This window comes from Haliscomenobacter sp. (assembly GCF_041740695.1).
GTDB lineage: Bacteria > Bacteroidota > Bacteroidia > Chitinophagales > Saprospiraceae > Haliscomenobacter.
In genome coordinates, this window is sequence record NZ_JBGSLK010000145.1 from 1 (window position 1) to 57671 (window position 57671).

Here is a 57671-nt window from a genome sequence, read left to right on the forward strand (position 1 = left end):
CCGCAGCGATTTTGACAAGTCCTTGTTCAAGTCACTGCGGTAGCCTCAACCTTCTCAACCTTCTCAACCTCCTCAACCTATTAAAAGTCCATTCTAAGTTTCCCCATATTCACCCGCACTCCCGCGCTGATGAATTGGGCTTTCTGGTCTCGCGCATTTTCGGCGCTGTCCTTTCGACGGTAAAAATACTGAAGATCAATGAAAACATTATGCGCTAATTGGTAACTCAGGTCTAAACCCAGCAAAGAAGTTTCGGCAGCGATGCCTTGACCGATGAAATTGCCGTATTCGCGCTGGAATTGATAGTTGTTGAGCAAGATGTTGCCTCCCCAATTGTCGGTGGGTCCGTCTTCCCCAAAATTGGCACGGATGTACCGAGCATCTAGCACCAGTCTTTTGAAGGGTTGATAGCGCAGCATGGCGATGAATTCTTTAAAATTCGCGCCGAGCGGATGTGCTAAAGGCTGGTTAATTTGAACGTAAGCCGAAGCAGTATCGAAGTGTGCGTAGGTGTAAGGCCGGGCCAGATTGTATTCCAACTGCAAATCCAGGTGATCTATGCCCAGTGCATTGACGTATTTCAGGCCAGCTTGCAGGGCGAATTTGTTGGCCCAATACCCTTGATTGTCGGAGATGAGGCGTTTGAATAAAAATTCATCAATGGTCAACTGGCCGTAGAGCTGGATTTTGCGAAACAAGTTCCACTTGCCGTCAAAACCCAAGATCACGTTGTCGGGGCTACCCAAACCCTGCTCCACCGCCCGGTAAAAGATGACTGGATTGAGGTAGTGGAATTCAAAATGGTCGGTACGGGAAAACATAACGGTTTCAAAAAGCCCCAGGTTGAGATTGGGCCCCAGGTTGATGCTCAAGTGGTGAGCAGCCATGTATTTTTTCTTTTCGATGACATTATTGCCATTAAAATTGGGTGAGGAGGACACCATCTCGGCAAAAATGTTCTGGAAATGAAACTTCCAGATTTGCCAATTGAGTTTGAGGTAGAAATAATTGGGGGCAAAATCGGACAACAGCAGGGAGCGGTACCCATTGCCGATAAAATTGCGGCCAAAACCAACTTGAGTCCCAATGTGCCGCGTTAAATTGAACCCAACATAGCCGTCACTCAGCAAAAAATCATAGCCATTGTTGAATTTTAGGAACTTGCTGTTGTAGTTTTTGACCAGCGCCGCGCCAGGTAAGGCATAGGTTTTGTTGTACAAATCGCGTACGTATTGGGGGTATTGGGCCTGGTTTTCCAACAAGTTCATGTATACAAATACCCGGTCGTCGATGCCTGCCCGCAATTCCACACCTCGGGAGTATTGGAAAAAATTTTGAGTATCATCGTTGGTTTTCCCCAGTTGTAGGTTGAGGACTGGGTTGACCCGTAGGTGAAAATCGGGCGTATTGACCTCCAGCAGGTTGGCTGGCGTAGGGTAAAGCCATTTGAACAGTTGCCGTTTGCTGCGCTGGTAATGCGGACTGCGCAGGCTCGCTTCGATCATGTTCACCACCGTATCGCCTCTTGGCTGGTACTTGGGGCCACCGATGGTATTGGGCAATGCCGCTTGGCCCAGCCATTCATTGTTGTCGAGAAAAAGGTAGTTCAAATCCTCATGATCCAGGGTCGACCAGTTGGCGGAGGACAAACTATCCAATTGCAAGGCGAATTGGGTGACTTTGCTGCGGGCGTAGTATTTGAGCGAGGAATGATAAGGCGCTTCGATGCCGCCGAGGATTTCCAGGCGATCCAGGATGGAGTAGGCATAGTTGCCACGGGGAATGGGGCTGCTTTGGGCGTGGAGGGCACCAAGGTTGAGGAGGAGGAACAGGGTGAAGAGGAGTGGTTTTCTCATGGCTGCATTTTCAATGGTGTGGATTGTCTCCAAGCATTTTCCAAAGCGACACTTTATTTTCACAAAGGGCACCAAGGCAGCACAAAGGGCACAAAGTTAGACGTTGACATTGCTTCCAGCAATAGGTAGAATTCGATGAGTTGCACCAATAGTTTCGCTTGAATTCAACCTTTGTCAACATCTCGTCTTAGTATCCTTTGTGCTTTTCCTTGTGTTCTTTGTGCTATTAAAAAGTAGCTTTTGAACCCACATTGTGTTCAAATTCGATATCAATCAGCTATTCTTGATCTTCTGTTCAATCGAAGTTGTAGAATACCCTTCTACAAAAGGCAGCGTCATCACTTTTCCGCCCCGCTTCAGGACAATATCCGCTCCAATGATACTTTCCGGCGCATAATCCCCACCCTTTACCAATATATCTGGTTGCAATACTTGGAGCAAGTCCCAGGGGGTATCTTCCTCAAACGTCACTACCGCATCAATAAATTGTAAAGAGGCCATTTGCCAAATGCGAGTGTGTTCGTCGTTGATGGGGCGATGGGGGCCTTTTAAGCGCGATACCGAGGCCGCTGAATTCAAGCCCAGCACCAGCCTTTGCCCCAAATCTCGTGCCTGCGCCAAGTAATGCAAATGCCCGTAATGCAACAGGTCGAAGCAGCCATTGGTAAACACCACCGTTTCGCCTTGGGCCTGCCATTGTTGCACTCTCTGACTTGCAGCATCCCAATCCAGGATTTTAGCCTCAATTTGCGCCAGCATGCTCATGGCTCAAGGTTTTGGGGTTGTAATTGCGGTTCATGACCGGGAGCAGCATCCAGGAAGCTAGACCGATCGCCACGTTGCCACCCAATTGGATGGTAAAAAAGGAGATGTTCGCCCAGGAAAAACCATCGTCACCGCTGATGCCGTACATCGCCAGGGCCGTTTGGGCCAAAAAGTGATAGGTGCCCATTCCGCCCGGTGAAGGAATCACGATGCCCCAGCCGCCAAACACAAAAGTGATCAGCGCGGCCACCACGGAGAGGTGTGCAGTTGGAGGGAAAGCGTGAAAGTTGAGGTAGGTCATGGAATAGTACATGAACCAGATCAAAAAACTGTGGAATACAAACAACCAGGGGCGCTCCAATTGGCGAACGGTTTGGATGCCCTGCCAAAAACCTTGCGCCAGATTCGTGATTTTTTGTCCGACGCTGGTCGCCAACAGTGGTTTGCGGAAGTACCACAGTGCCCCAAACCCGAGGAGCATTACGGGAATACCCCACAAGATCATTTTTTGCAAAAGCGCAATTTTATCCGCCACCGATACGTGCTGTTTGGCAAAAGCCAGGATGGTATCATATTCCAGAGCGATGGCTAAGGCGGTAACCAACAAAATGCTGATCACGTCAATTACCCGATCCACCACCACCGTACCCATCACTTTTTCCACCGGGATATTTTCGTACTGCGCCATAGTGCCTGCCCGCAACACCTCACCCAAACGGGGCAAACCCAGATTGGCAAAATAGCCAATCATGATGCAAAAAAAGGAGTTGATGAGGCGTGGCGTATACCCCAGCGGTTTGATCAACATGTTCCAGCGAATCGCTCGGGAAATGTTGCTCACTATGAAGGCACAGAGTACCAAAAACAACCAACTTATCTTTACCGTGCCAAAATCATGCACGACCTTATCAATCAGACTACATTCCTCGCCAGGAATGCCTTTCAGGGCACATTCTGCCTGAAAAGCGGCGTTTTGATGGCGGTACAAAAGGTACAAAATGACAACGCCAATACCCAGAAACAGCAAGAATTTCAAAAAATTGAGAAAATATCGTGGCATAAGTGGTGATTAGAGGTCAGTCAACCGGGTGATGAATTTAAGCATGTGCCTACGCTTGAACGTACACAGCATATTTTTCCTCATAATAAGGATCCTTAAAAAAGGTACTGAGTGGAATTTTGTTCACAAAAGTTCCCTTCGGCAAGGCCGCAATTTCTTCGCGGAGGTCGCCGCCCTTGAGCGTGATGAGGCCATTGGGCAAAGCGTGCTGGTGCTTGCGCTTGATGAGTGGCCAGCTCCAGGCGCACAATTTGTCCAGCGTTGTCACGGCTCGGCATACGGTGAAGTCAAACTGCCGCTTGAGCTCTTCGGCGCGAGCATGTTGGGCATCTACGTTTTTTAAACCCAGGGTCTGGGCAATTTCTTTGACGACCAGGATTTTTTTACCGGTTCCATCCACTAGCGTAAATTGGGTTTCGGGAAAAACAATCGCCAAGGGAATCCCCGGCAAACCGCCGCCCGTGCCAATATCAAGTATCTCTGCACCGGGTTTGAACTGCACCACTTTGGCGATGCCCAAGGAATGGAGGATGTGGTGCGCGTAAATGGAATCAATGTCCTTGCGCGATACAACGTTGATCTTGGCATTCCACTCTCGGTACAAGTCGTCCAACTGCGCAAACTGCGCCTGTTGTTGGGCGTTGAGGTTGGGAAAATAGTCGAGGATAACCTGCATCGATTGGCTTGGCTTTTTTTGTACGGCGCAAAGATAACAAAAGTTGAGAAGCTTGGGTGCCTGGCGCTTCGACTCATCAGGTCGCTGAGCGGAGTCGAAGCGCCGGATGAGTCGAAGCGCCAGAGCACCCAAGCCTTCTTAACTTTTCCTCAAACGGTACCATTGCCAACCTAAAGCCGTCATACACACCAACAGGCCCAAAAACTCCCGAGTCAGCTCAATGTGTGGAGCTTCGGCTTTCATGTGGGCTACAATGGTGGGCATACCCATTTGTACCCAGTGGATAAAATCGGATAGGAGAGTCAACATCCAGATGGCGCTCACGCCAAGACCAATGAGAAGCATAATTTTGTTGCTTTTGCCAAAGGCGGCCATGCCGCAGGCGGCGGCTACGTAGAGGTACAAAGCTGCCCAGGCTAAGGGATCAGGGTCGTTGTATTGGACGACTGCGAAAAGGATGAAAAGGACGGCGAGGATGAGGTTGAGGACTTTCATGTGGTGGTAGATTTTGAGGGGAAAGTTAAGGGGAAAAGTAAAAAGAGTGAGGATGATTTTTGTTGTGGGTGCCAGAAAATTTAAACAGCTTCTCTGCAAGTACTCGTGAGCATCGTAGATGTATAACTAAGGTGTTGCTTAGGTTTCTTAAGTTTCTTAGGTGGTAAAAAACAAAAGGGGCGCAGCGCCAATCGCCACACCCCTTTCTATCTTTCGTTTTGTTTCTCTCGAAATTCTTAATCCGACGACAGCGCCGCAGCACCACCCACGATTTCCAAAATCTCGTTGGTAATCGTTTCCTGGCGGGCCTTGTTGTAGTGGATGCGTAGGTCGCGGAGCAGGTCGTTGGCGTTTTCAGTCGCCTTGTCCATCGAAGTCATCCGGGCCCCGTGCTCAGAAGCGTGGGTATCCAGCAGGAATTTCTGGAACTGCGTCTTCAAGATGCTGGGCACCAGGTATTCCAACAAACCTTCTTTGGTTGGTTCAAAGATGTAGTCGGCTTTTTTGGTGCTGGCACCAGCTTGAACCTCCAGTTTGGCGACTGGCAACCAGCGTTCAACTTCGGCGAATTGCATGGCAGCGTTGCGGAAGCGGCCATAAGCTACTTCGACCGCATCGTATTGCTTGCTCACAAAGGCCTCCATCAGCTTGCTTGATACTTTTCCTACGTTGCTTGAGCTCAGGTCTTCAAAAAGCATCATGTGATCGTCGATGATCCGGCAATCCGAGTAGCGTTTTTTGAAGAATTCTGCGCCCCGTTTGCCAATGCAGAGGATGTCCAGATTGCCCTTGGCGCGTACTCCAGCGTATTTGGTTTCGATGGCATGAACCGCCGCTTTATTCACGTTGGCATTGAAAGCACCACAGAGGCCACGATTGGAGGTCACGACCACAATACAGGCTCGTTCCACTGGGCGCTCCTGGCCGTAGGTTGTGCTGGCATCGCCCTCCAGGTTGGAGAGGATGTTGCGTAGCATCGCGTTCAATTTATCAGAATAAGGCCGCAATTGTTGGATCGCAGTCTGGGCTCTACGCAACTTGGACGCCGAAACCATTTTCATGGCTTTGGTGATCTGTTGCGTGTTCATCACCGACTTGATCCGATCACGAACCTCTTTTAAGTTTGCACCCATGGCAGATTACTTGAATTGATTGGTCAGCTCAGCGGCAACTTCTTTCACTTTTGCCAAGTCGTCATTTTCCAGTTTACCTGCTCTGAACGCGTCCAGTACTGCTGGATAGCGCCCTTCGAGGGTAGTCAGGAACAAATCTTCGAATTCACGAACTTTATTTACAGGAACGTCCTTCAACAAACCGTTGGTACCCAGGTAAATGATGGCTACCTGCTTCTCTACCGGTACTGGAGAGTATTGTGGTTGTTTGAGAATTTCCACGTTGCGCTTCCCTTTTTCCAATACCGCCAGGGTAGCTGGATCGAGGTCGGAACCGAATTTCGCAAAGGCTTCCAATTCGCGGTATTGCGCCTGGTCGAGTTTCAAAGTACCGGATACTTTCTTCATCGACTTGATCTGCGCGTTACCCCCTACCCGGCTCACGGAGATACCTACGTTGATGGCTGGGCGGATACCCGCGTTGAACAAGTTGGATTCGAGGAAGATCTGACCATCGGTAATCGAAATTACGTTGGTCGGGATGTATGCAGAAACGTCACCAGCCTGGGTTTCGATGATCGGCAGGGCCGTCAAAGAACCACCACCTCTTACGATGGGTTGGCCTGTAGCATCTTTTCCGTTTTTCAGGGAATCTGGCAAGTCGTTCATGTTGCGTGCAATCTCATCGTTGGCGATGATCTTGGCGGCACGCTCCAACAAACGGCTGTGCAGGTAAAATACGTCGCCAGGGTAGGCTTCACGACCTGGAGGGCGACGCAGCAGCAGCGACACCTCGCGATAGGCTACCGCTTGCTTGGAAAGATCATCGTAAATGATCAGCGCAGGACGACCTGTATCACGGAAAAACTCCCCGATGCAAGCTCCTGCAAAGGGCGCATAGAACTGCAATGGCGCAGGATCAGCAGCGGAAGCGGATACAATCACGGTATACACCATGGCACCAGCGTCTTCCAGCGTTTTAGCCACGTTGGCTACCGTAGATGCCTTTTGGCCAGAAGCTACATAGATACAAAATACAGGCTCGCCACGATCGTAAAATTCCCGTTGGTTGATGATGGTGTCGATCGCGATGGCGGTTTTACCCGTTTGGCGGTCACCAATGATCAATTCGCGTTGGCCACGACCGATTGGAATCATGGCGTCGATGGCCTTGATACCTGTTTGTAGTGGTTCAGTTACGGGCTGGCGGAAAATTACCCCGGGAGCTTTGCGTTCCAGTGGCATTTCGTACTTAGTGCCCGTGATTGGTCCGCGGCCATCGATGGGCTGACCCAGTGGGTTTACAACCCGTCCCAGGTAACCATCCCCTACTTCAATCGAAGCAATGCGGCTGGTCCGTTTAACACGAGAACCTTCCTTGATTCCATCACCTTCACCCATCAATACAACCCCTACGTTGTCTTCTTCGAGGTTCAAAACGATGGCTTGCACGCCTGAGTCGAACTCTACCAATTCACCGGCCTGAGCACTATTCAGACCATAAACACGAGCAATACCGTCGCCTACCTGTAGTACGGTACCAAACTCCTCCAATTCGGAAGCAGATCCAAATCCAGAGATCTGCTGCTTGAGTATCTGAGAAATTTCTTCTGGTCTTACATCAACCATTGTTTATCGAATTTGCACCTCACCGGTGAGTTATTTAAAAATGAGAGATGAAAGAGGAAAGATGAAAGATGAGAGATAAAAGATGAATGATGAAAGTTTCCACAAATTGGTTTTCATCTTTCATCTCTTATCTTTCATCTCTTATCTCTCATCTTTCATCTCTAAAAATTTATCTTCCAATTGCAGATTCAAACAAGTTGCCTCTGAATTCCTTGCGCATTTGATCAAGCTCGTAACGCACACTTACATCGTAAACGTGGCCTTCGAACTCGATGATAAAACCGCCAATCAGGCTTGGATCAACTTTGGTTACCACCTCTACGTTGGCATAACCGATAGTAGCATCCTGTAATTTTGCCTGAATTTTGGCTTCCAACTCGGGCGTGATTTCACCAGCAGTAATGATCTTGGCTTGTGAAATCTTATTCAAAGTCCGGTATTGGATGATGAATTCCTCCGCAATTTCCGGCAAATAAGCTTCCCGTTTTTTGGACGCCAACAAGTCGACAAATCTGAAGGTCAAGTCTTCAAATCTATCTTTGAGCAGTGCCTCCAAAGCCTTTTTTTTGCGCGAATACTGGATAACCGGGCTGCGCAGGAAGTTGTTGAAATCCTTGCTACTTTTGATCATCCGACGCAAATGCTCTACATCCCCGTGAATTTTCTCCAGGTTATTTTGCTCTACAGCCAAATCGATCAGTGATTTGGCATAGCGAGATGCAATGCGATTTACAGACATATGAGGTGTGGATGTGTGATAGTGTGAGTGTGGGTGTGTACCCCTACCTACCTACCTCGACTAATTAAATTTGATTTCCTCCACCAGTTTCTGCGCGAGCTCCATATTTTCAGTGTTGCTCTTGAGTTCTTTGCGCACCAGCTTCTCGGCAATGTCCAGGGCCATGTTGCCCAATTCATTTTTGATGCTGGTTTTTAATTCGAGGCGCATGTGCTCTACGTCGGTTTTAGCTTCAGCAATCATGGCTTGCACTTTTACTTTAGCTTCTTCCTCGGCGCGTTTGATGGTTGCTTCACGAATTTCTTTTGCTTCTTTGATGATCGCAGCACGCTGTTCCTGCGCTTCTTTCAACAAAAGTTCATTCTGTGATTGCATTTTGCCAATTTCCTCCCGGGCACGTTTGGCTTCATCCAATGCGTGTTGGATGTCAGCGTCGCGCTTTTTCAAGGATTCCTGGATCGGACGGAACGCGGTACGACCCAAAACAACCCACACCAAAAGGAAAATGACCGTAGTCCAGAAAATTAAACCTGGATCCGGTTGCATGACTGAAAAGCCGCCTAAAAAAACAAACTGCGTCATGTTTTATACATTGTAGGTCGCTTTCAAAGCGACGAGTATATTAAAAATGATGACTTTCCAAAACAAGTTTGCACAGGTTCCACGGGGAACATGCGCATCCACAACAGGAATATGAAGACCGGCCAAAAGCCAACCGCTGCTGTCCGGTCTTCCCTTTTTGTTGTAGCTTTTTTACTACGGGTAGGAATTAACCTGCCAACAGACCAACTACGATTGCAAACAGAGCAGCACCTTCCACCAAAGCAGCGGTCAAGATCATGTTTGCACGGATGTCGTTCACTGCTTCTGGCTGACGTGCGATAGCGTCCATTGCTTTGCTACCGATCAAACCTACTCCGATACCAGCGCCAAGCGCTGCAATTCCAGCTCCAATTGCTCCCATTGTAAGGATATTTAAATGTTATGAATGTTCCTATCTAAAAAATTCCAGGGTTCGTTCAACCCATGAATTTATTCGTGGGTGTCCCACGAATGAATTCGTGGGTTAGGCGTGATGCGCCTCATCGTGGTGATCGTGATGGCCATCTTCTACCGCAGCACCAATATAGGACGCCGTCAGCATCGCAAACACGAAGGCTTGCAGGAATGCCACCAACAACTCGATCAGGTTCATAAACGCGGTAAACGCGCCACCTACAATTGCACCTACAACACCACCACCGAAGCTGGTGCCGTTTTCGCCAAATACAAAGATCAAACCGATCAAACTCAGGATAATAATGTGACCAGCGGATATGTTGGCGAAAAGACGAATCATCAAGGAGAAAGGTTTGATAACCAAACCGAGTACTTCTACTGGCGTCAAGATCGTTTTGACCCAAGCTGGAATGCCGGGCATCCAGAAGATGTGCTGCCAGTAATGGCGATTGCCATTGATGTTGGTAACGATGAAGGCAAAAACGGCCAGTACAAATGTTACTGCAAGGTTACCCGTTACGTTGGCGCCACCGGGGAAGAAAGGCATCAAACCCAAGAGGTTGCAGAACAAGATGAAGAAGAACAAGGTCAGAATGAAAGGCATAAAACGCTCGTAGTGTTTTTGGCCGATCATTGGTTTGGCAACTTCTTCGCGGATGAATACAAAGAATGGTTCGAAGAATGATTGAATACCACTTGGTGCTTTACCTTCATTTTTGCGGTAGCCATTGCGTACCGAGGAAAAAACGAGGATCAGCAGCAGGGCTGCCAACATCATTGTGAACACATTTTTGGTGATGGAAAAATCATAAAAGGAAGTGATGCCACCGCCCATCATGCCACCATCCAGCGTGCTGGGTTTTTCCAGCTTATATTCCTTACCTTCGTAATGGGCGTAAAAAACTTCTACTTCTTTTTCTTTGCCCTTTACGAGTTGCATTTCTTCTTTGCCGTGTACTCCTTCGATGTGCACTTCACCCATGGGGAAGGAAGCATCTGCGATGCGGTTCACCCGACCGTGGTTGATCACGTAGCGATCGATGGCTTTGTGGCCGTGTTCAAATTTGCCAGAGGAGAGAAAAGTCCATTTTTTGCTGGGCTCACCCGGAGCGTAGAGGAAACAAGGGAGGGGAATGTGTACTCCTTTCCAGATGTGGAATTCATTGGCATCAGAAATGTGGTTCATCACGGTACCAACAGGGTCGTACTTACCTAGGGTCTTCTCTTCGTTCGCCCAGGCAAGATTCATGCCCAAAATACTGATAAACAACGTCAAAGCTATTCTGATGATCGGCTTATTGCTCACTTTCACCTTCGTTTGTCTTTAAGAATGAATTATGCTTTCGCTTAAATCGGTGCAAAGGTAGTATCTCTATTTCGCTTAAAGAAGCGAAAATTATCTTTTTTTACAATTAAGAAACATAAGGGAAGACTGAGAGACAAACACTTAGGCCATTTCCCCCCTTTTTCACATACAGAAAGCGGCAGGGCTCAGATGACGTGCAATGGCATTTGGTCGGTTTTTCCCCTAACAAAATTAAATTTTTACAAGGGTCAATGCTCCATCCTGCGTCTACTTTGTAAATTGCCGCTCTAAAATAGTACCTGCATCAATGGCAAATCTCAACCTGGATAGCATCAAAAAACGCAGTTTCGATGCGATCGTGATTGGCACCGGAATCAGCGGCGGCTGGGCCGCTAAGGAATTGACCGAAAAAGGGCTTAAAACGTTGGTCCTCGAACGGGGCCGCGACGTCCAACACATCGTGGATTACCCGACCGCAAATAAAATGCCCTGGGAGCTAGAGCACCTCGGCACCGTGCCCAGTACCATTGCTGCGGAGTACCAAAAATCCAGAACCAACATCCACTACATTTTTTCGGAAGCCACCACGCATTTTTTGGCCAAGGACAGCGAGCAGGAATACATCCAGGACAAACCCTTTGGTTGGATTCGGGGCTATCAGGTCGGAGGGCGCTCCTTGCTGTGGGCACGCCAAACCCAGCGTTGGAGTGAATTCGACTTTGAAGGCCCGGCGCGGGATGGTTACGCCGTGGATTGGCCCATTCGTTACAAAGACATTGCGCCCTGGTACAGCCACGTCGAAAAATTTGCGGGCATCAGCGGCAACCGCGATGGTTTGCCAAGTTTGCCCGATGGTGAGTTTTTGCCGCCTCACGAAATGAGCTGTGTGGAAAAACACTTTAGCCAACAGGTTGCCCAAAAGTTTCAGAACCGCCACGTCATCATCGGCCGTTGCGCCAATCTGACTCAGGTCAACGAGATTCACCGCCAGCAAGGCCGGGGCAAATGTGCCAACCGCACCCTCTGCGAACGCGGCTGCCCCCTGGGTGGTTATTTCAGCACCAATTCCTCTACCCTGCCCTGGGCGGCCAACACGGGCAAGATGACCCTGAGGCCGCATTCACTGGTGCACTCCATTATTTATGATGAGAAAAAACAAAAGGCGGTTGGTGTCCGCGTGATCGATACCCAAACCCGCGAAACGCTGGAGTACTACGCCAAAATCATTTTCCTGAACGCAGGTGCCATGAATAGCAACCTGGTGCTCCTGAATTCCACTTCTAGCCGCTTTCCGAATGGCCTGGGCAATGACAGCGGGGTACTGGGCAAATTCATTGGTTTTCACAACTATCGGGGCCGCATCTCCGCCCAATACGATGGCTTTTTGGACAGCACCACCGAAGGCAATCGCCCCAATGGTGCCTATGTCCCGCGTTTTCGCAACGTGTACAAACAAGAAACTGACTTCCTGCGCGGGTATGCTGCGCAAGTGGGCTCCTCTCGCGATATCCTACGGGATGGCTTGGGGGTGGAACTGAAGGACAATCTGCTTAAAAAACTGGGTCCCTGGAACATCAATGCTGGTATGGTGGGCGAGGTGATTCCCCGCGAAACCAACTTCGTCCGGCTCGATTCGGAGCTGAAAGACAAATACGGCCTCCCACAAATGCGCTTTTCAGTCGATTTTAGCGACAATGAGTTAAAAATGCTTAAGGACTTCCACGACACCTTTGCCGAAATGCTCGATGCTGCGGGTTTTAAAAACATTCAAAAAATCGATACCCAGCGGGTACCCGGCCACGCCAACCACGAAATGGGCGGGGTACGGATGGGCAAAGACCCGAAGACTTCGATGTTGAATGCGTATAATCAACTGCATGCTTGCAAAAACGTGTTTGTGACGGATGGGGCTTGTATGACTTCTACTTCGACGCAGAATCCGTCGTTGACGTACATGGCGCTGACGGCGCGGGCGGTGGATTGGGCGGTGCGGGAGTTGAAGTAAAAGTTTCAATTCCCACGGATGATCTCCGCCAACTTATCCCAACTCCCCGCTGGATTCCCTCGCCAACGTACCTTCAGGTTGGAGTCGAGCAAAATGGCATGAGGAATACTTTTTCCTGGATTCAAAAAAGCTTTCAGCAACTTACCTGCATAGCCCTGCGTCCAGATCATGTTGTGTTGGGTAATAACCTGCCTCACCTGATCTGCTCGGTGATCCCCTTGATTGAGGCTAATCACCTCCAGTATTGCTGCATTTTCAGCTTGAAAAGCCGCTAATTGAGGCATTTCTCGAAGGCAGGGAGTACACCAGGTAGCCCAAAAGTCAATCAAAATAAATTTACCGTTATTCTGACGGCTGTATAAACTTTCCAGTTGATTGCTATCTACCGAGTAAAAGGAAAAATTGGGCAATATTGGAGCTTGTTCAATGTCTTTGCCTACTAGGTGCTGATTCAATTTTTGGTCGGCGTACTGTACACTGTCTAAGGTTCCAAAATTGATGCTGCGTAGCCGTGGAAGAATGGGATCGATTGGGCCTGGAGTTATTTTGCGAATAGTTTTTTGATTCTGAATGCTCGGAGCCTTCATATCACATTTTAAGACTACCCCTTTTGGGGTGAATATTGGGTTAAAAAAATACGGAATCTGCTGAGATTCGTTGCTAGGCAGGTCTTCAGTAATCCAGTAATAATAAGGTTTGCTATTGGGCGTGCTCAAGGGAAGTTCATACTCTTGGCAGAGGTAACCGCCGATCATTTCTTTGCGCCTTCCAAGTTTTCTTAACTTGGAATAATCCAAATTAAACCATTCACTTACTTTAATTTTATCTCGCCAATTAGGATCCTCTGTGTTGTTCTCCAAAAAATCTTCGACTTCTTTGAGATTGCTAAGCATGGTACGGCTTCCACTATGATGATCAATGATTTCAGCATGGAAACCTGCTTGAAAATTGATCTTGTAAATGTCTTTATCATCATCCAAATATGATTCTTCCCAAATGCTGTCTTGTTTGATATAGGTTCGTATTCGTAAAGAATCGGCTTGAAAGAATCGGATTTGTCGATCCGTTGATCCCAATTTTTTTAAGCCAATTACTGTCTTCTCCCGAAAACCAGGTTCGTACTTAAAGACTATAGCATACTCCAATACTCCTTCAAATCCAGTGGATTGACTTAAAGAATAAAAAGGAACTATAAAACAGCATGCACATGCCAGTAAAATTTTATTCATTTTTTAGAATTTAAAAACCAGATTGTAGTTTGATGAAATGTATTTTCCTTAACTACAATCTGGAAAACTTAATGATACAAAGCTTTACTGTGGATCAGGATCACATTGAAGCGTGTAAGTACCTCCATGCCCAAATACAGCAAAAGTTTCAAGAACTGCGTTAAGTTGCGTAGTGTTTGTAGCGGCTAATGTCTGCAAAACCTCCGTAACTTTACTACACAGAATACCACCTTGTAGCGCCTCCAAATTTTCATTTGATAAAACTTTCATTGGTTATGAATTTAGTTGTGAAAAAATCAAATACTTACAGATTCCCCCACTTCACTCACAATCATTTGCCCTTCAATTCTGTACACTTTATCCGCCCCATCCAGGAGGTCGCTCCGATGCGTAAGCAATAAAATGCCCATCTGGGATTTCAACTGCATTAAGGTCTGGTGTACAAATGCTTCCGCGCTTTGATCCAAGGCCGAACTGGGCTCATCCAACAACAACAATTGTGGTTGTTTCCACAAGGCTCTGGCCAGTCCAATCAGTTGTTTTTGGCCGCCTGAAGGGCTGATTCCATTTTGACCGATCAGGGTGTTGACCGCCTGAGGAAATTTATCGAAATAAGGCGAAAAGCCGTACTGCTCTAAAAAGTCAAAAAAGAGCTGGGGGCTTTCAGGCATACTCCCAAACAAAATATTTTCCGCCAAGGAACCATTGAAAATTTTTACTTCTTGCTCCACTACCCCCAAGCAGTTTCTCCAAGCGCTGGTAGCAATCAAGTCCAAATCGATGCCGTTCACTTTAATTTTACCTTGTTCCTGCTTGTAAAATTTTTGGAGGGTCTGTAAAAGGGTACTTTTGCCGCTGCCTGTTTCACCCATGAGTACTACCAATTCCCCTTTTTTTACAGTAAGATTTACTGATTCGAGCAGCGGGTTGCGTCCAGGAAAGCGAAAACTGAGGTTTTGCACCTGCAATTCCTGAAAATCTTTGACCTGGGCCAAATCTTGCTCGGTATGTGGATCAAATTCGGCTTGCAGCCCGGTGAACTCCTTCATCCGATCAAAAGCCACTCGCGCTTCTTGCAACTGGATATTGGTCATGGCCAGCCTGGATGCGGCCGCAATGAGCATCCCGGACATTTGGAGTACGGCCATCAGTGACCCCACGGTCATCCCTCCACGCAATACGTGCCATGAAATGTAGAGCAACAATAAACCCGTAAAGACAGAGCTAAGCAACTCTGTCCAAAATCCGAAATTCATCCCCACTTTGCCTAGTTCCAGCGAACGTTGCTGAAAAATGGCATACACATTTTTGAGTGAATGGATGAAGTGGGCTTCCCGATTAAAAAGCTTGATGGTACCCGCGCCTTGAACTGCCTCCACAAAAGTGCTTTCTGCATTGCTATAGCTTATCATGGCCTCTTTTTGGCTTTTCAATATGGGTTGATGATAACGCCAGGCTACCCAAAAGAACAAAGGCAGCCAGCCCAGCATCACCACACCCGTCACCCAATTGTAGCTTAAGCCTCCGATAAGTACCACCAAAATCATTAAAAGGTCAATGGTGCTGGAGGCCGACAATTGGCTTACTGTTCTTTGGATACGTGAGGTATCGTGCATACGGGCAACCAGATCTCCCGTGCGCCGATTGTCAAAAAAAGCTTTGGGTAAGTGCAGCAGGGACTCAAAAAAATACTGCACAATGCGCAAGTTAAAATCCCGGGCTTGTCGCAACAAAAACAATTGCCGGACATAACCCAAGGCACTTCGGGCAAATAAGAGTACCAAGAGCAGGCCTATTCCACCGTACAAACGCACGTAGTCCTTATTGGGCAGAATATGATCAATCAATTGTTGTGAAAATACAGCAGTGCTGATACCCAGAATGGCCAAAACCACCCCAATGACCACCGCCATACCCAACAAATTCAGGTCTTCCTGCAAAAATGACCACATCCAACGCCATTGACTTTGGGGGCTATTTTCTTCGGACTGTGGTGCGTCAGCAGGGAATTTAAAAAGAAGTAGTGTTTTGGATTGCCATACGTCGTCCAATTCTCCTGCGGTATATTCTTCTACCGTCCCCTTTCCCGGGTCACTGATGACATATCGCTGCAGCGCTTCATCGTAACCCCAGTACACCAGGTAATGGTAGAAGTTGTTGCTTACAATGTGCAGGATACAAATGTCAGCACAGGCTTTAAGGCTGTCCAGATCAGCTTCGTAGCCATCTACTTCCAACCCGGTTTGGATGGCTGCTTGTTTTAGCCCCAACATGGTTGTACCCGAGGCATTGGTGCCACTCCAATCGCGGAGTTGCTCCATGGATATGGTTTTGCCCCAGTACTTGAGAATGGTTTGAAGACAGGCTACTCCACAATCGGCCTGGTCGTGTTGGCGAACGGTGGCACGTTGGAGTTGTTTGTAGGGGATGGTCATGGTGGAAAGGTTAAGGATTACGAATGATTGATTCTATCTCACCCCAATGTTCAGCAGGATTTCCAATCCATCGAATTTTCATTTGATCATCCAGCAAAACAACAAAAGGAATTGTTTTGTTAGGATTAAGAAAGGCACCTAACAGTCGCCCTGCGTAAGCTTGCTGCCATGTCATGTTGTTTTTCTGAATAAAATTTTGTACAAAATCTTCGCGATGATCTCCTGAATTAAGCCCAATTATCTCTAAAGTAGCTGCGTTTTTTTCACCCAACTGTCGAATAATGGGGAAGTCCTTAATGCAGGGCCCACACCAGGTAGCCCATAAATCCAACAGCATGAATTTCCCAGTGCCTTTCCAGGCGTACAAGCTCACTGGTTCTGGCTTTCCAACTGGATAAAATGAAAAGTCAGGAATAATCGAAGCATTTTCAATGTTTTTCCCTTTCAAGTGCTGATTAATGTCTTCATCTGCGTATTGAATGCTATCTAATGTTCCCAATTGGACGGATTGCAGCCGAGGAAGGATTGGAGCTACAGAGCCTAATTTCAAGTTGCGCACTTCTGAAAAGTGAGATATCTCTTTAGATACCCATTCTGCACCTAATACAACTCCAAAGGGGGTTAATCTCCTTTCAAAGAAGTAGGGTAATATCTGATCTTTACCCACAGAAATTTCTTCTGCTATCCAGTAATAACTAGGCACACTATTGGGGCGATCATCATCAAAGCGATAAAGATGACAGAGGAAGCCCTGAATGAGTTTGGTTTTTTTATTTAGTTTTTTCCATTTGTTATAGTCTACTATTTTAAACCAATCGTTTACATTTACTTTTTCACGCCAATTTTCATTGGTGTTCAAATCTAAAAAACTTTCAATTTCCTGGACTTTCCCAAGGGGTATCCAAGTTCCTGTGTTTGGTACTATTATAAAGGCTCTTGTACCAACTTGATAATAGATTTGCCTAATCTCTTTTCTGTTATTGGAAAAGGTTTCGGCCCACAAACTATCTCCTTTAATATATATTTTTATTCGAGCAGAATCATCCAGCACTTCTTCTGCAAATTCCTCTTTACCAAGAGCCTTGAAGCTTTCTTTTATGATCTTTTTATCCTCAGGTGCATATTGAGTTCTGGCTACATTTTCTATAACCCCTTCAAATCCTTTGCTTTGAGCAAGGGCACTTTGAATAATTGATAAAATCACTAGAAAGCCGCAGAAATGTTTCATGCTTATTTTTTATATTACCAAAGAAGAGCCAAACAAACCTATTTAGCTCTTCTTTAACACGTTCCGAAAATACTTACATATCGCACAATTTATATCCTCGCCCAAGTAGAGCATGAATTGCTTGGGCCTGGCGCATTTTGACAGGATCCCCTGATTCGTGCAAATACACAAGAATTTCGTGATACAACCAAAAACAGTCCATCGCTCCTCCATGATACTGATGGAGGCTTGAATCTAGAATTTTCTTCATTTTAATGATTTTAAGTTTAAAATGTATTAAGATCCCATTCACGCGCTAAAGCACGTGGCAACTGAATCGTTTTTAGTCAAAAACCAGAAGGCCTATCGTCTTCAGGTGTACATAAAGTGTAGCCTTTGCCTAATAATCTATGTATTGCAAATGCTTGCCTTTGCAAAAGTTCATTCTCAGAATAATAAATCATCCATGTGAGCTGATGCATAAGATCATGGCAAGAAATTCCTCCTGAGAATCCAGCCAATTTTGCCTCATTTGCTTTTTTCATATTGTTGTTTGATTAATGGGTTAAAAAAGTATATGCATTCCCCAGATTTATTTTCTTGGGGTAATGTGTTCGTCTAAAAATGTGCGGATTTCGTTGAGCGACAAATCGGGTTTGCCCATCATAACGACCTTTCCATTTCGATCAATAAGCACCATTGAAGGATACATACGCATCGGATTTAACAAATCATGCAACTGATGTGATACAAAACCTTGAGGCCACTCTGGCATGTATTTTTTTAGCACTTCTTTCACTTTTTCAATGTCAGTATCAGCATAGTTTAACGACAAAACCTGCAACGAACCTCCATAACCTTGCTTAAGCTTACTTAATTCAGGGAAAGATTTTAGGCATGGGCCGCACCAAGAAGCCCAGATATCAACTAGCAAATAGTCCCATTGGCCCGGTAAACCTTTCAATGGGACTATACGACTGCTTTCTATTTCAAGAAAAGACCAATTGCCGATATCATCATTTATAGACAATGGAGTTGTAACCATATGATTATTCTGCTCGATGTTTTGATAGCACCCCACCACATATTGGTTTAATAAATCATTTACTTTTTCTTGTATTGAGAACTGTGTAAGGGAATCTATTTTAGTCAGTTCTTGTGTTTCTATTTTTTCAAAAAGTGGAATTGAATGTATTTCTGACTTTACGATCAACTCCTGACGGTACAGAAAGCTGCTACCCGCTGGAAAAGGAAAGAGTGCAGCTTTACCAGGTAGTATCCAGTATTGAGCAGTGCTTTGAAATTGTGGCAATGACTCTTGCCATTTTTCGCAAATCAAACCTCCCACCATTTCTTTGTTTTTGATTTTCCTAGCACTGCCGTTTGTGTTTTGTAAATCATTGGCTACAAAACTCCCCTCTCCGAGTGCACGATCTACAGATTTTTGCAATAACTTCGGTGTAAAGACCATCCTTTGTCCAGTACGGAGATCAATCCCTTGCATAATTCCCCCATATTGGTATCCAATCTGCTTGGATTGAATCCCATCATGCGTAGTGACAATCAGAACAGTGTCCAGGCGATAATAAATCGTAGTATGGCCCACTTCTGAAAACATAGACCTAAGCTGATCGGCACCATTAGGTTTATCTCCTATGATTGTACTAAAGTTTTTCTTCTGTGTTTCTTTTTCAATTTCTGAAACAGCCTTTGTATTTCGTGTATATTCTAAAACATAAACTGGATTGGCTATTTGTGCATACATCGCCCAGTTAAGAAAAAACAGCAATAGTATAATTTGTATTTTCACTGTTTGATGATTTATTCTGAAAAACCTGAATGCGAACATGAGGGTAATAGATAAATTACCCTCATGTCCAATAGTGCTCAAAGCATACGCTTAATCGCAAAGTTTGTAGCCCCGCTTTTGCAAATCCCGAATGGCAAAAGCTTGCATACGCGACCCAATGTACCCGTCCATCATTTGATTAACCATCCAATCGAGGTAACCGCAAGTCATCCCTCCGTGCAACAGGATCATGTCCTTTTCATTGATCTTTTTCATGAAATATTATTTTAAGTTTGATGAAAACGTCTGCTCAGAATTGAAAATCAGAAAGTATTCTCAATCCATTATAGGTATTGTTTCCTTGTTTTCTCTCAAAACAAGGTTGATAATAGGCTCGATATCTAGATCATTGTTCAACCTTGATCTGAGTTTCTCTAGGTTGTCTTGGAATATTGACTCCCAAAGCAACCGGGTTAATTTGACAGTCAGTTCAACATATGATGTCTGATTTAAGCTCCCCCTCAATCCCACTCCATAATACTCCACCCTGGCCGCATTCCCATTTTGATCCCAACGTTCATTGAGCGGATATACCAACAGTGGCACCTTATGGTCAATGGCTTCCAACACCGAGTTGAGCCCGCCATGTGTGATGATAACCTGGCAACGTTTGAGTACTTCCAATTGGGGTACCTTTTTGTAAACCAACACATTGTCGGGAACCTTGCTCAGTTGCCGCGTTTCGATCATCCCGGTAGCCAAAACCAGGTTCCATTCCGGTTTTTGGCGAAAAACTTCCAATACCTGCTCCAAAAAGTGGAGGCACTTGGGGTTATGGAGTAAATTCAGGGTACCCAATGAGCAATACACCCATTTTTCACCCTTTCGTACATCCATTTTTTGCAGAAGTTCCAATTCGTTTTTCGATAGCTCTACTTCAATACGGTCATGGTTCAATTGAGTGCCTGCATAATATTGACCCTGTACTTGCCCAAACTCTGGCAAATCAAAAGCCTGTGGTGCCATGATGATCTCATGGAGGTCCTTAATCCCTGGGCGAAAGCTACGCTTGGTATCAAGTGCGGCCAAAATTTCCGATTTTTGATCACTGGCTACCCCCAATACAGTTTTCAGCACCCCTCTTTCCAGCGTGATCAAGCGTTGCCATTTATTTTTTAGCCTCTCCCATTGCCAGTTCAGGCTTTTTAGCCAATCGCTTGTATCTATACCCAAGCGGCTGTACAATGGTGGCACACCTTTTCTCTTCACGGTAGAAAGCATGGTTTGAATCAAAAAAACGCGCCTGGACTTGAGGTTCAACAAGAAATAGTTGTAACTCAGGAAACTGTCTAGCAAAACCACATCCGGATTGAGCCTTGTGATCAACTGATCCAGTTGTTGAGCGATAGCTTGAGCAAATTTTTCCTTTTCGTTCGTCAAAATGTCGGCGAAATTTTCACCCAGTTTTTCAAGCCAGGAACCTTGTTCCAAGCCCAAACCGCCTCTCTTGAAAAAGAACTCATTGTTGCTGACGACGGCATCAAAACCTTGTGCCTGTATGCTGGCCGACATATGCGGACTGACGCCATACACGATCCTCGCACCATGAGCTTGTAGCTTTCGGCAAAAGTTGTAAGTCCCGTTTATGTGCCCAACGGCATCCGCCATCAATACCAGGATCGTCATTCGTATTCCTTTTGAGTAGAGAACAAGAGACTGTTTCAATCAAGATATTTAAGCATTCCTTCCCAGGTCGTTTCGCCATGAAACTGTTTCACCAAATCCCCCTTGTGGTTGTAGATCAGGATTTCGGGAACACCCCGCACACCAAATTTCTTCGCAAATTGTCCGCTAGAATCAATCAGCACAAAATGCTTGGCAAGGGTATCCAGACGGTATTTTTTTGCAAATTTCTCGACTTTGCTTCTGCGCCCTGCCCCTACCCAAACTACGCTGGTGGTTTTTGCATATTTTTCCACATAACGATGCGCATTTTCAGCCTCGTAGGCACAAATAGAACAATCAGGATCAAAAAAAATAAAGATGCTTTGATCTTTGCCTACAATTAAATTGGTATTCAGATTTTCCCCTCCCAAGGTTGAGAGGGTAAAATCCGGCAATTGGGCCCTCTCTTTGGCTCGCTGTGCCTTTTGGCCGGCCTTTTCACTAATTTGCCAGGAAAGCAGGCCAATAATGGACAACAATAACAGTAGGGTGATTATTTGTCTCGCCTTCATGCACTCAAGCTTAATTGTAAAAACGTGACGAACAACATCCAAAGTAAAAAGCCCACACCGTAAGAAAGGGCGACAAAGGCTAAAGCACTTCGAAAAGGGCGATTCATGGCCCGGCTTACTCCTGCTGCAAGCCCTAAGCAAAAGAATAATTCAAAGATATTGATGGCTCGGAGGGGCATCACCCACCATTCTTCACTACGGCTCAGGTGCAACAAACCTGCGATGGAAAAAAAATCCGCATCTGAATAATCTTCCATGTGCTCTACATTTAAAAAAAGTAGGCACACCAGCAACATGGCTACACTATAAAGTGGGTATACGATAGAGGATTTGATGCTAATGCTAAAAAAGCGTCGAAAACCAATTTTTTGGCTGCGATGCTCTCCCAATAAATAGCCAATATTCAAACATGCTGCAGTGAAAAACACCTGGAAGAAGATGAAAATTGGAATAATGGCGTAACCTACCCATTCCCATTCTTTTCGGGTCTCTAAAAGCTGCTCAATCCGATCGTAAGCCAATTGTTCGCCGAAAGTATTGTAGATGACATCCTCCGTAAAAACCAACCTTTGCTGAATGAACGACACCGCAATGTACAGTAGCCAAATGCTAAAAAAAATCAGCCATCCACTGGACTCCTGGAGCATGTACCATATTCTTTTATGGCCGTTTAGGTGAGTTGATTCAAGTACTACTGATGTGTCTTTCATATGATTCTACAATAGATTGCTAGGCAAGCAGCGTAACTCCTTGCACCAGATTATTCCAGTCAATTGATCAGGGGACAATGCTATTAGATAATCCCTAAAGACAGGTTCTATAACATCTCCTTTACTATTACAAAAATAATTCCCAATGCAATACCAAATTCGGAAAAAACCGGAAAAAGTCGGAACTAAAATTGTTTCTTCGGGGAGAAAATCAAATCTAATCCTCGTAGAATTGAAAATTTACCCAATTATCTCTTCGCTTTTTCCTTCTTCTCCCAAATCCCCGTAGGCTTCCCATATTTTTCAAAAAGAAGCTCACACTCAGGAATAGTCAAGCGACCTCCTTTGCGGGTAATTCCAACATCCTTGATCCAATTGTAAAGTGTACGAGTAGTAATTCCATAGGCAATAGCTACCTCAGAGCGAGACAGTGGTGTTTTTAACATAGCAAACAAGCGTTTAGCTCACCGTTCATAGGGGGTGAGGGGTTAGTGAATTATGCTTCACGATGATTGCCTCCGTATGTTATTGATTTTGTTCCAACAAATCTATAACGTCCATTTAACAAAGTCAAGCCCCCCTCCCATATTTTATGTTTTATTTTTTCACAGCATCAACAAAGGGATGGCCAACTTAAACCCAAAATAAAAAACTGCCAGAATGACCACCATTGCCGTGATGGTGCTGACCGCCAAATCTTCAAAATGCTGGTAAAGGCAGACAAAAACGGCAATAAAAAAAGCAAAATCCATCAGGTGTACCGAGCCAAGTATGGTTTCGAACACTGTACCACTCTCGCCAAATGGGTCAGGTTGTTCCCCCAAGTAGAAAGCTTCTCTGAAGACTTTTAACTCACCCCTTTGAAAATCAGGATTGAAAAAAGTAAAGTAGATGCATTTAACGATGTCAGGGATAAAAAAGACGCAGTAACTGATGGCCAAAATTTTTATGATTTTTTTGCTGTCAATTTCTTGCCACAAATAGGTAATCCCTTTGAACAAGAAGAAAAAAACCAACAGGAATAAAAACATGACGAAAACGGCCAGCAGGTAGTTGTAGATAAAAAACGTTTGAAAATCGCCCTGAAATTCTATTCCATCTCGTTCATACACTCTTGCTCTAAGTTGAAAAAAACCATAATAGCGCGTCAAAAAAAGCAAGAGAGGCAGAATCAGGAATAACCAATACCGGTTTTTTATTGCAAATAGACCTTTCATCTCACTGATTTTTTTTGAATTGTTGCTCCAATGATTCTTCAAAAGTCAGGTCACGGATTACTTTGTTTTCTAGAGGTGTAGCCAAGAGCACATTATAGTTTCTCCAAAAGCGCTCGTTATATTGTTTGCGCACATCATCGGTATCTTCTTTTCTATTGAGCGTTTGACGGGGTTTTACTTTTGCCATTTCCTTTTTGTCCGGTTGAACTTCATTGACCATCAAGCTGCAAAAATTATAACTCCCCGTCGTTTTTCCTTCATGAATTTTACTTTTTCGGAAATCGCCCATGGTCAGCCATTCGATGTACGACAAGTAGTATTTTCCAGCTATTTTTTGATAATCGACTCTAATTTTGCCAATGTATTTACCTCCATAGAGTGCATTTTGAGTAGAGTGTTTTATAAATTCGGCATGGCTTTTACCTTTTTCGGAGCTTGTGTCTATTCCAGCCTCTAAAATAATTTCTTCATAACTTGCAGCATTATTGTATTCTATATGATGTATCCCATAATCCCGGCTATTGATGTATATGTTACCATAGTTTTCCGGAAAGCGGAATTTTAGGCAATAGACCTGTTCACCATCATAAGAGGTAACATCTACTAAACGAACAGAGGCCTTAGGGCTTTTCAAAATTTCTCCCAACCAATAGCGGCGGGAATTGTGGGCAAAGCTCTTCCCTGGCCCTGGATACTTATGGATAGTTCGTTCATTGTGTGCGTGTATCCTCACCGGATCCTGCGCTAAAATGTCGTATAACGGATTGTCTTTGCCAAACATCATGCCCCAGGCGCGTTGCCCCAAGGTTTGCTTAGCCAGGTTGTTGCTTTTGCGGTATTCATTGACCCGAATGCGCATCCGTTGAGGGTCGGAGTCAATACCCCAGTCTTGGATGTCCACTATACCTTCCATCAGGCGGGTGAAGCTGTAATCGTCCCGGCTTTGTACTTTTTCCCGGTAAAAGGCATTGAGCTGGTGCATTTTGGTGGGATAGTTTTTCTTCAAACGTTTGAGGGCTTCGCGTAAAATGGCACGACCAGAGTCGGAATGAGGTTTGATGATCATCTCGGCCAGTTCCAGCACTTCAGGTTTTAGGTAAATGCGGAGGGTATCCTCCTGCTGCACTTTTGACAGCGCTACGGTGTAGGTTTTAAAACCCAGGCAACTTACCTTGAGGCTGTCCTTGGCATAGGCAGCGGGATAATTCAGGGTAAAAGCACCTACTTCGTTGCTGACTACGCCCATGCCCCGGGCGGGAATCCCCACATGGGCATAGGGAACAGGTATAGAACCTTTGGCAGTAAGCACTATTCCATTGAGTTGAAAATGCTGCTGTGCCACAGCCAGCGAAAAAATGCCTTGTAAAATGAAGACGCCTAAAAACAGCTGGTGTTTCATGTGCTAACTATTAATGGCTCAAGCTTTTCTCTATCATCTCTTTATGTTAACAAAGGTATTTCAAATATTTATTTTATGCAACACTATTTTTTCAAATTTTTATAATCCAGTTGTTGTCTTTTCAAATTTTATTGTTGTTTACGCTCAACATCACCCTTTCCCACTTTTGATTTTCACAAAAAGTTGCGCTTTTTAGCCTTTGTACACGTCCATCCCAACTTTTAGCTCCCGACTTGCATCCGTTTATCAAGTTTTTTCTCCAAATTTGCACTCCAAATTAATTCATCCGGCTGATGCACCACGTGGACATAGAAGCGCTAAACCAACAAATCTACATCGACAGCGCCTTTGTAGAAAAATTACATGCCGAAACGGCCAAAGTGATCGTTGGGCAAGAAAAAATGATTGAACGCCTCATGTTGGGTCTGCTCACCAGGGGTCATGTATTATTGGAAGGCCTTCCCGGCCTGGCCAAAACCCTGGCCATCAAAACCCTTTCTCAGGCCATTGATGCCAATTTCAGTCGCATCCAGTTTACGCCCGACCTCTTGCCTGCCGACATCATCGGTACCATGATTTACAACCCGGCGCAAAACGAATTCACCGTACGCAAAGGGCCCATTTTTGCCAACTTCATCCTGGCCGACGAGATCAACCGCGCGCCCGCCAAGGTGCAAAGTGCCTTGCTCGAAGCCATGCAAGAGCGCCAGGTCACCATCGGCACGGATACCTTCAAGTTGCAGGAACCCTTCCTCGTTTTGGCCACCCAAAACCCCATTGAGCAGGAAGGAACTTACCCCTTGCCCGAAGCACAGGTCGACCGCTTCATGCTCAAAGTCAAAATCGGTTACCCCAGCAAGGAAGAAGAGCGCGAGATCATGCGCCGCAACCTCAACGACGAAAGTTTTGGCCAGGAAATCAAACCCGTAGTCCATCCCGACGACATCCTGCGCGCCCGCCAATCGGTACGCAAGGTGTACATGGACGAAAAAATTGAGCGCTACATCCTCGATATTGTGTTTGCGACCCGCAACCCTGCTGATTATGGGTTGCGCGACCTGCAAGCCCTCATCAGCTACGGCGCATCACCCCGGGCGAGCATCAACCTGGCGCTAGCTGCCAAAGCCTACGCTTTCCTCCAGCGCCGGGGCTACGTCATTCCCGAAGATGTGCGCAACATCTGTATGGATGTACTGCGCCACCGCATGGGCCTGACCTACGAAGCAGAAGCAGAGAATACCACGCAAGAAGACATTGTCAATCGGATTTTGAATACCGTAGAAGTACCATAGACGGTTGAGAAAGTTTAGGGAGGTTGAGAAGGTTTAGGCTACCGCAGCGACTTACTCAACCTTCTCAACCTTCTCAACCTTCCTCAACCTTTTTCATGGAGACCAGCGAATTGCTCAAAAAAGTCCGCAAGATCGAGATCAAGATGAAGGGCCTGAGTAAACACCTCTTTTCGGGTGAATACCACAGCGCCTTCAAGGGGCGGGGCATGTCGTTCAGCGAAGTTAGGAACTATCAATACGGCGACGATGTGCGCAACATCGACTGGAACGTAACGGCCCGTACGGGTGAACCCCACATCAAAATTTTTGAGGAAGAGCGAGAGTTGACGGTAATCCTGCTGGTCGACATCAGTCGTTCAGCGCTTTTTGGCACCGTGGAGCAATTCAAATCCGAAATCATCACCGAAATCAGCGCCCTGGTGGCTTTTTCAGCCATCACGAACAATGACAAAGTTGGGTTGATCCTTTTTACTGATCAAATCGAATTGTTCATCCCTGCCCAAAAGGGCAAACAGCACATCCTGCGCATCATCCGCGAGTTGCTCGATTTTCAGCCCAAAGGCCAGGGTACCCGTATCGATAAAGCCCTGGAGTTTTTCCAACGCATCATCAAAAAACGCAGCATCTGCTTTTTGGTGAGTGACTTCCTGGGGCAAGGTTACGAAGAACCGCTGCGCGTGGCCTCACGTAAGCATGACCTCGTGGGTGTACGCATTGCCGATCCTGCCGAAGCACACTTGCCCAATATCGGCCTGGTACACGCCCTCGACTCCGAATCGGGTGCGCTCAATTGGGTGGATACCTCTTCCGCAAAAGTACGAGCTACCTACGCCGACTGGTACGAGCGCAACTACCAATACTACCGCAATGCCTTTTTAAAGTGCGGCGCGGATAATCTGGACATCCTCACCACCGAGTCCTATACCAATGCTTTGCATCAATTTTTCAAAAAACGTTCAGGCGTATGAGGACATCGAGGATTCGTTTGGTTTTGGCGAGCTGCACGCTTTGCTTTTTTGCCCTGACTGGCCTTTTGGCCCAAGTCAGCGTGACCGCGCAGCTCAAAACCCAGGAAATTCTCATTGGCGATCAGGTTCGCCTGACGGTGCGCATCAGCTTACCCAGTGGTACGACCTTTAAAGCGGTTAAAATCAAAGAGGCACTAAAACAGGTGCCCAAAGTAGAATTGGTCGAACAAGGCTCCTTGCTCACCGTCGCCCAAGAACCCCAGCAAATCCTGGAGCAGCAGTTTGTACTCACCAGTTTTGAAGCCGGGAGCTACGAAATCCCCCCGATCACCATCGATTTTGAAGAAGCTGGACTGACCAAAAGTGCCAGCGCCAGCACCGCATTGCCCTTGAAGGTAGGTTCGATCCCAGTGAACGCCGAACGGGACACTCTACGCGCCATCAAAGACATCAACCGCGAGGAGATTCAGGTCTCGGATTTTATTGTCCCGGCCTTGATTGTCCTGTCTTTGCTGACCTTGCTGGGTGTTAGCATTTATTACTTGTTGCAGCGCAAACAAAAACAGCAACCCGCAGTCGTATCGCCACCGCCACCACCACCACCTGCCCACGAAACGGCTTTGCAAAAGTTGTTGGCACTGGAGCAATCTGATCTATTGGATAGTGGTGAGATAAACGCGTTCCAAACCCAACTGACCTATATCCTGCGCGAATACCTGGAAGGCCGTTATGACATCCATGCGCTGGAATCAACCACCGATGACATTCTCGAATCGCTGCGCAGCATTGGGGTGCCCGACGACTGGCGGGTACAATTGCGCCAGATGTTACAAACGGCGGATTTGGTCAAATTTGCCAAAGCAGAACCACCCCTGAGTTTTCATGTGGAGGCTTTGTACAGCGTCAAAACTTTTGTGGAACAAACGAAGGAAGAGATCATTCAGTAGTGGGGCAAAAATAAATATTCATTTTTCTTGAGCCAAAGGGTTAGATAAAACACTTGAAATGAAACGTTTACTTATCTAATCCTTTGGCAAAACGAACAATTTATTTTTTTATCGCCCCTCAGCCAATTTAATTGACATGAAATTTTTACACCCGTATTTCTTTCTCCTGCTGCTGTTGCTGCCCCTGCTGGCCAGGTGGTATTGGCAACAACACAAGCAACGGCATGCCGCAGTGACCCTGCCCAGCCTGCAAGGAGTGGCGGGTGTAGAAACGCTCAAGTCCAGACTGCGGCGCTGGTTGCCACTTTTTCGCGCCCTGGGTTTTATTGCCTTAGTCGTTGCCTTGGCTCGACCGCAATCGGTATTGAAAGAAGAAAAAATCAAAGCCGAAGGCATCGACATCATGCTTTCGATGGACTTGTCGAGTAGCATGCTGGCCCAGGATTTTGAGCCCAACCGTCTGGAGGTCAGTAAAAAGATGGCAATAGAGTTTGTCAAAGGCCGCCCGCACGACCGCATCGGTCTGGTCGTTTTTGCAGGGGAAGCTTTTACTCAATGCCCACTCACCACCGACCACAAAATTGTCGAAGGTTTTTTACAACAATTGGAATGTGGCAACCTGGAGGATGGCACCGCCATTGGGATGGGCTTGGCCGGAGCAGTGAACCGACTTAAAAGCAGCAAAGCCAAAAGTAAAGTCATCATCCTGCTCACCGATGGGGTGAACAATGTCGGGTACTTCAAACCCCTCACCGCTGGCGAACTGGCCAAGGAATTGGGCATCAAAGTTTATTCTATCGGTATAGGTACCATAGGCGAAGCGCTCACTCCGGTGAGCAGGCTTAGCGATGGCAGTTTTTTTCTGGATTATGCTCAGGTAGAAATTGACGAGGAGCTGCTGCGCGAAATCGCCAAAATGACGGGTGGAAAGTATTTTCGCGCCAAAAACAACCAGGATTTGCGCGAAATTTACAAAACCATCGACCAATTGGAAAAAACCGAGATTCAGGTTACCCGTATTAAAAAATACAGCGAAGAATTTCACCGTTGGGTATTGATCGGATTACTTTTTCTGCTCGCCGAGTTTGTGTTGCGCCAGACTTGGTTGAGGAGTTTGCCATAAGGAGGTTGAGAAGGTTGAGAGGGTTGAGGGAGGTTGAGGCTCCGCGAGCGACTTAGAAGCATTCTTGTCTAAGTCGCTCGCGGCAGCCTCAACCTTCCTCAACCTTCCTCAACCTCCCTCAACCTTCTCAACTTTCAAATTATGTTTCGCTTTGAGCATCCGTTTTATTTGTACGCCTTAGCCATCCTGCTGGTCTTGGTCCTGCTGATGTTGGGGGCGGCTTATGCACGCAAAAGAGCCCTGATCCGTTTTGGCAACCCGGAACTGCTCCAACGACTGATGCCCGAACGGTCGCCCGAACGCCTGCGCAACAAAAACATTCTTTTTCTCATTGGCCTATTTTTCATAATCATCGCCTTGGCCAACCCGCAATGGGGCACCAAAACCCAAGCCGTACGCCGCCAAAGCATCGACATCATTTTTGCCCTCGACATCTCCCAAAGCATGATGTGCCAGGACATTGCACCCAGCCGCTTGATCCAGGCTCAACGTTTGTGCCTGCAATTGATTGAAAAACTCAGTGGCAATCGCCTGGGGGTCATCCTCTTCGCGGGAGAAGCGTATATGCAGGTGCCGCTCACGACTGATTATGAAGCCGTAAGTTTGCTCCTACAAAGCTCGAATCCCGACATGATCAGCAGCCAGGGTACTTCTATCGGCGAAGCACTGGCAATTGCGCAACAAAGCACCAGCAAAAGCAACGGTAACCGCGTTGTACTGGTCATTACGGATGGGGAAGACCATGAAGCCCGCGCAGAAAGCCAGGCGCGGCAAGCGGCCAGGATGGGCATGAAAATTTTCACCATCGGTATTGGCAGCGAAGCGGGAGGTTTTGTACCGTTTGTGGACGAAAATGGCATGGCCGATTACAAGCGCGACATCAGTGGCAAACCCGTATTGTCCAAGCTAAATGCCGGGGTGCTGCGCAAATTAGCCAGTCTGGGTGGCGGCAGTTTTTTTCGCCTGAATACCCAAAGTGATGCCTTGATCGACGCCTTAATGGATAAACTGCAAAAAGTAGAAAAACGCGAGTACGAACAACGGGTCGTTTCGGAATACCGCAGCCATTTTCAGCTCTTTTTATTGCTGGGCATTGGCTTCTTGTTGGGCGAGTTTTTGGTGCATTACCGGCGACGGGCAAAAACTACTTTGACTAAGCGCTTGTTTAAAGGGGAGTTAAAAGGAAAGTTAAAAGCAGATTCATGAAAACCACTGGTTTGTTGTTGTGCGGCTTATTTTTGGGATTGGTGAATGGGTTGCTGGCTCAAACGGCGCACCAATGGTTGCGCAAAGGAGATCAGGAATACCTGGAGCAGCGCTATGCCGATTCGGAAAGCAATTACCGCAAAGCCCTGGAGCGCAAAAACAGCCCCCAAGGCCAGTACAACCTCGGGAACTCCATCTACCAGCAAAAACGCTACCAAGAGGCCCTCACACGGTATGACAACGCGGCCAAAAAAGCGGCAAATCCTGCCGATAAAGCCGCAGCCTACCACAACCTTGGCAACACCTTTTTTCAGCTCAATGAACTGGACAAAAGCATCAATGCCTTCAAACAAGCCCTGCGCCTGAACCCCAATGACAAAGAAACCAAGTTCAATCTAGCCTTGGCTCAGCAACGCAAAAAGCAAGAAGAACAACAAAAACAACGTTCTTCTTCTAACGAGGATAAAAACAAGGACCAAAACCAACAGCAACCCCAGTCCAACCAAGGCCAAAAACCCAATCAAGACCCCAAACAGAATCAAAACCCCCAGCAAAGTCAAGGCCAACCCCAGGATCGCCAGGAACAGGCTCCACCGCCCAACCTCAGCCAAAAAGAGGCCCAAAACCTGCTGAAAATCATGGATGAGGAAGAACGAAAGGTGCAGGGGAAAATGAAAAAGGCTCAGGGGAGGCCGAGGTCGGGGAAGGATTGGTAAAACAGTTGTCAGCCAAGAGCGTTCAGCAATCAGCTTGCTGAACGCTCTTGGCTGACAGCTGATTGCTGACAGCTCACAGCTAAAAAATACTCATATGCGCAATCTGATCTTCTACACGCTCGCACTGCTCTTTAGCACTGCAATGATGGCCCAGAAGGGTGCTACCTTCACCACAACGGTAAGCAGCGACTCGATCCTATTGGGCAATGAAATCAAAGTGAGTTTTAAACTCGAAAATGGGGAAGGGCGCAAGTTTACCGCGCCGAATTTTGAGCCCCATTTTGTGGTGGTCAGTGGCCCCAATACTTTTTCCAGCATGTCGATGGCCAATGGGAAAGTTAGCCATACCACCGAGTACAGTTTTTACATCCAACCCAAAGAAACGGGTTCATTTTATATTCCTCCAGCCAGTATTGAAGTCAATGGCAAGGCGCTGGAGACCAAAGCGCTGGAAGTTCAGGTTTGGCCAAATCCAGAAGGCATCAAAGTTAACCCTCGCAAAAAGGAAGCAAAAGACGACTTTTTTGGCCTTGATCGCAATTTCCCCTCTCTCCGCGACTTCCCCGCGCTTCGAGATTATTGGGGCAATCTCGTTCCTCAGCCGACTGAAGACCCCAAGAAAAAGCGCAAAACCTACAAGTTGTAAGATCCATGAGCCTACTGAGAACAATTAGCCTTTTATCCTGTCTCTTACTTTGTAGTACTTTAAGCTGGGCTCAACGCGACAAACCAGAATTTCGAGCCTTTGCCGACGCCAAGCAAGTACTTGAAGGCAGTTTTTTTGAAGTCACTTTTGCGCTGAGCAATGCTGAAGGCACCAATTTTAAAGCCCCTTCTTTTGGCACTGCTTTTACCCTCGTTTCAGGCCCTTCCCGCAGCGCCAGTACCACCATCATCAATGGGCGCATGTCCAGTGAAATGTCCTTTGCTTATGCTTTGCAGGCTAAAAAAATAGGCACCTTTACTTTTGGCCCCGCCAGTATGGAGGTCAATGGCAAAATCATGCGCAGCAACAGCGTGACGGTGGAGGTGGTCAAAAACGAAAACGTAGGCAAAACCAGTAAGGCCCAAAAGGGTGAAGAATTGTTCGTCAAAGCCATTCTGAACGCCCGTGAAGCCTACCTGGGCCAGCAAGTGCGACTCGATTACAAGGTCTTTACCCGGGTCGATCTCGAAAATTTCAATTTTGTTGAAGAATCCGACTACGTTGGTTTTTATGTAGAAGACATTCAGCACCCCAATTCCCATATGGAAGAAGAAATTGTGGGCGGAGTGCGCTACAATACCCGCATTTTGCGCAGCATTGCCTTGTATCCACAAAAGGAAGGCCAATTAAACATCGAACCCGCTACCTTGCAGGTGGCAGTTGTAGCAGGCGGCAGACCTGACCCACTGACCGGCTTAACTTTTGGTGCCGAAATCCGGCGGGTGCCCTTGCGCACCGAGGCCGTTTCGCTGCTGGTCAAACCGCTTCCCTCTGGTGCCCCGGCCAGCTTTAGCGGTGGCGTGGGCATTTTCAACATGAGCAGCGTCATCAACCGTACCGAAGTAACTACCGACGATGCCCTGACCCTGCGCCTGACCCTCACCGGCGATGGTGACATGAAACGGGTACGTGCACCCCTGCTCAATCTCGGCGAGACTTTTGAAGTATACGACCCCAAAACGATCAGCGAAGAAGCCAGTGAAACCGCAGGCCTGCGGGTATCCCGCAAAACCATCGAATACCTGATCATGTCCAAAAAGGCGGGGAAATTTTCGATTCAACCCGAGTTTTCTTTCTTCAACGCCGAATCCAAACAGTACGAAACCCTCAAGGATTATTCCTACAATGTTACAGTACGACAAGGGAGTGGCAATGGAGCCAAAAACAACAGCTCCGGGCTAGAGGAAGGTAGCGACTTGCAGCCACTCAAGGCCATAACGAGTCTGAGCAAAGGCCACGAACCATTGTTCAACAACCCATTATTTTGGATCATCGCACTGGCACCTTTTCTCGTTTGGGGTGGGGGGGCCTTGTATCAATACCTGCGATTGCTGGGCAAAGAGCGCCGCGACGAAGTTCGTCTGCAGAAAAACGCCCGCAAAATTGCCCTGGGGCATCTCAATCAAGCCGAACGACACCTCGTGGCCAATCAAAGCCGGGATTTTTACGATGCGGTATCAAAGGCCATTTTGGGGTATTTGGGCGACAAGTTGAAAATTCCCAAAGCAGACTGGTCCAAAGAAAAAATCACCGCCGCATTGGCGCAACTGAACGTACAACCTGAACTGGTGGAACGCCTGCAAAAGCTCCTGCAAAACTGCGAAATGGCGCTCTTCGCCGGACAGGCCAATGCCACTGCCATGCAGGAAACCTATACCAACGCGCTCGAAATTTTGACCACCGTAGAAGACAACAATTAGATTTTCCCTGTATATTGCAGCGAAAATTCGCCAATTCTCAATAAAAAAACCATCATGACGCTCGACGAAATCACTGATCAATTCAAGGCGCTGGCCGGCAAGGCGCCCTCCATCGGCAAAACCCTCAAGTTTTCATTTGATGAAGGCACCGTTTATGTAGACCTCAGCGGCCCAACCGCCAACATCAGCAACGAGGACAAAGAGGCTGATTGTACCATCATCACCAGCTTGGAAACGCTGAATAAGTTGCGCAGCGGCGACCTGAACCCCATGATGGCGGTTATGGGTGGCAAGGTAAAAATCAAAGGCGACATGGGTGTGGCAATGAAGCTGCAGTCTTTGTTTAGCTGATATATAAAAATTAAAATTCGGTATTCCAAGCTGCACGGCTAGGAATACCGAACCCTAACCAATGCCCGGCGAAAAGGACCTCGTTCAATTGCTAAAAACCATGCACCCCAGCTTGAACGAGGGTGAATATGTATTTTGTACCGTTGCCACTTTAAATGCCATTCCAGCCGATCAAATCCTGTCCTTTTTTAAAGAAGCCGAAGGTTTTACCATTATCCTTACCAGAGCACTGGCTGATCAATGGCAACTCGAATACTCTTTCGTAGCCGCCTGGATCACCCTCACGGTACACTCTACACTCGATGCAGTGGGGCTCACCGCAGCCTTTTCCAATGCCTTGGCTAACGCAGGCATCAGTTGTAATGTAGTGGCAGGGTATTACCATGACCATATTTTTGTGGATTGGAAGGATGCGGAGCGGGCGATGGCGGTGTTGTGGGCGTTGGCGCTTACCTAATTCTTCATCAAAGCGCGCAGCAGTTCCTCTTTGCGTGTCCTTGCTACCTGCACTTTACTTCCATCTACAAGCTCCAGATAGCCACCATCGGAACGGATGAAAGATTTCACCTGATTGATATTGACCAAATTGGATTGATGGACCCGAACAAAGCCTTGTGGCTTGAGCAAATCTTCATATTCACGCAGGGTCTGACACACTAAAATCTGGCGGCCATCCAGCAAAAAAAACCGGGTATAGTTGTTTTCACCTTGGCAACGAATGATTTGATCCGAAGATACAAATTCCAATTTTTCACCCGTTGCCAAGGCAAGACGTTTGGGTTGCAGCGGCTTGTTGAGGTTTTGGATGAGTTCTTTTAGCCGCAGGTTCTCATTTTTCTGTTCCAGCATGCGCCGTGCTTTTTGAAGCGCCTCTTGTAATTCGCTGATTTTAAGTGGCTTTAGTAAATAATCCAAAGCACAGAAGCGAATAGCATGTAAGGCGTAGTGATCGTACGCCGTAGTAAAAATGACCTCAAAGTCTAGATTGGGAGTCGCTTTTAACAAATCAAAGCCTTTCCCATCGGGTAATTCGATATCCAGAAAAATCAAATCCGGTTGATTTTTTTGGAGCAATTTTTGAGCTGCTTGGATGCTATCGGCCTCGGCCAATAATTTCACATCCGGGGCGTACTGCTGCAATAGATTGCGCAATAATTCCCGGTTGTGGTACTCATCTTCAATAATTATGGCACTGTACATAACTTATTTAACTTTCGATGGGCAATTGAATCAAGGCCTCAACGCCTTGGCCTGATGGCCGAGCTTTGAGGCTGAACCGTGCTTTACCTTTGTACATCAATTGCAGACGTTGGCGATTGAGTTCCAGGCTTTTTTGCAAACCCTTTGATCCACGGTCTTGGGCCAACTCTAACCCAATGCCGTTGTCCCTCACCCAAATTTCGATAAATTGATCATTTTTTTGTACTTCAATTTCCAATTGGCCCTTTTCCGTTAAGGGTAAAAAGCCGTGCACAATGCTATTTTCTACCAAAGGTTGCAACACCATGGGCGGAATCAGGGTATTGTATGGGTCAATTTGTGGGTCAATTTTTATGCTCAGCTCAAAATCCTTCCGCAAAGCCTCCAACTTACAATACTGCTGGATGATGTTCAATTCTTCATGGATACTGACCAATTCATCTTTGGTCAAATTCAGTACACTGCGCATCAAACCGCCCAACTCGGCCAGGTATTCCTGGGCTTTTTCCGTTTTATGGGACAACATCAAGTGTTGAATGGCATTCATGGTATTGAATACAAAGTGCGGGTTGAGCTGGGCTCGAATGGCCTGCAGCTGGATTTCCAGTCGCTGACGTCGGGTGCGTTCCCTGCGCCGGATATAATGGCCGGTAATCCACCAACTCAGGAAAACGGTTACCAGCACCCGAAGGCTATTCCAGGCCCATTTTTTGATGTGTTTGTAGCGATCAGGAGGCGCTTGTTTGAGAAACAGTGGTACTTTTTTCACAAATTCCTCATTGAATACAGATTGCATGTTTTCATCAATTCGCAATAAATAGTCATAAATTTTCCAATCTTCATCAATGAGGTAGATGCGATTGCATTTTCCGGTTCGTATGTTCCAGTTGAGTTGTGCCCTGATTTGGTCTATCAGTTGAGTATTGTTGACAAAAACAAATTTACCATTGTTGTGGTGTTTTAAGGCCTTGTACAATTCCTGCTGTTTTTTAAAATCAGGAACAAGGCCAAGGTGAATGATCTGAAGCTGCGGGTAGGCCTTTTTGAGTTTCCACAGATCAATGTCATTCGGACTGATCCAGGAATTAAAGGTTTCATCAAAAAGGTTCAGCAATACCTTTTTTCCCTTGAAAACAGAGCTCGTTACGATTTGGCCCTTTTCGTCCGTCCCACTAAAGGTCAAAAAAGGTTTTCCAGGCTCAGTATTCAAGCTATTCTGGTATAGTTTTTTTACACTTTCCGCTGCTTTTGTTTGTCCATATTGCACGGTGAAAGCTTCATAAACGGGTTTGATTCCCGCCAAATCAAAGCCACGCTCAAAAGCCTCCTGAAGCAGCGCGGATTGGGCCAAAAATCTGGGCATTCCTTTGTACATCAAGCCAGCCAGTGTAAACCGCTCGTTGAGACTTTTTTCACTTTTTGCAACTTTTTCAGTATTGGCCCCTCCAGCAAGGCTGCCGATGCGGTATTCAAGCAGGCTCAATAGGTACTCCACAAAGATGGGTTGCTGCATCGCAACATCATTGACCGTAGATAAAGTGTCAATCATAGCCATAAAGGGCGGGGTACCTACTGAAGGCACATCACCCACATTATTGTAGGTGCGCCAGGTGCGGAGCAAAACATGGGCATATCGATAGTGTAGGCCCCAATAAAATTGCTGGTATAGCTCAGTGCCCAACGCGAACTGATCCTTTTTTAGATTTTGCAAAGCGATTAAAAACTCATCCGCTTGAATTTTTGCAAAGTCTTTAAAACGAGGTGTTTTAGCATTGTAACCCCAACTAGCGTTATTGATGTAGTTGCGCCATCCTTCTTCCTGTTGGGATTTGGCTTCTTGGTCTGGGTTTGTATAATCCAGCATATTGCCAAACAAGTGGCTTTTTCCATTCAATGGCCATCCCGTTTTGCGATCGAAAATGAACTTGATTGTATTGGCAGCCGTAAAGCTCCCCGTGTCCGCTTGAAACTCAATTTTTGTTTTTAACGAAGGATAATCGCGATAAGAAAAATCCAAAGGTTCATGCCGAATAACGTAAGCTTTGGTTTCTTCCCAACCCTTGGGTAGGTGTTTTCCGTATTCATAATAAAAAGCCTCACGCCCAAAGTGGAGATAAGCAATGGGCACCACGTGAGCATTGTCATTGATGGGTTGTTCCCAATTGACGACGTAAGAGTGTTTAGTCTTTTGGACAGGTTCGAAATAAGGAAATATCCACACTGAGTCTTTGCGCTGCTTGAGCGTTTCATTTGTTTTTTCGACCAATGGGTTTTTAAGGTAACTGTGGGTGATTCGCCCCGCAGTGTTCACTCGCCAATACATCTTGCTATTCGAAATCTGGGCTCCGTAGCTATACCAATTACTTTGTCGATCTTGTTGGGTCAAATATTCCGAATCTATGGCGTCATTGAGACTGGGAATGTGGATGTATCTCCTTACACAACGTACTTCCAATAAATGGCTTTGACTGGTTTTTTGAATGACTTTTATTTCCCAAAAGGTCTTTTCAACGTGTTTGATGTTGCCATTGTAGTTGGAAGCTCGATAATCACGGTTATAAACATTGCGGCAATTGATGCGATAGGTTTGATTCAGTGCGAGATTTAGGATAGGCTTATTTTGTGCCCATGTATTAAAGCAATAGCAGGATAAACAAAGGAGTAAAACAGCTTTGAAGCTATAGGTAGTTAACAATTTCTGGGTAAGCATTTTCTTATAATTTTTCGTCAAGTTTATCTTTTTCCAATCTCTCTCAAACCTCAACCTAGTAATCCAGCATTTTGACTGAGGCGTTTGCTTTTTTTACAAAGATAAATCACAAAACAAAAAAAACGGCGACGAGTATTCCCCGCCGCCGCCCGTATTGGCAATAAAGATTCTTCAGCGCATGTTTAATTTTTTTGTTTTAAGCGAAAATGAGGCCAATTTCGGCTGAATGAGACGCGAAAAGCGGAGTTTAGCAGCGCTAAATGAGCATTTTCGAGGCGAAATGCAGCCTAAATTGGTCCATTTGCAGCAAAACAAAAAATTTAAACATGCGCTCAATCAATCATCCAGCTACCGCCGTCAAAGCCCGTTTGGCGTACACCTCCGCCAGGTGTTTGCGGTAATCCCCCTCAGCGTAGTGATCACTCAGGATGGATACCCCTTGCGCCGCCTGGGCTGCCGCTGCTGCGATGTTTTCAGCCGTAGCCGCCTTTCCTATCAGCGCATTTTCCACATTCACATCGCGAAAACAAGCATCGGCTACGCCATTGAACGCTACCCGAACATTGCTGCAAGTACCATCGCTCACCTGTACCACTGCGGCACAACCCACAATGGCGAAGCGAGAAGCCGGTTGCATGAACTTCTGGTAGGTCGATTTGGTGCCTGCGGCGGGAATCGGCACCCGGATTTCGGTCACGATTTCACCCTCTTGCAGCGCAGTGGTGTAAAAGCCCAGGAAAAAATCCTGAGCGGCCAAAGTGCGGCTTCCAGCTTGGCTGCGCAACACAATCTCGGCATCAGCAGCGAGCAATACGCCGGGCCAATCCGCAGCGGGATCGGCATGGGCAATGCTTCCTCCGATGGTGCCCACATTGCGCACCTGTGGATCGCCAATCAGGCCCGCAGCTTCGGGCAACATTGCAATGTGCTGAGCCAGGAGCGCCGAGTTGGCAATGTCCTTATGCGTGCTGGTTGAGCCAATGGCGATGGAATTGCCTTCCTGGCGGATGTAGCGCAGTTCAGGGATGCGCCCAATGTCGATGAGTGCTCCAGGCTGGTTCAGGCGCAATTTGAGCGCGGGAATCAGACTGTGGCCCCCCGACAAAATTTTGGCATAAACGTCCGGCTGGGCCAACAAGCTCAATGCTTCATCAACTGATCCAGCGCGGTAATATTCGAAATTTGCAGGAATCATCTTTTTAAATTTATTTTTGATGCATTGCTCGCCAAACCCGTTGAGAGGTCATGGGCATTTCCAGGTTCTTGATGATGCCGAAGGGCGTCAAAGCGTCCATCACTGCATTCACTACCGCTGGGGTAGAACCAATACAACCTGCTTCCCCGGCGCCTTTCACACCCAGTGGGTTGTGGGGGCAAGGGGTCACTTTGCGATCAATTTCAAAAGAGGGTAAATCGTCCGCACGTGGCATGGCGTAGTCCATAAAGGAGCCCGTCATCAATTGGCCTTCCGAGTCGTAAGCTACCCCTTCCAGCATGGCCTGACCGATACCTTGCGCCAAACCGCCATGGATTTGACCATCCACAATCATCGGGTTGATCACATTACCTACATCGTCTACGGCGATAAAACGTTTGAGCGTCACCTTGCCCGTATCGGCGTCCACTTCGACGATGGCAATGTGGCAACCGAAGGGATAGGTAAAGTTGGTCGGATCGTAAAAGCTGGAGAAATCCAACCCCGGTTCCAGCCCTGCCGGGTAATCGTGGGGCACGTAGGCGGTGAGCGCAACATCCCCAAAGCCAATGCTTTTATCGGTGCCCTTCACCGTCCACCTGCCACCTGCGTATTCGAGGTCCTCCTCGGCTGCTTCGAGTTTGTGGGCAGCAATTTTGGCCCCTTTTTCCAACACCTTATCGATGCTCTTCACGATGGCACTACCACCTACCGCCAGGGAACGCGAACCATAAGTTCCCATCCCGAAAGCGACGGAGTCAGAATCGCCGTGGACAATGTCGATGTCTTCCATGGCAATCCCCAAACGATCGGCCACCACTTGTGCAAAGGTGGTTTCGTGCCCCTGCCCATGCGAGTGGGAACCCGTAAACACGCTCACTTTGCCCGTGGGTTGCACCCTAACCTGGGCCGATTCGTACAAGCCAGCGCGTGCGCCTAGCGCACCTACCACAGCCGATGGCGCAATTCCACAAGCTTCGATGTAGGTGGAAAAACCAATGCCGAGGAGTTTGCCATTTTTGCGGCCTTCGGCCTGTTGTTTGCGGAAATTCTCGTAGTCCACCATTTCCAGGGCACGCTCCAGCACGGGCTCGTAGTTGCCACTGTCGTATTGCAGCGCCACCTGGGTTTGGTACCCGGGTTGGGTTATACCGTCGAAGGCGGGAATGAAGTTTTTGAAGCGCAAGGCAGCGGGATCCATGCCCATTTCCAGCGCAGCGGTATCCATCAGGCGCTCCAAGAGGTAAGTTGCCTCCGGGCGACCAGCGCCGCGGTAAGCATCCACCGCATTGGTGTGGGTGAACACGGCCGTAACATCCACGTGGATTTTGGGCGTGGTGTACAACCCTTGCAAGAGGGTACCATGCAAATAAGTAGGTACCGCTGGCGCAAAAGTTGAAATGTAAGCCCCCAGGTTGGCAAAGGTACTCACGCGCAGGGCGGTGACGTTGCCCTCCTTGTCAAAACCCATCTCCGCCGTGGTCACGTGATCGCGGCCATGTGCGTCGGTGAGGAAAGCTTCGCTGCGGGTGGAAGTCCACTTGATGGGGCGACCAATCTGTTTGGAAGCCCAAATCACCAGTGCTTCTTCGATGTAGTGGAAAATTTTGCTGCCAAAGCCCCCACCTACGTCGGGCGCGATGACCTGTACCTTGTGCTCGGGAATGCCGAGTACGAAGGCACACATGAGTAAACGAGTCAAGTGGGGGTTTTGTGACGTAGTGTACAAGGTGAATTTGTCCTTGGAATCGTCGTAGTGTCCTATTGCTGAGCGCGGTTCTATAGCATTGGGGGCCATCCGTTGGTTGACCAAATCCAGGCGAGTGACGTGGTGTGATGCGGCAATGGCAGCATCCACTTCGGCCTTGGGGTTGCCCAACTCCCAGTCAAAACAAATGTTATTGGGGGCATCGTTGTGGACCAGCGGCGCTCCAGCTTTGACAGCCTCGGCAGGATTGGTCACGCAGGGCAATACCTCGTAGTCGATTTCGATGAGGTCGGCTGCATCGCGGGCGGTGGCCGCGTCTTCGGCGATGATCACGGCAATGCCGTCACCTACGTGTTTGACCCGATCGGCCACCAAAAGGGGGTGGGGCGGCTCCTTCATGGTGGTGCCGTCTTTGAAGTTGACCTGCCAGCCAGCGGGAACCCCGTTGATGCCAGCGGCAGCGATGTCTTTGCCCGTAAATATCGCAACTACCCCAGGGTGAGCCAGGGCCGCGTCAATATCGATGCTCAGGATGTTGGCGTGGGCATAAGGGCTGCGCACGATATGGGCGTGGGTCATGCCAACGAGTTTGATGTCGTCGGTGTATTTGCCTTTGCCCGTGGTAAAGCGCTTGTCTTCAACGCGCTTTACGGATTGACCGATGTATGTCATAGTACTGCTGCGTTGGTTTCTTTTAATTTATTAGCCGCCCACTGGATCGAGCGGACAATGTTGTGGTACCCGGTACAGCGGCAGAAATTGCCTTCGAGCGCGTGCCGGATTTCGGTTTCGGAGGGGTTGGGATTGTTTTGCAACAAATCGGCGGCGGCCATGATCATGCCCGGGGTACAAAACCCACACTGCAAGCCATGTTCTTCTTTAAAGCCTTCCTGAATGGGGTGCAGGCTGCCGTTTTTGGCCAGGCCCTCCACCGTGGTCACCTTGCACCCGTCGACTTGTGCGGCCAGAGTGGTGCAGGATTTTACGGCCAGGCCGTCCACCAGTACCGTACAGGCCCCGCAACTACTGGTGTCGCAGCCTACGTGCGATCCCGTAAGTCCCAAAGCCTCCCGGAGGTGGTACACCAGCAACTGGCGAGGTTCAACCTCACTGGTGTAGTTTTTCCCGTTAATGCTTACTGAAATTTTTACTGACATAGGTTATGGTAATTAGTGTCTTGCGAAAATGGTCATTCCAGGCAAAAGAAAGCCTTGTTAAAAGGATTGTATCTCTTTAACAAAAAGGAGATACGAGAATTTTATTTTGTTGGATTACCAAATCAAGTGATTTTTTTGGGGAAATGCAAGGATTGCGGAATTTTTGGGGGTTATTTAGAATGGGTCTAAGGTGGGATACGGGTGAGCCGATATTTGCGATACTGTGGGGGTATTTAAATGGTAAAAATTTTCCAAAAACTCCAGGTCAGTGGAATAAATTTTTCCTCTAAATCATCAAATGCCTTTTTTAATGGAGAAAATTTTCCAAGTCAGCTGCAACGCTTTACCCGCCAGTTCAAGCGCCAAAAAAAGTCCTTATCTTGACAGGCATTATTTGTACCCAAGCGATTTGTTGCAAACTGAGTATTTTACCACGTGCACCATCGCCTGAACAAAGTACCCAAGCATGACAAGTTGGAGCCTATTTGTACCATTTTTTAGTCGAGCCCTGCGCATGATTGCTACCGGAGCCACCCTCCTGGCATGGGCGTGCCTGTGTTTTTGGCCAGTCACCTTGGGCGGCGACTGCGGCCCCAATTTGCAGGAATTCAAAGGTTTTTCCTTTTTGCGTTCCAGCATCATCAAGGGTGCGGCGGCGGGTGCCCCCTATGTGTTGGGCTTCGATGTATTGTACGAGCGCTACGGGGTGCAAAAGACCAACATGATGCAGGACAACCTCGACGAGTGGCATAGCCGCTACTGCGCCCAGGCTGAAAAAGCGGATATTTATGCGGTGGTCTACGACTGGCCGAAAAGTGACCTCGAAGAAGTGATCAATGGCATCACCGTTAAGAGTTACGGTTTGAGTCCTTATTTGCGCCAGAATACTTTTGCTGCCTATTTGTACCGCTACGGCTGCACCGAAACCCTGCGCTACCTACAATACACCCGCGATGTGGAGCCCCACGTAACCAGCACCGACCCCTGGGAGGATCGCCCCAGCAATCTGGCCATCATCAATAGTTTGATTGTACGGGGGCGCGACGAAATGATGCAATGCGCTTCCCACTACATCCGCTTGCGCTATGCCTTTCAAATCATTCGCCTGGCCCATTATTCCCGGCAGTACAACCGTACGCTAGAGTTGTACGATTGGTTGATGCCCAAAGTTGACAACGACCCCAGTTTAATCGAGTACTGGATTCTAGGGCATCGGGCGGGAGCATTACAGGCACTGGGGCGCTATCCCGAGGCAGCGTATGCCTATGCCAAGGTCTTTTTGCATTGCCCCAGCAAACGGGAATCGGCCCTACAAAGTTTCCGCATCCGCAGCGATGAAGAATGGAAAGCGACCTACACCTTGTGCAGAAGTGACCAAGAGCGCGCCACGCTCTACGCCATGCGGGCCTACCTCGATCGTAGCCGGGCCCTGGAGGAAATGAAACTCATCTATGCACTTGATCCCAAAATGGAGTATCTAGACGTATTGCTAGTACGGGAAATGCGGCGATTGGAAAAACAGTTGCTGGGTTTGGAATTCAATAAAAACCGCGATCGGAATCGGCGTTACCATAAAATTCCCCAACCAGGGATCGATGATTATTTGATTCAGGTGCAAGAATTTGTACAAAAAATCAATCTAGAGAAAAAAACGACCAACTCTGAACTCTGGGCCATTGCTGAGGGCTACCTGGAAATGGTTTCTGGTGATTTTTACGCAGCCATAAAATCTTTTGAGCGCATTGAAGACAGCATCAAGGACGAGGCGATGCGGGAGCAACTGAGGATATTTAAGCTGGGTGCTCAAATTGGATCCTATCAGGAAGTCAGCGACGGCATGGAAGACGACATAGCCACGATGATGCGGAGTAATGAGTTTTTTCTGCGTTTTCCATCCAAATTTTTACCCTACACCCGCGATAAACTGGGCTGGTTGTACAGGCGGTACAACATGCCAGGCAAAGCATTTTTGGCTTACTACCCTTTCCGTGACTTGAGGGTCAACCCTCGGGAAACCGAGCTCAACGACCTGTTGTTCATGTTGCAACAACAGCGACTCAACCGCATGGAACGCAATTTGCTCAAACAAGGCGATACCCTCCTGACGATCAACGATGTCCATATGCTCAAAGCCACGGTTATGCTGGATCAGTATCAATTGATACCCGCTTTGGAGGAAATGAAAAAAATTGACCGCAATGCCTGGACGGATTATGGGGTGTGGGCACCATTTGTGGAGCGTTTTCACGATTGTGTGAATTGTCCAATTCGGGATACGGTTACTTTTTTGAACCGGGGGGAAATCATTGAGCGGATGCTGGATTTGGAATACCGTGCCTTGGCCAATCGCCTCGAAGGCGGAGGCTTTTTTTACCAAATGGGCCTGGCCTATTACAACATGAGTTATTTTGGTTCAGCCTGGCAGGTGATGGACAATTTTCGCAGTGGGAGCAGTTTGAAACGGCGCAAAAACGCCCAGGATCCCAGTGTGGTGCCCGATGAACGTTTTGCCCTCGGCAATCGGGAGCATTTTGACTGTAGTCAGGCTTTGAACTACTTCACTATGGCTCGGCAGTTTACAGGCAGTCGCGAGCTGGCCGCCAAGGCTAGCTTTATGGCGGCCCGCTGTGAACAGAATAATTTTTACTGGCGTGGCGGAACCCGCACTTACGAAAACTTTGAAATCCTTAAACGGGATTATGCCGACACCCAGTTTTATGCCCGCATAGTGGCCGAGTGCAAGTATTTCAAGTTTTATACAGCGCGCTGATCAATTGTCCTTGAACACCTGGTCGATCTCCTCGATGCGGAAGGTCAGCGTACGCGGGGCATTGTAGGGCATTTGGTTGTCCGTAGCGGTCAAAATGATGCGCTGAGCATCAATCTGTTCACAATAAAAGGCGCTCAACATAAATTGGGGTCTTCTCCCGGTGATCCTGGATTGCACAACGCCATGAATCAACTCCCCATTGGGGCCGATTCGAATCAATTTATAAGGTATTTCGGTGGGACTGTCTATTTGCGTTTGTAGAAAAAATGACGTGTCCCCTTTGATGAATAGATTGCAATCATACATGGCACCCAAAAAACCGTGCCGCATCCGGGGAATGATGCTGATGTACTTGGCCTTGGCCTGATCATCGAAGCGGATCAGCATATTTGCACCATTGTACGTGGCCAGCAGGTACATTTGCCCTTGGGGTTGAAGATACAGTTTGTAGATGTTGTAATCGGAAAAGCTGGCGGCAGAAAAATTGTCCCCCAGTACCGAATCTTGGCGCGCTGCCCGTTCGGCGTTCTGGTACAAGGCCTTGGGAAAGGCATCAATGTTTTGGGTATACACTTCTGTGCTCAAAGGCATTTTTAAGGTATAAAGACCATTTTGCGTGGTAATGCCGATGCCGTAAAGGGTTTCATTGGCGGCCAACCCGAACTTGAGGCTGGTAAAATAAACGCCTTTGTCCAGTTGAGTGCGCAGCACCCGGGCGGTGTCTATATCTTTGCGGATGTGCAGGGCCATGTGTTCGATCAAGTTGGCTTTGATGACCGTTGCGGCTCTAATCCGGCCCGTGTAGTTTTCGGCAAAAAGAAAAAACTCACCATTGTTGCGCAAAGCGCAGTTGTTGATCAAAAACCGATTGTTGAGGTAAGGTAAGGTGTATTGCTTCGACCATTGTTTTTCCAGCGAACGATTGTAGACCTGCACATTGAGCCGGACCGAGTCTTCGGAGTAGGCATAAATCCAGCTGTAAAATCCGATGTGGCTACTATCGGGGGAAATGCAATAACCCAGGTAACTGGAACTGCTGCTAGGCCGGGGGGTTGCCACCGCATCGATGAGTTGACTGTGTTTTTCTTTGAGGGTTTTGGCGTCGAATTGCTGCAAAAGAAAATTGCTGCGGCCTGGACCCGGATGGTAGACTGAGGTCAGCAGGTTCAACACCCCATTCCACAAAAATACGTCTTTGACCTGGGCTTTGAAGGGACCTGTTTTTAACGATACCAGTTTTTCAGCTTTGGCCGTAGAGGTATTGGAAATACTTTGAAAGTACAATTGCATAGGTGCCCCGGTACTGCTCCAGTTTTGTTGAACCGTAAGCACCTGAGTGGGGCTTACCGGAATGATCCGGCTAAAGATAAAAACATTGGTATCCAGCCGAGCTTGAGCAAAGGAAATGGAAACAAATCCAAAAATAGTACAAAGCAGGACTAAAGGCTTCTTCATAAAATGCAGTTTAGTAACGCACAAAAATTAACTTCCCGATTTTTTGCGTCATACTTAGGTGGTGAATTTAAGCTTTGATTTGCAGTTCAGCATCATTTCCGTTCCTTAGAGTCCATTTCAGACCCAAAACTGACATTTAGCAGGCCTACATCGCTAATAAATTTAAGGGTTGTTTTGTTTTATTCACAAAATATACCTTGTTTTGCAAGATAAAAGCTGGGATTAGGGCGTTTCCTATTTCTAAGAGCATGTTAAACCTGCTCGAAGCTTGACTGGCGAGAGCGCCATCATGGTTACGAAACTATTCATTTTCAAATTAAACAGAAAAACATGCGTCTAGTACTCAACTTACTAGTAGTTGTTCTTGCGCTAGGTTCTATGCAATCTTGTGTTTCCAAGAAAAAGTTCGATGAACTGCTCGCCAGCAAAGAAGCAGCAGACAAGGCTTTGGCTGAAACACAGACAAAAGTAGCCAACCTGGAGAAAGAAAACGTCGACCTGAAAGCCCAATTGGAAGCTGAAAAAGCTCGCTTGAACGGCGAAATCGCCAACTTGCGCAAAGATCTTGATGCCACTAAGGGTCAAATCAGCGCAGTTCAGCAAAAATTGGACATGAGTCAGGCTGAACTCACCAAAATCAAAAATGAGGTCAACGGAATTTTCTCTGCTTACAAGAGCAGCGGCTTGACTGCCGAAGAAAGAGATGGCCGTTTGTACCTGATGACCAGCGCACCAATGGACTATAGAACTGGTTCTTATGCGCTGTCTAAAGCACAACGTGAAGCAGTAGCTCAATTGGCAACTACGCTGAAAAGCAATCCAAAGTTGAAAATTTTGGTTGAAGGCCACACTGATACCGACAAGGTACGTGGTGGTGGTGCGTACCAAGACAACTGGGAGCTTTCTTCCAAGCGTTCTTTGGCCATTTGCCGCGAATTGATCAAAAATGGTGTTAGCCCTGCACAAGTGGCTACCGTTGGCCGTGGCGATACCATGCCTAAAGCTGACAACGGCTCTAAGGAAGGCAAAGCTGCCAACCGCAGATCTGACGTAGTAGCAGATCCAGATATGGCGCCTCTGCTCCAAATCAGCAAGCAATAATCAGTATCCCTGATTGAGTAGAGACGCATAGCCGTGCGTCTCTATGGCAAAAAAGAAAGCCGGATTGAAGATGACTTCGATCCGGCTTTCTTTTTTATAGCACAAATTTTAGCACTTAATTGAGTTGAAAAGGAGCAATCAACTGAAAGGCTGGAATATCCACCTGGAATAGATCTCCTGAATGAATGTTTTGCATCTCGTACGAACCCACCATGCGCCCCATGCCAGTATGCAAGTTGCACCAGGATACGTATTGATGCGATTCATTGGGCTCCAGTACAGGTTGGCGGCCAATCACGCCTTCCCCTTCCACTTCGCGTACAATCCCATCTGAATCAGTAATCACCCAATGGCGCCGCATGAGCTGCACCGTCATGTCGCTCAGGTTTTCAATGGTAATCCGATAGGCATGAATAAACTTAGCCTCAACCGGATTCGAATAACTCGGTTGGTAAAAAGTTTCTACCGATATTTTAATGCCATTGGTGATGAGTGTGTCCATGACGTATGCTAGCTAAGAGCTTATTTAGGTATGGATAAATCGGCGAACGACCATTTGAGCCTCGTCGAGTGCATCTTCCAGTACATCGTTAACCAGAATATGGTCAAATTTGTTTTCAAATGTAAGCTCTTCTTCGGCTTTTGCCAAACGCTTGCGCAAGCTTTCTTCATTTTCTGTCTTGCGTTGGCGCAATCGTTCAAATAAAGCCGCTTTAGAAGGTGGTTTCACAAAGATAGCCAAGGACTGATCAGGGTAGGCATTTTTCAGGTTGACTGCCCCTTTTACGTCAATGTCAAAAACGATGTGTTTACCTTCTGCCCAAATTCGATCCATTTCTCGGCGTAGGGTTCCGTAAAACAGATCAGGATACACTTGTTGCCATTCGGCAAAAGCATCTTCGGCAATCAATTTTTTAAACTCAGCTACACCTATATAGTAGTAGTCTTCTCCTTCCACTTCATTTGGACGGCGTTCGCGAGTAGTAGCCGAGATGGAAAAAGCCAACTCGGGCATGGTATTCAACAAATGCCGGACAATGGTCGTTTTACCCGCCCCCGAGGGCGCAGTCAAGATGATGAGCTTGCTCATTTTACAAACAATTAGCGACCTGCTCTTTGATTTTTTCCAATTCATCTTTCATCACGACCACCAGGCGCTGAATTTCGGATGAATAAGCCTTAGCCCCCAGGGTATTGATCTCCCGACCAATTTCCTGGCTGATGAAACTGAGTTTGCGGCCTTTCTGGGTGCCGGGCTGGCTTAGCTCTTCGATGAAGTACTTGCAATGTTGAGCCAGGCGCACTTTTTCTTCGGTGATGTCCAGCTTTTCGAGGTAATGAATGATTTCCTGCTCAAAGCGGTTTTCATCAATTTTTTCCTTGCCCAGCGATTCTTCCAGGTTTTGGTGCAAACGCTGGCGCATCCGTACCACCCGTTCACCTTCCAGGGGACCTACTTTTTCCAGGTTTTCCTGAATCAGTACGATGCGGCTGCGCAATTCCTCTTTTAGGACATTACCTTCAGAGGCCCGGAATTGTTCAAATTGTTCGATGGCTTCTTTGATGGCGGAGTAGACATTCTCCCACTCTTTTTCTTCAATATCCTCATTGGCACTGGAAACTACATTGGGCAAACGCAAAACTGCCTGCAACAAATCCCCCGTTTCTACCTTCAACTCTGCGCTAAGCTGTCGCAACTCCACTACGTAGCGCTTAAATAGTGGGATGTTGAGCGCAAACCCATCTTCACCCGTAGAAGAATTGATTTCCAAAGTAAAATCGATTTTCCCACGTTCCAGGCGTTCGGTCAAAATTTTCCGGATATCTGGTTCCTTTTCTTTGTAATGTTGGGGGGCCTTTAGCCGGAGGTCGGTGAATTTGCTGTTCAGCGACCGAATCTCTACAATAATCGTCTTGTCGAGGTAGTTGCGGCTTACCCTACCATAGCCGGTCATCGATAATAACATAGAGTTGAAAGTAGGCATTCCTCGTCCAAAGTCCGAGGGTGCTAGGTGAGCGGCAAAGATAATGAATTGAAAATTAAAGAAAACTAAAGAAATAAAAGCGCTTTTAGTTTTTAAATAAGGAAGAAAATTACGAAATTTGCCACTCGCTTTCCGAATAAGCCGGAAACATTTATAACTTACTATAAACCAAGTATATACCGATGAGAAAAGCTGATCTAGTTGCAGCAATATCTGAGAAGACAGGTGTACCAAAAGTTGATGTACTTGTAACGTTGGAGACTTTCTTCAAAGAAGTAAAAGGCTCTTTAGCCGAAGGGGAGAATGTGTACATTCGCGGGTTCGGTAGTTTTGTGATTAAAAGACGCGCCAAGAAAATCGGTCGCCACATCAAGAAAAATGTAGCGATTGAGATTCCTGAGCACTTTATTCCGTCTTTCAAACCAGCAAAAGTGTTCGTTGAGCAAGTAAAAGCCAACGTAGATTCTTTGCCGAAAGACAACTACGAAGAAGACGAAGACGAAGATTAGCATCCCACCCAGGGTTCCGTGGGGTCAAACCCAATGGTTCCTGGTCTGGCATAACCAGCACCGATGACAAAATTGCAATATGCTGTAATCGCAGCCGCTTTATTGCTGTTGCTTGTTCTCCGCTTCGGTTGTGAAACCAAAGCACCAAAAATGAAAGGCCTGGAAAAGTCCCGGTCACTGGTTGCACAAAACACGGACATCAATGTGCTCCTTCCAGCTGCAAAGGATAGCCTCGAGGCGAATGACGTAGCACTGGTAGAAGCACTGGAGGATGAACTAGCCCGCCAAAGCAGCGATACCGCTAAAATCGCGGTACTCAAACGCCTGGCTGGTGAGTGGTATAGTTTGGGCAACGCGGTCATTTCTGGGCATTATGCCCAACAAATTGCCGAATTGCTCAATACTGAGGAAAGTTGGTCGATTGCTGGAACTACTTATGCCCTTGCATTGCCAGGGCTGAGTGATCAGGTAGTACGAGACTTTGCGGCTTCGCGTGCTACCAAAGCTTTTGAAAATGCCATCTCTATCAATCCTGAAGAGCTGTCGCATAAAATCAATCTGGCTTTGGTGTACACCGACAATCCACCGCAGGACAACCCGATGAAAGGTATCCTGATGCTTCGTGAATTAAACGACAGCAGCCCCGATAATCCGGCAATTTTGGTGCAATTGGGACGTTTGGCTATGCGTACGAACCAGTTTGATCGTGCCGTAGAGCGTTTGGGACGAGCCTTTGAACTCGATCCAAGCCTTACAGAAGCAGCCTGTATGCTTGCCGATGCGTATAATGCGTTAGGCGACAAGGCCAAAGCAAATTCGTTTGCAGAAAAATGTACCCGTTAATGGGGACATCAGGAAATAAATTTATTCACCTTTAAAAGGTCATACTATGCCTTGCGGTAAAAAACGTAAAAGACATAAGATTGCCACGCACAAGCGCAAGAAGCGGTTGCGTAAGAATCGTCATAAGAAGAAGAACAGATAGTGAACTGTGCTGGCACGTATGGTATGCGGAGTCAAGGTTATTGAAATTAGCCTAACTCGTGTGCAATACGCAGCACGCTTCACTGATCAACTTATTTTTATAAAGTGGCTCCGGAATTTGTAGATGGGCATTTCTTGCGGCATTAGTCACCAAGTTTGTCATCTGCCGGAAAATCCAGATTGTAGGCCATGTTGCCCACAATCTGGATTGTGTGCATATGGCCTACTCAAAAGTTACAAATACGGCATTACTATTTTTATGTCCAGCTTGGACGGAACCGGTCAAGATAAGAGCAGTTGTGAGCTTTTTAATGTTGATGTACATTTTTCGTCTATTTTTCAGCCCCAACAATACAGAAAAAAATTCCTCTTATTTTTGATTTCCACAAGAGCTAATGACCATAGGTACTGCCTGATTATTTTACTTTTTCTCTTCTCCGCCGCCTTTGTACGCTCTATACAGTCCGGATCGCCTTAAATTGGCAGTCTGTGGAAAAAGATCTTATTATTAATTCAACTCCCACAGAAGTCGAAATTGCCCTTTTGGAAGATGGCAAACTGGTGGAGATACACTACCAGAAAACCAACAACAATTTCACCGTTGGTGATATTTTCCTGGGCAAAGTCCGGCGCTTGATGCCGGGACTTAATGCGGCTTTTGTAGACATTGGGCACAAAAAAGATGCCTTCCTACATTACACCGACTTAGGACCGAAACTCCGCTCCTTGTTGAAATTTACCCAACAAGTTTCCGGCGGACAATCCAACTCCTTCAGTCTGGATAATTTTGCCATTGAACCAGAGATCAATAAAAATGGCAAAATCGATCAGGTGCTCAACAAGCGCCAGAATGTACTCGTGCAAGTACTCAAAGAACCCATTTCCACCAAAGGCCCACGCCTGAGTTGTGAAATCACCATTCCTGGCCGTTACCTGGTCCTTACTCCTTTCACCGACGTGGTGGCCGTTTCCAAAAAAATTGCCAACAACGAAGAACGCAAACGTTTGAAGGTGCTGATCGAAAGCATCAAGCCCAAAAACTTTGGCGTGATTGTGCGTACGGCAGCAGAAGGAAAAAAAGTGGCCGACTTGCATGAAGAACTCTCCTACATGCTGGAGAAGTGGGAGGAGATGTACAAATCCATGTACAAAACGGATGGCCCCGCCAAATTGCTCAGCGAACTGGACAAAACTTCCAGCATCCTGCGCGATCTGCTGAGCGATTCCTTCAGCCGCATCGTGGTCAACGACAAGGAGTTGTACCTCAACATCAAGAGTTACCTGGGCTCCATTGCCCCGGATCAAGTCAACATCGTGAGCCACTACAAAGGCACCAAGTCGATTTTTGAAACCCACGGGGTCACCCGCCAGATTCAGGCATCTTTTGGCAAAACGGCTACCATGTCCAGCGGAGCTTACCTGGTGATCGAATCTACGGAAGCCATGCACGTCATTGACGTGAACAGTGGGCACAAAATGTCTAGCACCAACGCTGAAGAGGCGGTGTCGAAGGTGAACATGGAAGCGGTGGAAGAGATTGCTCGCCAGTTGCGCCTACGCGACATCGGGGGCATCATTATCGTCGACTTCATCGACATGAAAAATCTGGAATACCGGAAGGATTTGGTCAAGGAGATGAAGAACGCCATGAAAAAAGACCGGGCGCAACACACCATTTTGCCGCTGAGCAAATTTGGTTTGATGCAAATTACCCGCCAGCGGGTACGGCCTGAGGTGAAGATCGACACGACCGAGGTTTGTCCTACTTGTGATGGCACCGGAAAAACAAATGCTTCCATTCTGATGGTGACCGACATTGAGCGCGATTTGGCTTACATCCAATCTGCCCATCCCAAGTCAAAGATCAAACTCGTGGTACACCCGTACCTACAGGCTTACCTGACCAAGGGCTGGTTCAGCAGTTTCCAATGGAAGTGGTTCAAACAATACTTCCGGCGCGTCGACATCGCTGCGGATGGCACCTACCATCTGGGGAAATACCGTTTCTTTGACGACAACGACGATGAGATCAGGCTAAATGCCATGTGATAACCGATGAACTTATTCGTGGGGGATTAGCCCATGAATTTATTCGTGTGGGGGAGGATTCTGGGGCAACCTGGAATCCTCTTTCTGTTTGAGCCATGGGGCAACCACAGCCGGTACGGCAGGATTGGAGGCCAAGCATCAAAAGGCTGATGGCTATACTCCAGATTAGGCGTGGGTAAGTGCTTTGCTTGGTCACGAGGTTGTATTTATACCAACTTTTAGCAAATCTAAAATGGTTGATTTCCTTTAATGCTACGGCTTCGGACAAGCCAAATTCCCAAAATACCGGACAATCCCAATCTGAATAAACACCAAATTGTCCTTGTTGCTGCTGTTCCCGCGTTGAGAGCCTTCTTTGCCGAGCTGGCTGCTATCCACACCCGGAATCATGATGGAGCGATCGGAAAGTGCAGCGGCTACTTCGCCCCGGCTGCGCAGGATGTCTTTTTTATCCGCATAAACTGTACTTACGTCATCGATGTAATCAGTAAAGGCGGCACGGGCACCCAACTCAAGGTTCAGGCTCCAGTTTTTGCTCACGTCAATTTTCAAGCCACCGCCATAGACAAAACTGCCACTCACGCTGTAATATTCTTCTCCTTTAAACTGCCCTTCGGTGCCCAACTCACGCAAGTTATAGCGCGTGCCGTCCAATTCCGCCGTTGGATTGAAGGAAAAGGCTGAAAAACCTGCAAAAAGGTAAGGGGTAAAAAATTCCGATCGGCTGCCATGTACATAAGGCAAAAAGTTAATTTCAAATTGCCCACTGACATCAAAAACTTCCGAGCGAAAACTGAGGTTACGCGCCTTTTCAAAAGGATTGCTCGAGCGGGCATCGTCACCGCTGACGACGCCGTAGCCACCACCCATTTTGAAACAAACACGATTGTTGAAATTGTATCGGGCAATGATCCCGCCTGCTGGCCGGGGATCACCTAGGTTGTAACTGGTATTCAGGTCGCCAAAATAATAGGCTGTTCCCAGCCAAACACCAGCTTCCCAGCCTTTTTGGGCCCAAGTTGTAACCAGAAACAAGCTGAAAATAACACCAAAAACAATCCGCAAAAACGGCTTTCCACTCAGAATCATCGTATGCACAGTCTTAATTTTGCTTTAGGAACGATAAAAATTGGCGCAAAGGTACAGTGGGGGGTATTTTTTTCGCTACTAGGCGCTGATTATCTGTTGAATTTTTCATCATCACCCACCTCAAAACGCTCCGCCGATACCATCCGAATCCACATCTCAGAGAAGCTAATATTCCCAATACACTCAATTTGCCCTGGTCAAAACCCGTCAAAAATGGCTTGATTCATGCCCAACTCATCCCCTATCTTGCTGCTTCAACCAAGCAATTATGTTCATTTCAAAAGACATTTTATGGAAGGGAATTATAGAAAACCTAGTGGATGACTTCATCCGGCATTTCTTCCCAGACTACGTAGAAGAGATTGATTTTGAGCTCGGTTTTGAGTTTTTGGACACCGAGCTACAAAAACTTATGCCTGATAATCCGGGGCAAAACCGACACGCCGACAAGCTCATTCGGGTGTGGTTGAAAGATGGGCAAGAAGCCTGGTTTCTAATCCATGTAGAAGTTCAGGGCTATCAGGATAGCCAGTTTGCAGTCCGGATGTTTGAGTACATGTACCGCATTCGGGATAAGTATCAACGGCCAGTGACTGGGCTAGCCATTTATACTGATTGGAATCGGAATTATCACTACACGCAGTTTGCTGAGACTTTTTTTGGAACGGAGGTCATCTATCGGTTCAACACCTACATACTTCGGGATCATCCCGTAGCTGAGCTAATGCAGAACCCCAATCCTTTCGCGGCAGTGATGGAGGCCGCCTGGCAACAATTGGGCAAAAAGAAAACCGATGATCAACTTTATTCAACGAAACTAAATTTGATCAAAAGTTTATTGAAACGTAAAGTCAGTCGTGAAAAGATCGTCAGCGTGATCAACTTCATAAAGTATTTCGTGCCCTTTACAAATTCGGAAAACCTGCTTAAATTTGAACAAGATTTAAATCAACTCATCAAAGCAAATCAACCAATGGGAATCCAGGAAGCAATTTTGGAAGAGGTTAAACAACAGGGGATTGTAGAAGGACTTGAGCAGGGGATTGAACAAGGCATTGAAAAGGGCATTGAGAAAGGTATCCATATAGGCGAAGTCAAACGAGAAGAAGAACTCCTCAAACACGCCGTACCTGAGCTGGCACAATTGGGCCTGGAAGCGGAAAAAATTGCCGCTATTTTGGATTTAGAAGTAGAAGCGGTTCAAAAGGTATTAGAAGAGCGTATATAAAAATGAACTCAAGTAACTCCAAAGCAACCCGTATCATTTAGAGCTATACCCAATTAATTGTATTGATCAATTCTAAGATGTGACCGCTTATTAATCAATCGTTATGGACTATTTTGAGCTCATCAATTCCAGCAAAGCAGCTGAATTGGCTTATGCCAATTGGTACTACCATTTGCCCAACGAGCGCAAAGCGCAGATCATGTGCGATACCTTTGAATTTGGGGTAAATGCCGTACTATACAACTACCGCAAGGAACATCCATTTTGTACCGAAGCTGAAGCGCTGTTGTTTTACATGGAGCAAAACCTTAAACCCCATTTTTCAGAGAGTACCTGGGCCTTTGTCCGAAAAACAATGGAAGAGAAAGCTGAGCAAGAATGGAAAAAACGTTTCAAAGCAATGAAAGATGACCTGGATTGGTCTTATACCGATATGGCGAACATCATGAATAGCGACAGTGTGGATGCAGTAAAATCCTCGGTTTCGCGGAAGCTTCCTGGCTTCGCAAAGCTGGCCATTGGGGTGTATGAGTTGATGCAGGGGAAGGATAATGTACCAGCGGGGTTTTCAGCCTCCAACGAAAGAAAATAAAATCAAAAATATAAACGAAAACCAAAAAACATAAACAAGTAAATTTCTCTTTTTGATGATCTTTTTTAACACGACATTGTCCTCATTAGTTGATTCAATTAAAAAAGGTACAATATCACGATTGATGTGGTTCCGTAGAATAACATCCGAAAAAAAATTGAAGGTTCTATTTTGCCTATGCACCCTTATTTTTGAAGAATATACAGCAATGACGAAAATGGAAATCAAGGTTAAAAAAAACAATAATGAAACGGTTAGATCAATTACATTTTGCATAATTGGAAAGTTTTATTGCTGTAACAAAATTTTGCTCAGATCGTCCAAGTCTTCCCTCAGCAACTTTAGTAACCTACACTGGAACCACACCTCATAATTTATCCCCAATACCCTTATCTACTCTATCAACTCAGAATCAATGACATTTGGATTTTACCATCACCTCAATTTCTCCTCATCACACACCTCAAACCGCTCTGCCGATACCATCCTAATCCATACCTCTTGCCCTGGAAGGTAGTCCGCAAATGCTTTCGCAGGCTCCGGCATCTGCAACTCATTGTCCCCCAATTGCACCCGAATCCGCCCATTTTGCGGCGCTAGCCAGATGGCACTCAGCAGCAAACCCGCAGGCTTAGTTTCCTGAGTCAAATTTTCAGAGATAATCTTTCCCTTTTCCATCACAATGACCCGATCAGCCAGGCGTTGAATTTCTTCGGGATGGTGGCTAATCAAGAGTGTGGTCAGGGCATACCGCTCATGGAGCAGGCGGATAAACCCTTGCAAATGCTCCCGCATTTGCGTATCCAGGGCTGAAAGGGGCTCGTCGAGCAACAACAATTTGGGGCGACGCACGAGGGCACGGGCCAGGGCCACCCTCTGTTGTTGGCCACCTGATAATTCCCGGGGATAAGCCGTTTTCAGTTCCTGCAAATCCATCACTTCCAATAACTCCTCAATGAGGGTCTGATTTTCGGTTTTAGGCAAGGCAAACTGCAAATTTTGCAACACACTCATGTTGGGGAAAAGTGCATAATCCTGAAATACGACCCCTATCGAACGTTGTTGCGGGGCTAAAAAAATGCCTTGTGCGGAATCCTGCCACAACTCACCTTGCACCCACAAACGCCCCTTGGCCCTTTTTTCCAACCCCGCTAGGATGCGCAGAATCGTCGTTTTGCCACTACCCGATGGCCCAGTCAAGGCCAGCAGCTCTTTGGGGTAAAGCTGCAAGTCGACCTCCAGGTAGAAGGAGCGCTGGGAATCCTTGAGCTGTAGGCTACAATTGAGGCTGCTTATCGAGTGATCCATTGTTGCGAGCGGCGGTTAAAGCGGAAAAATAGCACCAAAAAAACAAAAGTGAGCACAACCATAGTGAGGGCATACTGATTGGCCGCAGCAAAATTGAGCGCTTCCACTTCGTCATAAATGGCAATCGAGGCTACCCGGGTAACCGAAGGAATATTGCCCCCAATCATCAATACCACCCCAAACTCGCCTACCGTGTGCGCAAATGACAACACAATCCCGCTCAAGAGGGCCGGGCGTATGTTGGGCAAGAGCACCCGCCATAAGGTGACCCAGGTCGATTTGCCCAGCGTATAGGAAGCTTCGGCCAAATGCGGAGGTAAATGTTCAAATCCCGATTGCAGCGGTTGCACCATAAATGGAAAACTGTAGATGACCGAGCCCAACACCAGGCCTTCAAAGGTAAACACCAGCCGGATGTCCAGGTTGTTTTGCAACCATTCCCCCAAGGCGCTATTCGGGCTAAAGGCAATCAGCAAATAAAACCCAATCACCGTAGGTGGCAATACCAGCGGCAAACTAACCATTGCTTCAAACACGGGCTTCAAAAAACTCCGGGTATACGCCAAGCGGTAGGCAATGGGAATGCCCAAAACCAGCAAAATGACCGTGGTGACGCCTGCCAAGCGCAGTGTGAGCAATAAGGTGTTGAAAAAATCCATTTACTGAAAGTACATTAGGTGTTCAAATTAGGGGCTTTTTGGAAAAATATAGCGCCTTTGACCAAGTATTTTCCCAAGCCTTATTACCTTGATCCAAT

At 47.0% G+C, this 57671-nt stretch carries 54 protein-coding genes; 18 read left to right on the forward strand and 36 right to left on the reverse strand.

The window, feature by feature from the left end; all coding sequences use genetic code 11:
• Nucleotides 1-80: 80 nt before the first annotated feature.
• From ACEW9O_RS29740 to atpB, 11 genes are all read right to left on the reverse strand, one after another.
• Nucleotides 81-1856: a capsule assembly Wzi family protein gene (locus tag ACEW9O_RS29740; protein WP_373553881.1), complete on the reverse strand. Its 1776-nt coding sequence runs from the start codon at nt 1854-1856 to the stop codon at nt 81-83.
• A 273-nt stretch (nt 1857-2129) separates the two neighbouring features.
• Complete coding sequence (gene rfaE2, locus ACEW9O_RS29745; protein ID WP_373553882.1) at nt 2130-2621, reverse strand: D-glycero-beta-D-manno-heptose 1-phosphate adenylyltransferase; 492 nt, start codon at nt 2619-2621, stop codon at nt 2130-2132.
• On the reverse strand, nt 2599-3681 hold the full coding sequence (locus ACEW9O_RS29750) for a YbhN family protein (RefSeq protein WP_373553883.1): 1083 nt from the start codon (nt 3679-3681) through the stop codon (nt 2599-2601). Before ACEW9O_RS29750 ends, rfaE2 begins: the two co-directional genes overlap by 23 nt.
• Before the next feature lie 49 nt (nt 3682-3730).
• Complete coding sequence (gene rsmG / locus ACEW9O_RS29755; protein ID WP_373553884.1) at nt 3731-4357, reverse strand: 16S rRNA (guanine(527)-N(7))-methyltransferase RsmG; 627 nt, start codon at nt 4355-4357, stop codon at nt 3731-3733.
• Between the two features lie 138 nt (nt 4358-4495).
• Nucleotides 4496-4852 carry a transmembrane 220 family protein gene (locus tag ACEW9O_RS29760; RefSeq protein WP_373553885.1) on the reverse strand — a complete coding sequence of 119 codons (357 nt, stop codon included), beginning with the start codon at nt 4850-4852 and terminating at the stop codon, nt 4496-4498.
• A 236-nt stretch (nt 4853-5088) separates the two neighbouring features.
• Nucleotides 5089-5985 carry an ATP synthase F1 subunit gamma gene (atpG, locus tag ACEW9O_RS29765; protein ID WP_373553886.1) on the reverse strand — a complete coding sequence of 299 codons (897 nt, stop codon included), beginning with the start codon at nt 5983-5985 and terminating at the stop codon, nt 5089-5091.
• Between the two features lie 6 nt (nt 5986-5991).
• The gene (atpA, locus tag ACEW9O_RS29770; RefSeq protein WP_373553887.1) at nt 5992-7593 is read right to left on the reverse strand and encodes a F0F1 ATP synthase subunit alpha; all 1602 of its coding nucleotides are present in this window, start codon (nt 7591-7593) and stop codon (nt 5992-5994) included.
• A 169-nt stretch (nt 7594-7762) separates the two neighbouring features.
• Nucleotides 7763-8332, reverse strand: a complete 570-nt coding sequence (gene atpH / locus ACEW9O_RS29775) for an ATP synthase F1 subunit delta (protein WP_373553888.1) — start codon at nt 8330-8332, stop codon at nt 7763-7765.
• 60 nt (nt 8333-8392) lie between these two features.
• Nucleotides 8393-8914 carry a F0F1 ATP synthase subunit B gene (locus ACEW9O_RS29780; protein ID WP_373553889.1) on the reverse strand — a complete coding sequence of 174 codons (522 nt, stop codon included), beginning with the start codon at nt 8912-8914 and terminating at the stop codon, nt 8393-8395.
• A gap of 187 nt (nt 8915-9101) precedes the next feature.
• Nucleotides 9102-9296 (reverse strand): ATP synthase F0 subunit C, encoded by a 195-nt coding sequence (gene atpE / locus ACEW9O_RS29785; protein WP_013765656.1) that lies wholly within the window; start codon nt 9294-9296, stop codon nt 9102-9104.
• Nucleotides 9297-9398: 102 nt separating this feature from the next.
• Nucleotides 9399-10637 (reverse strand): F0F1 ATP synthase subunit A, encoded by a 1239-nt coding sequence (gene atpB, locus ACEW9O_RS29790; RefSeq protein WP_373553890.1) that lies wholly within the window; start codon nt 10635-10637, stop codon nt 9399-9401.
• A gap of 307 nt (nt 10638-10944) precedes the next feature.
• On the opposite strand from atpB, the gene ACEW9O_RS29795 reads away from it, so the two are divergent.
• Complete coding sequence (locus tag ACEW9O_RS29795; RefSeq protein ID WP_373553891.1) at nt 10945-12642, forward strand: GMC oxidoreductase; 1698 nt, start codon at nt 10945-10947, stop codon at nt 12640-12642.
• A gap of 5 nt (nt 12643-12647) precedes the next feature.
• Here the strand turns inward: ACEW9O_RS29795 and ACEW9O_RS29800 are convergent, their stop codons facing one another.
• The 13 genes from ACEW9O_RS29800 to ACEW9O_RS29860 form a co-directional block, all read right to left on the reverse strand.
• A complete protein-coding gene (locus ACEW9O_RS29800) occupies nt 12648-13871 on the reverse strand; it encodes a TlpA family protein disulfide reductase (protein ID WP_373553892.1) in 1224 nt (407 codons plus the stop codon).
• Nucleotides 13872-13955: 84 nt separating this feature from the next.
• Entirely contained in the window at nt 13956-14141 is a 186-nt protein-coding gene (locus tag ACEW9O_RS29805) for a hypothetical protein (protein WP_373553893.1), read from the reverse strand.
• A 26-nt stretch (nt 14142-14167) separates the two neighbouring features.
• On the reverse strand, nt 14168-16306 hold the full coding sequence (locus tag ACEW9O_RS29810) for a peptidase domain-containing ABC transporter (RefSeq protein WP_373553894.1): 2139 nt from the start codon (nt 16304-16306) through the stop codon (nt 14168-14170).
• A gap of 10 nt (nt 16307-16316) precedes the next feature.
• Nucleotides 16317-17534 (reverse strand): TlpA family protein disulfide reductase, encoded by a 1218-nt coding sequence (locus tag ACEW9O_RS29815; RefSeq protein WP_373553895.1) that lies wholly within the window; start codon nt 17532-17534, stop codon nt 16317-16319.
• A 326-nt stretch (nt 17535-17860) separates the two neighbouring features.
• Nucleotides 17861-18058: a hypothetical protein gene (locus tag ACEW9O_RS29820; RefSeq protein ID WP_373553896.1), complete on the reverse strand. Its 198-nt coding sequence runs from the start codon at nt 18056-18058 to the stop codon at nt 17861-17863.
• A 47-nt stretch (nt 18059-18105) separates the two neighbouring features.
• Entirely contained in the window at nt 18106-19323 is a 1218-nt protein-coding gene (locus ACEW9O_RS29825) for a TlpA family protein disulfide reductase (protein ID WP_373553897.1), read from the reverse strand.
• Nucleotides 19324-19413: 90 nt separating this feature from the next.
• Nucleotides 19414-19578, reverse strand: coding sequence for a hypothetical protein (locus ACEW9O_RS29830; protein ID WP_373553898.1), 165 nt, complete (start codon nt 19576-19578; stop codon nt 19414-19416).
• A gap of 60 nt (nt 19579-19638) precedes the next feature.
• On the reverse strand, nt 19639-20988 hold the full coding sequence (locus tag ACEW9O_RS29835) for a nucleotide disphospho-sugar-binding domain-containing protein (RefSeq protein ID WP_373553899.1): 1350 nt from the start codon (nt 20986-20988) through the stop codon (nt 19639-19641).
• Nucleotides 20989-21023: 35 nt separating this feature from the next.
• Nucleotides 21024-21581 carry a TlpA family protein disulfide reductase gene (locus ACEW9O_RS29840; RefSeq protein WP_373553900.1) on the reverse strand — a complete coding sequence of 186 codons (558 nt, stop codon included), beginning with the start codon at nt 21579-21581 and terminating at the stop codon, nt 21024-21026.
• On the reverse strand, nt 21536-22186 hold the full coding sequence (locus ACEW9O_RS29845) for a hypothetical protein (RefSeq protein ID WP_373553901.1): 651 nt from the start codon (nt 22184-22186) through the stop codon (nt 21536-21538). Before ACEW9O_RS29845 ends, ACEW9O_RS29840 begins: the two co-directional genes overlap by 46 nt.
• A gap of 311 nt (nt 22187-22497) precedes the next feature.
• Entirely contained in the window at nt 22498-22695 is a 198-nt protein-coding gene (locus ACEW9O_RS29850) for a hypothetical protein (RefSeq protein WP_373553902.1), read from the reverse strand.
• 159 nt (nt 22696-22854) lie between these two features.
• Nucleotides 22855-23466: a hypothetical protein gene (locus tag ACEW9O_RS29855; RefSeq protein WP_373553903.1), complete on the reverse strand. Its 612-nt coding sequence runs from the start codon at nt 23464-23466 to the stop codon at nt 22855-22857.
• 1 nt (nt 23467) lies between these two features.
• Entirely contained in the window at nt 23468-24865 is a 1398-nt protein-coding gene (locus ACEW9O_RS29860) for a carboxypeptidase-like regulatory domain-containing protein (RefSeq protein ID WP_373553904.1), read from the reverse strand.
• A 293-nt stretch (nt 24866-25158) separates the two neighbouring features.
• On the opposite strand from ACEW9O_RS29860, the gene ACEW9O_RS29865 reads away from it, so the two are divergent.
• From ACEW9O_RS29865 to ACEW9O_RS29910, 10 genes are all read left to right on the forward strand, one after another.
• Nucleotides 25159-26157 (forward strand): AAA family ATPase, encoded by a 999-nt coding sequence (locus ACEW9O_RS29865; protein WP_373553905.1) that lies wholly within the window; start codon nt 25159-25161, stop codon nt 26155-26157.
• A 95-nt stretch (nt 26158-26252) separates the two neighbouring features.
• Nucleotides 26253-27125, forward strand: a complete 873-nt coding sequence (locus tag ACEW9O_RS29870) for a DUF58 domain-containing protein (protein WP_373553906.1) — start codon at nt 26253-26255, stop codon at nt 27123-27125.
• Nucleotides 27122-28072 (forward strand): hypothetical protein, encoded by a 951-nt coding sequence (locus ACEW9O_RS29875; RefSeq protein ID WP_373553907.1) that lies wholly within the window; start codon nt 27122-27124, stop codon nt 28070-28072. Before ACEW9O_RS29870 ends, ACEW9O_RS29875 begins: the two co-directional genes overlap by 4 nt.
• A 136-nt stretch (nt 28073-28208) precedes the next feature.
• A complete protein-coding gene (locus tag ACEW9O_RS29880; RefSeq protein WP_373553908.1) occupies nt 28209-29195 on the forward strand; it encodes a VWA domain-containing protein in 987 nt (328 codons plus the stop codon).
• A 141-nt stretch (nt 29196-29336) separates the two neighbouring features.
• Complete coding sequence (locus ACEW9O_RS29885) at nt 29337-30401, forward strand: VWA domain-containing protein (RefSeq protein ID WP_373553909.1); 1065 nt, start codon at nt 29337-29339, stop codon at nt 30399-30401.
• Nucleotides 30398-31117, forward strand: coding sequence for a tetratricopeptide repeat protein (locus tag ACEW9O_RS29890; protein ID WP_373553910.1), 720 nt, complete (start codon nt 30398-30400; stop codon nt 31115-31117). The genes ACEW9O_RS29885 and ACEW9O_RS29890 overlap by 4 nt, the downstream gene beginning before the upstream one ends.
• A 94-nt stretch (nt 31118-31211) precedes the next feature.
• On the forward strand, nt 31212-31763 hold the full coding sequence (locus ACEW9O_RS29895; protein WP_373553911.1) for a BatD family protein: 552 nt from the start codon (nt 31212-31214) through the stop codon (nt 31761-31763).
• Nucleotides 31764-31768: 5 nt separating this feature from the next.
• Nucleotides 31769-33523, forward strand: coding sequence for a BatD family protein (locus tag ACEW9O_RS29900; protein ID WP_373553912.1), 1755 nt, complete (start codon nt 31769-31771; stop codon nt 33521-33523).
• Between the two features lie 54 nt (nt 33524-33577).
• Nucleotides 33578-33874 carry an SCP2 sterol-binding domain-containing protein gene (locus ACEW9O_RS29905; RefSeq protein ID WP_373553913.1) on the forward strand — a complete coding sequence of 99 codons (297 nt, stop codon included), beginning with the start codon at nt 33578-33580 and terminating at the stop codon, nt 33872-33874.
• A gap of 61 nt (nt 33875-33935) precedes the next feature.
• On the forward strand, nt 33936-34331 hold the full coding sequence (locus tag ACEW9O_RS29910) for an ACT domain-containing protein (RefSeq protein WP_373553914.1): 396 nt from the start codon (nt 33936-33938) through the stop codon (nt 34329-34331).
• On the opposite strand, the gene ACEW9O_RS29915 is transcribed toward ACEW9O_RS29910, so the two are convergent.
• From ACEW9O_RS29915 to ACEW9O_RS29935, 5 genes are all read right to left on the reverse strand, one after another.
• A complete protein-coding gene (locus tag ACEW9O_RS29915) occupies nt 34328-35074 on the reverse strand; it encodes a LytR/AlgR family response regulator transcription factor (RefSeq protein WP_373553915.1) in 747 nt (248 codons plus the stop codon). The genes ACEW9O_RS29910 and ACEW9O_RS29915 overlap by 4 nt on opposite strands.
• A 7-nt stretch (nt 35075-35081) precedes the next feature.
• Nucleotides 35082-37784 (reverse strand): histidine kinase, encoded by a 2703-nt coding sequence (locus tag ACEW9O_RS29920; RefSeq protein ID WP_373553916.1) that lies wholly within the window; start codon nt 37782-37784, stop codon nt 35082-35084.
• A 340-nt stretch (nt 37785-38124) separates the two neighbouring features.
• Nucleotides 38125-38979 carry an FAD binding domain-containing protein gene (locus ACEW9O_RS29925; RefSeq protein ID WP_373553917.1) on the reverse strand — a complete coding sequence of 285 codons (855 nt, stop codon included), beginning with the start codon at nt 38977-38979 and terminating at the stop codon, nt 38125-38127.
• Between the two features lie 10 nt (nt 38980-38989).
• The gene (locus tag ACEW9O_RS29930) at nt 38990-41359 is read right to left on the reverse strand and encodes a xanthine dehydrogenase family protein molybdopterin-binding subunit (RefSeq protein ID WP_373553918.1); all 2370 of its coding nucleotides are present in this window, start codon (nt 41357-41359) and stop codon (nt 38990-38992) included.
• Nucleotides 41356-41844, reverse strand: a complete 489-nt coding sequence (locus ACEW9O_RS29935; RefSeq protein ID WP_373553919.1) for a (2Fe-2S)-binding protein — start codon at nt 41842-41844, stop codon at nt 41356-41358. Before ACEW9O_RS29935 ends, ACEW9O_RS29930 begins: the two co-directional genes overlap by 4 nt.
• Nucleotides 41845-42310: 466 nt before the next feature.
• Between ACEW9O_RS29935 and ACEW9O_RS29940 the strand changes: the two genes are divergently transcribed.
• Complete coding sequence (locus ACEW9O_RS29940) at nt 42311-44614, forward strand: hypothetical protein (protein ID WP_373553920.1); 2304 nt, start codon at nt 42311-42313, stop codon at nt 44612-44614.
• Here ACEW9O_RS29940 and ACEW9O_RS29945 read toward each other — a convergent pair whose 3' ends face one another.
• Nucleotides 44615-46069, reverse strand: a complete 1455-nt coding sequence (locus tag ACEW9O_RS29945; RefSeq protein ID WP_373553921.1) for a hypothetical protein — start codon at nt 46067-46069, stop codon at nt 44615-44617.
• 330 nt (nt 46070-46399) lie between these two features.
• Between ACEW9O_RS29945 and ACEW9O_RS29950 the strand changes: the two genes are divergently transcribed.
• Nucleotides 46400-47170 (forward strand): OmpA family protein, encoded by a 771-nt coding sequence (locus ACEW9O_RS29950; RefSeq protein WP_373553922.1) that lies wholly within the window; start codon nt 46400-46402, stop codon nt 47168-47170.
• A 115-nt stretch (nt 47171-47285) separates the two neighbouring features.
• On the opposite strand, the gene apaG is transcribed toward ACEW9O_RS29950, so the two are convergent.
• The 3 genes from apaG to ACEW9O_RS29965 are packed head-to-tail and all read right to left on the reverse strand — an operon-like array spanning nt 47286 to nt 49125.
• The gene (apaG, locus tag ACEW9O_RS29955; RefSeq protein ID WP_320031853.1) at nt 47286-47672 is read right to left on the reverse strand and encodes a Co2+/Mg2+ efflux protein ApaG; all 387 of its coding nucleotides are present in this window, start codon (nt 47670-47672) and stop codon (nt 47286-47288) included.
• Between the two features lie 24 nt (nt 47673-47696).
• Complete coding sequence (gene gmk / locus ACEW9O_RS29960) at nt 47697-48260, reverse strand: guanylate kinase (RefSeq protein WP_373553923.1); 564 nt, start codon at nt 48258-48260, stop codon at nt 47697-47699.
• Between the two features lies 1 nt (nt 48261).
• Nucleotides 48262-49125, reverse strand: a complete 864-nt coding sequence (locus tag ACEW9O_RS29965) for a YicC/YloC family endoribonuclease (protein WP_373553924.1) — start codon at nt 49123-49125, stop codon at nt 48262-48264.
• Between the two features lie 212 nt (nt 49126-49337).
• Between ACEW9O_RS29965 and ACEW9O_RS29970 the strand changes: the two genes are divergently transcribed.
• The 3 genes from ACEW9O_RS29970 (at nt 49338) to ACEW9O_RS29980 (ending at nt 52697) form a co-directional block, all read left to right on the forward strand.
• Nucleotides 49338-49664, forward strand: coding sequence for an HU family DNA-binding protein (locus ACEW9O_RS29970; protein WP_373553925.1), 327 nt, complete (start codon nt 49338-49340; stop codon nt 49662-49664).
• Nucleotides 49665-49727: 63 nt separating this feature from the next.
• Nucleotides 49728-50507 (forward strand): tetratricopeptide repeat protein, encoded by a 780-nt coding sequence (locus tag ACEW9O_RS29975; protein WP_373553926.1) that lies wholly within the window; start codon nt 49728-49730, stop codon nt 50505-50507.
• A 630-nt stretch (nt 50508-51137) separates the two neighbouring features.
• Nucleotides 51138-52697 (forward strand): ribonuclease E/G, encoded by a 1560-nt coding sequence (locus ACEW9O_RS29980; protein ID WP_373553927.1) that lies wholly within the window; start codon nt 51138-51140, stop codon nt 52695-52697.
• 252 nt (nt 52698-52949) lie between these two features.
• Here the strand turns inward: ACEW9O_RS29980 and ACEW9O_RS29985 are convergent, their stop codons facing one another.
• Nucleotides 52950-53786, reverse strand: a complete 837-nt coding sequence (locus ACEW9O_RS29985; RefSeq protein ID WP_373553936.1) for a DUF6089 family protein — start codon at nt 53784-53786, stop codon at nt 52950-52952.
• Between the two features lie 268 nt (nt 53787-54054).
• Here ACEW9O_RS29985 and ACEW9O_RS29990 point away from each other — a divergent pair, with 268 nt between their 5' ends.
• Nucleotides 54055-55014 carry an Rpn family recombination-promoting nuclease/putative transposase gene (locus ACEW9O_RS29990; protein ID WP_373553928.1) on the forward strand — a complete coding sequence of 320 codons (960 nt, stop codon included), beginning with the start codon at nt 54055-54057 and terminating at the stop codon, nt 55012-55014.
• Between the two features lie 103 nt (nt 55015-55117).
• The gene (locus ACEW9O_RS29995; protein WP_373553929.1) at nt 55118-55606 is read left to right on the forward strand and encodes a hypothetical protein; all 489 of its coding nucleotides are present in this window, start codon (nt 55118-55120) and stop codon (nt 55604-55606) included.
• 435 nt (nt 55607-56041) lie between these two features.
• Here the strand turns inward: ACEW9O_RS29995 and ACEW9O_RS30000 are convergent, their stop codons facing one another.
• Nucleotides 56042-56914: an ABC transporter ATP-binding protein gene (locus ACEW9O_RS30000; RefSeq protein ID WP_373553930.1), complete on the reverse strand. Its 873-nt coding sequence runs from the start codon at nt 56912-56914 to the stop codon at nt 56042-56044.
• Nucleotides 56899-57573: a molybdate ABC transporter permease subunit gene (gene modB / locus ACEW9O_RS30005; RefSeq protein WP_373553931.1), complete on the reverse strand. Its 675-nt coding sequence runs from the start codon at nt 57571-57573 to the stop codon at nt 56899-56901. Before modB ends, ACEW9O_RS30000 begins: the two co-directional genes overlap by 16 nt.
• Nucleotides 57574-57671 lie beyond the last annotated feature (98 nt).

What these genes read in the sequence shown, in the direction of transcription:
- ACEW9O_RS29740 (WP_373553881.1), bottom strand. Translation starts at nt 1,856, where the DNA reads ATGAGAAAACCACTCCTCTTCACCCTGTTCCTCCTCCTCAACCTTGGT.
- rfaE2 (WP_373553882.1), bottom strand. Translation starts at nt 2,621, where the DNA reads ATGAGCATGCTGGCGCAAATTGAGGCTAAAATCCTGGATTGGGATGCT.
- ACEW9O_RS29750 (WP_373553883.1), bottom strand. Translation starts at nt 3,681, where the DNA reads ATGCCACGATATTTTCTCAATTTTTTGAAATTCTTGCTGTTTCTGGGT.
- rsmG (WP_373553884.1), bottom strand. Translation starts at nt 4,357, where the DNA reads ATGCAGGTTATCCTCGACTATTTTCCCAACCTCAACGCCCAACAACAG.
- ACEW9O_RS29760 (WP_373553885.1), bottom strand. Translation starts at nt 4,852, where the DNA reads ATGAAAGTCCTCAACCTCATCCTCGCCGTCCTTTTCATCCTTTTCGCA.
- atpG (WP_373553886.1), bottom strand. Translation starts at nt 5,985, where the DNA reads ATGGGTGCAAACTTAAAAGAGGTTCGTGATCGGATCAAGTCGGTGATG.
- atpA (WP_373553887.1), bottom strand. Translation starts at nt 7,593, where the DNA reads ATGGTTGATGTAAGACCAGAAGAAATTTCTCAGATACTCAAGCAGCAG.
- atpH (WP_373553888.1), bottom strand. Translation starts at nt 8,332, where the DNA reads ATGTCTGTAAATCGCATTGCATCTCGCTATGCCAAATCACTGATCGAT.
- ACEW9O_RS29780 (WP_373553889.1), bottom strand. Translation starts at nt 8,914, where the DNA reads ATGACGCAGTTTGTTTTTTTAGGCGGCTTTTCAGTCATGCAACCGGAT.
- atpE (WP_013765656.1), bottom strand. Translation starts at nt 9,296, where the DNA reads ATGGGAGCAATTGGAGCTGGAATTGCAGCGCTTGGCGCTGGTATCGGA.
- ACEW9O_RS29795 (WP_373553891.1), top strand. Translation starts at nt 10,945, where the DNA reads ATGGCAAATCTCAACCTGGATAGCATCAAAAAACGCAGTTTCGATGCG.
- ACEW9O_RS29800 (WP_373553892.1), bottom strand. Translation starts at nt 13,871, where the DNA reads ATGAATAAAATTTTACTGGCATGTGCATGCTGTTTTATAGTTCCTTTT.
- ACEW9O_RS29805 (WP_373553893.1), bottom strand. Translation starts at nt 14,141, where the DNA reads ATGAAAGTTTTATCAAATGAAAATTTGGAGGCGCTACAAGGTGGTATT.
- ACEW9O_RS29810 (WP_373553894.1), bottom strand. Translation starts at nt 16,306, where the DNA reads ATGACCATCCCCTACAAACAACTCCAACGTGCCACCGTTCGCCAACAC.
- ACEW9O_RS29815 (WP_373553895.1), bottom strand. Translation starts at nt 17,534, where the DNA reads ATGAAACATTTCTGCGGCTTTCTAGTGATTTTATCAATTATTCAAAGT.
- ACEW9O_RS29820 (WP_373553896.1), bottom strand. Translation starts at nt 18,058, where the DNA reads ATGAAAAAAGCAAATGAGGCAAAATTGGCTGGATTCTCAGGAGGAATT.
- ACEW9O_RS29830 (WP_373553898.1), bottom strand. Translation starts at nt 19,578, where the DNA reads ATGAAAAAGATCAATGAAAAGGACATGATCCTGTTGCACGGAGGGATG.
- ACEW9O_RS29835 (WP_373553899.1), bottom strand. Translation starts at nt 20,988, where the DNA reads ATGACGATCCTGGTATTGATGGCGGATGCCGTTGGGCACATAAACGGG.
- ACEW9O_RS29845 (WP_373553901.1), bottom strand. Translation starts at nt 22,186, where the DNA reads ATGCTCCAGGAGTCCAGTGGATGGCTGATTTTTTTTAGCATTTGGCTA.
- ACEW9O_RS29850 (WP_373553902.1), bottom strand. Translation starts at nt 22,695, where the DNA reads ATGTTAAAAACACCACTGTCTCGCTCTGAGGTAGCTATTGCCTATGGA.
- ACEW9O_RS29855 (WP_373553903.1), bottom strand. Translation starts at nt 23,466, where the DNA reads ATGAAAGGTCTATTTGCAATAAAAAACCGGTATTGGTTATTCCTGATT.
- ACEW9O_RS29860 (WP_373553904.1), bottom strand. Translation starts at nt 24,865, where the DNA reads ATGAAACACCAGCTGTTTTTAGGCGTCTTCATTTTACAAGGCATTTTT.
- ACEW9O_RS29865 (WP_373553905.1), top strand. Translation starts at nt 25,159, where the DNA reads ATGCACCACGTGGACATAGAAGCGCTAAACCAACAAATCTACATCGAC.
- ACEW9O_RS29870 (WP_373553906.1), top strand. Translation starts at nt 26,253, where the DNA reads ATGGAGACCAGCGAATTGCTCAAAAAAGTCCGCAAGATCGAGATCAAG.
- ACEW9O_RS29875 (WP_373553907.1), top strand. Translation starts at nt 27,122, where the DNA reads ATGAGGACATCGAGGATTCGTTTGGTTTTGGCGAGCTGCACGCTTTGC.
- ACEW9O_RS29880 (WP_373553908.1), top strand. Translation starts at nt 28,209, where the DNA reads ATGAAATTTTTACACCCGTATTTCTTTCTCCTGCTGCTGTTGCTGCCC.
- ACEW9O_RS29885 (WP_373553909.1), top strand. Translation starts at nt 29,337, where the DNA reads ATGTTTCGCTTTGAGCATCCGTTTTATTTGTACGCCTTAGCCATCCTG.
- ACEW9O_RS29890 (WP_373553910.1), top strand. Translation starts at nt 30,398, where the DNA reads ATGAAAACCACTGGTTTGTTGTTGTGCGGCTTATTTTTGGGATTGGTG.
- ACEW9O_RS29895 (WP_373553911.1), top strand. Translation starts at nt 31,212, where the DNA reads ATGCGCAATCTGATCTTCTACACGCTCGCACTGCTCTTTAGCACTGCA.
- ACEW9O_RS29900 (WP_373553912.1), top strand. Translation starts at nt 31,769, where the DNA reads ATGAGCCTACTGAGAACAATTAGCCTTTTATCCTGTCTCTTACTTTGT.
- ACEW9O_RS29905 (WP_373553913.1), top strand. Translation starts at nt 33,578, where the DNA reads ATGACGCTCGACGAAATCACTGATCAATTCAAGGCGCTGGCCGGCAAG.
- ACEW9O_RS29910 (WP_373553914.1), top strand. Translation starts at nt 33,936, where the DNA reads ATGCCCGGCGAAAAGGACCTCGTTCAATTGCTAAAAACCATGCACCCC.
- ACEW9O_RS29915 (WP_373553915.1), bottom strand. Translation starts at nt 35,074, where the DNA reads ATGTACAGTGCCATAATTATTGAAGATGAGTACCACAACCGGGAATTA.
- ACEW9O_RS29920 (WP_373553916.1), bottom strand. Translation starts at nt 37,784, where the DNA reads ATGCTTACCCAGAAATTGTTAACTACCTATAGCTTCAAAGCTGTTTTA.
- ACEW9O_RS29925 (WP_373553917.1), bottom strand. Translation starts at nt 38,979, where the DNA reads ATGATTCCTGCAAATTTCGAATATTACCGCGCTGGATCAGTTGATGAA.
- ACEW9O_RS29930 (WP_373553918.1), bottom strand. Translation starts at nt 41,359, where the DNA reads ATGACATACATCGGTCAATCCGTAAAGCGCGTTGAAGACAAGCGCTTT.
- ACEW9O_RS29935 (WP_373553919.1), bottom strand. Translation starts at nt 41,844, where the DNA reads ATGTCAGTAAAAATTTCAGTAAGCATTAACGGGAAAAACTACACCAGT.
- ACEW9O_RS29940 (WP_373553920.1), top strand. Translation starts at nt 42,311, where the DNA reads ATGACAAGTTGGAGCCTATTTGTACCATTTTTTAGTCGAGCCCTGCGC.
- ACEW9O_RS29945 (WP_373553921.1), bottom strand. Translation starts at nt 46,069, where the DNA reads ATGAAGAAGCCTTTAGTCCTGCTTTGTACTATTTTTGGATTTGTTTCC.
- ACEW9O_RS29950 (WP_373553922.1), top strand. Translation starts at nt 46,400, where the DNA reads ATGCGTCTAGTACTCAACTTACTAGTAGTTGTTCTTGCGCTAGGTTCT.
- apaG (WP_320031853.1), bottom strand. Translation starts at nt 47,672, where the DNA reads ATGGACACACTCATCACCAATGGCATTAAAATATCGGTAGAAACTTTT.
- gmk (WP_373553923.1), bottom strand. Translation starts at nt 48,260, where the DNA reads ATGAGCAAGCTCATCATCTTGACTGCGCCCTCGGGGGCGGGTAAAACG.
- ACEW9O_RS29965 (WP_373553924.1), bottom strand. Translation starts at nt 49,125, where the DNA reads ATGACCGGCTATGGTAGGGTAAGCCGCAACTACCTCGACAAGACGATT.
- ACEW9O_RS29970 (WP_373553925.1), top strand. Translation starts at nt 49,338, where the DNA reads ATGAGAAAAGCTGATCTAGTTGCAGCAATATCTGAGAAGACAGGTGTA.
- ACEW9O_RS29975 (WP_373553926.1), top strand. Translation starts at nt 49,728, where the DNA reads ATGACAAAATTGCAATATGCTGTAATCGCAGCCGCTTTATTGCTGTTG.
- ACEW9O_RS29985 (WP_373553936.1), bottom strand. Translation starts at nt 53,786, where the DNA reads ATGATTCTGAGTGGAAAGCCGTTTTTGCGGATTGTTTTTGGTGTTATT.
- ACEW9O_RS29990 (WP_373553928.1), top strand. Translation starts at nt 54,055, where the DNA reads ATGTTCATTTCAAAAGACATTTTATGGAAGGGAATTATAGAAAACCTA.
- ACEW9O_RS29995 (WP_373553929.1), top strand. Translation starts at nt 55,118, where the DNA reads ATGGACTATTTTGAGCTCATCAATTCCAGCAAAGCAGCTGAATTGGCT.
- ACEW9O_RS30000 (WP_373553930.1), bottom strand. Translation starts at nt 56,914, where the DNA reads ATGGATCACTCGATAAGCAGCCTCAATTGTAGCCTACAGCTCAAGGAT.
- modB (WP_373553931.1), bottom strand. Translation starts at nt 57,573, where the DNA reads ATGGATTTTTTCAACACCTTATTGCTCACACTGCGCTTGGCAGGCGTC.